Genomic DNA, 54,606 nt, shown 5'->3' with positions numbered 1-54,606 from the left:
GGCCTGCACGGGCTGCGCGGCCTGCGCGGCCTGCACGGGCATGGGCTGCACCGGCGGCGCGACGGGGGCGGGGGCGGGGGCGGGGGCGGGGGCCACCGGCGCCTCTGCCACCGGGGCCGGGGCCGTCATCGGGACCGCCGTCGGGGCCGCCATCGGCGCGGCGAACCCGCCCGCCGTCGCCCGCCGCTCCAGCTTGTCCAGCCGCGCCTGCAACGACAGCTCGTCGCTGTACGCGCCCGGCAGCATCACCCGGGCGCAGATCAGCTCCAGCTGGAGCCGGGGCGCCGAGTTGCCGCGCATCTCCGTCAGCCCGGTGTTGACGATGTCGGCGGCCCGGCTCAGCTCGGCCGAGCCGAACGCGTCCGCCTGCGCCTGCATCACCGCGACCCGGTCCGCCGGGGCGTCGATCAGCCCCTTCTCCCCCGCGTCCGGCACGGTGGCCAGGATCACCAGGTCGCGCAGCCGCTCCAGCAGATCGGTGACGAAGCGCCGCGGGTCGTGCCCGCCCTCGACCACCCGGTCGATCACCTGGAACACCGTCGCCCCGTCGTGCGCGGCGAAGGCGTCCACCACCTCGTCCAGCAGCGCGGAGTCGGTGTACCCGAGCAGCGCCGTGGCCATCTGGTACGTGACGCCGCCCTCGGCGGCCCCGGCCAGCAGCTGGTCCATGACCGACATCGAGTCACGCACCGACCCGGCACCCGCCCGGACCACCAGCGGGAACACGGAGTCCTCGACCTGGATGCCCTCCCGGCCGCACACCTCCGCCAGGTAGTCGCGCAGCGTGCCGGGCGGGACCAGCCGGAACGGGTAGTGGTGCGTCCGGGACCGGATCGTCCCGATCACCTTCTCCGGCTCGGTGGTCGCGAAGATGAACTTGAGGTGCTCCGGCGGCTCCTCGACCACCTTGAGCAGCGCGTTGAAGCCGGCCGAGGTCACCATGTGCGCCTCGTCCAGGATGAAGATCTTGTAGCGGCTGTGCACCGGCGCGAAGAACGCCCGCTCGCGCAGCTCGCGCGCGTCGTCCACACCACCGTGCGAGGCGGCGTCGATCTCGATCACGTCGATCGACCCGGGCCCGCCGGTCGCGAGGTCCCGGCAGGACTGGCACTCTCCGCAGGGCGTCGGCGTCGGCCCCTGCTCACAGTTGAGGCAACGGGCCAGGATGCGCGCGCTCGTCGTCTTGCCACAGCCGCGCGGCCCGCTGAACAGGTACGCGTGGTTGACCCTGTTGTTACGCAGGGCCTGCTGGAGCGGAGCGGTCACGTGCTCCTGCCCGATGACCTCCGCGAAGGTCTCGGGGCGGTAGCGGCGGTACAGGGCTAGGGACACACCACCGACGATATCGGGACGGACCGACAAACGCGTCGCCCCTCACTCCCCGACCGCCCCCCGGGAACGCAAAGACCCCCCGTGCACCCGCCAGAGCCCTCCTACCCTTGCTGCCTTCCGGCCCTGGGGGGGTTCAGAGAGATGACGCCACACGAGGGGCTGACCCCCACACTACCGGATCCGCGCCCCGACGATCCACAGGCCACCCCCACCCCCCGCCTGCGAGACAGGTGGTCGCGACCACCCCGAAACATGTACTAAGCTCTCCCACGGAGGATTCGCCTAGAGGCCTAGGGCGCACGCTTGGAAAGCGTGTTGGGGGCAACCCCTCACGAGTTCGAATCTCGTATCCTCCGCCTTCGCCCGCCAGGGCAAACGAAAGGCCCCGACCGCCCAGCGGTCGGGGCCTTCGTCGTGTCGTGGTCTCGGCCGGGCATGTCGCCGCCGAGGTAGTCGACCTTGAAGACCACAGGCCGGACGCGTGACGTCCGGCCTGCCGCGGTTGCGGGGCCGGGCCGGCAGTGCCTCAATGGGCCGAGCAGCGGCCGCCGCTCGTCGGTGAGGAGATCAGGCATGCCACGGGTCGGAGTGAACGGCATCGAACTCTTCTACGAGGTGGCCGGGGACGGCGATCCGCTGGTTCTGGTGCACGGCTCCTGGAGCGATCACGCCGGCTGGGCTCCTGTCCTTCACGCCCTCGCACTGAGGTTCCGGGTGCTCGTCTACGACCGGCGGGGGCACAGCCAGAGCGAACGCCCTCCCGGGCGGGGAACCCGGTTCGAGGACGAGGAGGACCTGGCCGCGCTGATCGAGACTCTGGGATTCGCTCCGGCGTACGTCGCGGGCAACTCCTTCGGCGCCTCGACCGCACTCGGCCTGGCGGCCCGGCGTCCGGAGCTCGTCCGGGGCCTCGTCGCCCACGAGCCCCCACTCATGGGCATCGTGGCCGATGACCGCGAGCTGCTGCCGCTGATGGCGGCCACCGGGGAGAAGATCGAATCCGTCCTCGCCAGCCTCCGGGCGGGCGAGAGGCGCACGGGAGCGCGCCGGTTCGTGGAGGAGGTCGCCCTGGGGCCAGGGGCCTGGGACCAGCTGCCGGAACAGCTCCGCGAGACGTTCATCACCAACGCCCCCACCTTCATGGACGAACAGGCCGACCCGCAGTGGGCGCATCTCGACCTCGATCTCATCTCCGGCTACACCGGGCCCGTCCTTCTGACGAAGGGGACGGCGAGCCCTCCGTGGTTCGCCACGATCGCCGCCCGGCTCTCCGCGGCTCTGCCCCAGGCGGAAACCCACACCTTCCAGGGAGCCGGGCACCTCCCCCACATCAGCCACCCGGCCGCCTATGTGAAGCGCGTGACCAGCTTCATCGAAGTGACCGGCCGGCCTTCCCCGTAGGCGGGACCTGCCCCATCGCCGAGCGACTCCGCGGGACGCCCCTGCTTCCCGTTCCGGTCCCAGCCGCGTTCGTCACCGCCGTCCGGCCGTCAGGCGGGCGGTGCCTTCGTGGTGTGCACGATGCTCGGGCAGACCCGGCAGGCGTCGGGACCTCCCTGGGCCCACCAGCGGCAGGTCGGACGGACGGCGCACGGCGCGAGCGCGCCGTCCGCGGCGCGCTCCGCACGTCCCAGTTCCGACACCAGGTCGCCGAGGGAGCACCGGCCTTCCGCCCACTGGCGGCACGCCGACTCGACGCACGGGCCGGCGAAGCGGAACCGGGCCTCGGGCACGCGCAGGCCGGGAGCCGCCGCGCGCTCGGCGAACTCGGCGCTCACCGGCAGCGGCGGGTGCAGCGCGGCGACGCTCCCGTCCGGCCGGACGATGCCGAGCAGCAGGTGGCCGGGGGCACAGGTACTGCTGGGACAGGTCGCCGCGCCCGCGGTGCCCGCCCCGGGCCCTCCCCCGGCCACTACGTCGCCCGGTCGAAGACGATCCCGAGGACCGGCTGGCCGCCCAGCCCGTCGCCCGGCTTCCCCGGCTCGTGGGACACCTCGTGCAGCGGGGGCGCGAGGTCGAGCTCGGCGACCTCGTCGAGCACCGTCCGCCGTACGGCGTCCGCGATCCGCTCCATCGTCTTCGCCGGCAGGTCACCCTGGACGGCGACTCGCAGTCCTGTCTTGGCCATGCGTAACTCCTTCTCCCGGATCCGTCGCCGGTTCCGTCTCTCCGGGCCCGGCCGGTGGTCGGCCGCCCCACCGGCGACACTGCCACCGGCCCCGGGGGCCCGCGAGCACGGTTGGCCGATTGGAGTGAGCCGGGGCAGGCCGTCTCCGTACCGGCCGAACCGGCTCTCGGGACCCCGTGACGGCGGAAATGACAAGAGGGGAAGGCCCCTCCATGCTGGATGGAGGGGACACCCGATCGGACCATCGACGGTGAACGCTCGAATGGTGAACGCTCGACATCCTTGGTCCTCCCGACCCCAGGAAGCCCTCCACGCTGGAGGTTGCCATGCGATTCATGTTCAGAGACCTGATGGTCACTGTTCTCGGCGACGAGGGGACGCACTGCGACGACTGCTCGGTCATCTCCTGTGACCTGCCGACCGTTCGCTGCGGCGAGCTGACCTGTCCGCTGACCTCGGTCATCCAGGACCGCCGCGATGTCGACACCCTTCCCTTGCTCCGGCGCGAGTTGCAGAACGCGCTGAGGCAGGTGGAGCTCGCCGAGGGCAGGGCGCGCGCCCGTTCGCAGCCGAGAACGGCGTCCGAAGCGGACTTCCTGGAGAAGGAACTCCGCGGAGCCCTCGACGAGGTCCGCCGGCTGAAGGCCGCCCTTCCGCCCGCATGACACCGTCGACGGTGGGCGACCCCGGCCGCGTCTACCGGTCGAACCCCGGCTACCGGCTGTACCGCCTGGCCGACCTCACCTCCGCGCAGCGGGACGCCCTGGCTCGGGTCACCGACGATCCCGAGGTCTACGGAGTCCTCGTCCCCCGGGAGCGGACCGGCCTGACCGTCAAGCTGGTCAACCACGACACCGCGGCCCTGTTCCGCAGGCTCGTCAACGGCGGGCCGGTGCCCGAAGAGCGGGGTTCGGGGGCACTCGCGCTACAGCTCGGGGACTTGGTCGCGGCCGAGGTCCTCGGGGTGGAGGACGACGGCGTCTTCCGGACCGGGATCGGCGCCCTTCCACGGCCCGCGCGGCCCGCGCGGCCCGCCGCCGACACGCGGTCGACGGGCGTGCTGATGCGCCTCTCGCTCGACGCGATCCGGCATGCCGACGGCCTCCGGCTGGCCGGTCCCGCCGCGATGGCCGGCCGCCTCTACGCCTATCACCGCATTCCGGTCGGCCCGGCGGCGCGCCGCCGTTGGTCCAGGGACACCGTCGAGGCGACCCTCACGGCGGCGTCCCGGTCCGGCGGTGCCCCGTGGCGGCAGGTCGGCGACGGCCGCACCTGGTCCAGTTACTCCCGTGCGCGTCCCGGCCCGGTGGGCGCGCCCGAAGCCCGCCTCCACAAGTTGTACGTGAGCCCGATGCCGGAACACTTCCCGGACGCCGTGGCCATGACCGTCGGCCTCGCCGCGGACCGGGACGACGCCGTCGGCTGGAAGGCCGGCAACGACTGCTACGGCGTCCTGCGCCCGGACAAGCTGATCGTCTACCTCGGCTCGATGCACGCGGTGGCCTCGCTGGCCGGCGACCTGCGCCGGGCACTCGCCGGGATGCCTGGTCACGGCGTGCCGTTCACCGCCGACCTCGGTGGCGACGGACTCCTGTCGTGGGGCGTCGACCCACCCCGGTTCCCGAACGGACCGGGCGCTTTCCTGTCGGACAGCTGGCGGACATGGCTGACCCACCGGCTCGCGGCGGCGCTGTGGGAGGCGGCGCGGCGCGGCCTGCCCGAGGCGGTCGACGCGGCGCTGTGCCGACTCGACGCCGTCGGTGTGGACACCCGCACGTGGACGCCCGCGACCGACCTGTTCGGGCCCGGGCGGGATCGGGGACGGACATGACCGTGGTCACCGGCATCCTGACCCTGCCCGACGACGTCGAGCTGACCCCGGTGGCCCGGATCGGCGCCGACCGGCTGGTCGGCATTCCGCACGAGGCGACCGACTGGATCCTGACCCGGCCGAGGTCGCGTACCAGGTCCTGCGTGGTCGCCGACGATCTCGCGCTGGTCCTGGCCCGCTTCCGCGGCGGGGCGCGGGTGGTCGACGTGATCATCCGTCTCGCGCGCGACACCGCCCAGGATCCGCAGCAGTTGCTCGAAGAGGTGTGGCCGGCGCTGAGCCGCTTCGTCGACACGGACTGGCTGGTCCCCGAGGGCTCACCAGGACGCACCCGGTCGGAGCCGTGGTACCCGCCGGGCTCCCTCGCGTTCGGGCAGACGGTCGTACGGTGCCTGAGCGTCCTGCCGGACTCGCAGGTCTACCGGGCGCGCACCGCCCGCGGCACCGACATCGCCATGAAGCTCGTGGACGAATCGGCCACGCCAGGCGCCGGCCACCGGCTGGCCGCGGAGGCGGACATCCTGGCCCGGCTCGGCGGCGTCCCCGCTCCGACGCTCGTGGACCTGGTCACGGAGGGCACCCGCAGCGCACTCGTCATGGAGTGGTGCCCGGGCGTGCCGATCACCCGGACGGCCGAGGAGCAGCGGAACCGGCGCTCCGGACGTCCGAAGCTGCGGGCACTGCTCGGCACGCTCCTGGGCACGTACGCGGCGATGCACGGGCGCGGCGTCCTGCACGGCGACGTCCATCCCCGCAACGTCATCGTCGACGGCGACGCCGCGATCCGACTGGTCGACTTCGGTCTCGCCCGCGTCATCGGCGCCCCCGCCGCCGCCGCGGGCGTCCGCGGCGGCGTCCCCGAGTACATGGACCCGGAGCTGGCGAGCGCACTGCGCGACGGGGTGCGGCCGGCGTCGGTCACCTCCGAATCCGAGCAGTACGCGCTCGCGGCGCTCTGCTACCGGCTGGCGACGGGCCACCCCTACGTGGACCTTCCCGCCGAGCGCCGCGAGTTCCTGCGGACCGTCGTCGAGCGGGAGCCGGTCCCCTTCCGCGAACGCGGCGTCCCGGACTGGCCCGATGTCGAGCACGTGATCACCACGGCGCTGTCGAAGGACCCGGGGTCGCGTTTCCGGTCCGTCGGGGACATGGCCGGGGCGATGGCCGCCGGAGCCGAAGCGGAGCCGCCGGCCCGGCCCGTCACGGGGCCCGGCCGTCTCGCTTCGCTGGTTCCCCGCGTCGAGGCCCGCTTCCGACCGGACGGTGAACTCTTCGCGACGGGCCCGGTGTCCGGCCCCCGGGCCACGGTGATGACCGGAGCGGCCGGAATCGCCTACTACCTGCTGTGCGCCTCGATCGCCGACGGCAGCCCGACACTGCTGGAAGCCGCCGACCAGTGGGTGGAACAGGCCGGTCGATGGGCGGAGGAACCGCGCGGCGTCCTCGATGAGGCCCGCGGCATGGGACCGGAGCTGGTCGGCGCGGTCTCGCCGTACCACACCGGTTCGGGAATCGAGGTCGTCCGCGCCCTGGTCGCGGAGGCGCGCGGCGACGTCGACGGCGTCGTCACGGCCGTGCGCAGGTACATCCGGCTCGCCGGCCTGCCGTGCGCCGGCCTCGACCCGACGCTCGGGCGGACCAGCGTGATCGTGCCCGCGGCCCTGCTCGTCGGCGCGCTGCGTGACGCCGCCGACCGGAGCACCGAAGCCGTCGAACCGTTGCGGGCGCTGCTGGCTTTCGGACAGTCGGTCCTCGATTCCGTGTGGCGGGACCTGCGGTCGGCGGCCGCATCGGCACCTCCCGGAGCGCGCCGCGCGCTACTGGCCGGCACCGCGTACACGGGTGCGGCTCACGGTTGGGCCGGGATCCTCTACGCCACCCTCATCTGGTCCGAGGCGTCCGGCATTCCGGTGCCGCCCGGCGTCCGGCAACGGCTGGGAGAACTCGCGGCCCTCGCCGTTCCGGACGGTCATGGCGTCACCTGGCCGACCCGTCTCGACGGAAGCGGCCACGAGGTCATGCGCGGATGGTGCCACGGCGCACCGGGCCACGTGCACCTGTGGACCGCCGCCCACCGGCTCCTCGGCGACCCCTCCTACCTCGAACTGGCCTCGCGTGCCGCCTGGAGCACGTTCGAACACGATGGCGGCGGCGTCAGTCTCTGCTGCGGCGAGGCGGGCAGGGTCTTCGCACTTCTCGCCATGTACCGGCACTCGGGCGACGCCGAGTGGCTGGCACGGGCCGATCGATGTCTCGGCCGGGCTGCCACCCGGCTGACCCCACTCGATGACGGCGGCCTGGCGAACAGCCTGTACAAGGGCGAACCGGGGCTCGCACTCGCCCTACGAGAGACAGCGCGACCGGACGACGCGAGACAGCCGCTGTTCGAGCCCTGACGGGGCGGGGTGTCCGATTCGTTCAAGACCGGGTGTCCGGGTGCTGCCTAGCGTGGCGGGCATGGAGATCACAGGTGCACCGCGGTTCGCGTTCGTCGGGTTGGTCGTCGCGGATGTGGCCGCTTCGGTCGGGTTCTACCGCCGGTTGGGGGTGGGGTTTCCCGAAGGGGTCGAGGGCGAGGGGCACGTGGAGGGCGAGCTGCCGGGCGGGCCGTTGCTGGTGCTCGACAGCGAGGAGACCATCCGGTCGTTCCACCCCGGCTGGCGGGCGCCGAGCGGTGGTGCGCGCGGCGCGCTGGCGTTCCGTTGTGGGAGTCCCGCAGAGGTGGACGCGCTGTACGGGGAGCTGACCGGGGCCGGGTACCACGGGGAGCTGGAGCCGTGGGACGCCTTCTGGGGGCAGCGGTACGCCGTGGTGCGCGACCCGGACGGCAACGGGGTGGATCTGCTCGCGCCGTTGTAGCGGCGTGGAGGGACTACGGGCGCAGCAGGGCGGTCACCGGCGTTCCGGCCAGCTGCCGGACGTCGCGTGCCAGGTGCGCCTGGTCCGCGTAGCCGGTCCGGGCCGCCGTGTCGGCCAGCGGGACGCCGGTTCGGGCGAGTGCCAGGGCGCGTTGCATGCGCAGGATCCGGGCGAGGGTCTTGGGGCCGTAGCCGAAGGCGGCGAGTGAGCGGCGGTGGAGCCGGCGCGCTCCGAGGCCGACCGTCGCGGCCGTCGCGGCGACGGAGCGGCCGGCGGCGAGCGAGGCGACGACGGCGCGGACCAGGGGGTCCTCGGGCGGCGCCTCGGCGGCCAGGCGCAGGGCCAGGGCCTCCAGGGCGGCGGCCGGGTCGGGGGCCGCGTCGACGCGTTCGGTGAGGCGCCGGACCTCGGCGGTGGGCCGCAGGTCGGCCAACTCGACGCGGTGGTCCAGCAGTTCGTGTGCGGGGACGCCGAACAGCGCGGGGGCGGCGCCGGGGCGGAACCGTACTCCGACCCACGGGCCGTCCAGTCCGGGGCCGGGGCGGAAGGCCCGGGTGTCCGGTCCGGCGACCAGCAGCCGGCCTTCGGTCCACAGCAGGTCCATGCAGCCGTCGGGCAGGACGGGCCCGGCCTGGGTGGCACCGCCGCGCCGGAGGGCCGCCTTCGTCCACACGACCGCACCGGGCAGCCGGGACGCGCGCTCCAGGTACTCGGAAGACATGACGCGAGGCTACGCGCCGCGGGGCGGGGGCGTGCACACGCCGATGGCCCCGAGCGCGCGAGGCGGTCGGGGCCGTCGGGGCCGTCGGGGCCATCGAGGTCGTCAGGGTCGTCGAGGTCGTCGGGGCTGGCTGCGGCCGGCGGCCGGCCGTGGTCAGGCGGCCGGCTCGGTCCGCGGCGCCGCCGGGACGCCGGCGTCCGGGTCGGCGGCCTTCCGGGCGTCGCGCATCAGGACCAGGGTGAGCGCCGCGGCCGCGACGACCGCGATGCCGCCCACCGTGAAGGTGGTGGAGGTGGCGGTGTTGAAGGCCTCGCGGGCGACCGCGACCAGGCCGCCGTCCCCGGTGGAGCCGGCCGTCGCGAGCGCACCGGTGATGTCGTGGCGGGCGGTGGCGGGGGCCGTGTCGGGCATCGCGCCGGTGTAGGTGCTGGAGAGCACGGTGCCGAGGATGGCCACGCCGAGCGCCGCGCCGGACTGCTGGATGGTGTCGTTGAGCGCGGAGCCGACGCCCGCGTGCTCGCTGGGGATGGCGCTCATCAGCGCGTTGGCGGCGGCCGGCATGCCGAGGCCGGAACCGGCGCCGAGCACCAGCATGGCCAGGACGACCTTGGCGAAGCCGTCGCCGACCGAGAGGGTGGCCAGCAGTCCGAAGCCGCCCGCGATGACCAGCATGCCGATCGAGGTCAGCAGCCGCGCCGGGAGCTTCTTGCCGAGCGCCGCGCCCAGCACGTTGAACGCCAGCGAGGCGACGGCCAGCGGGAGGAAGGCGAGGCCGGTGTCGGTGGGCGAGAACTCCAGGACGAACTGGAGGTGCTGGGTGAGGACCAGCATCAGCCCGCCGGTGGCGAAGGTCAGCAGGACGAGGGAGAAGCTGGCGCCGGTGAAGACCCGGTTGCGGAACAGCTTGAGCGGGACCATCGGCGAGTCGGTGCGGACCTGCCGGACGGCGAACCCGGTCAGCGCGGCGACGGCGAGGAGGAACCCGCCGAGGGTGCTCGCGCTGGCGAAGCCGTCCCGGGGCAGCACGATGATCGACCAGACCAGCGCCGTCATGCCGACCATCGACAGCACCATGCCCGGCAGATCGGGCCGGCGCCACGGCCCCTTGGACTCCGGCATCAGCAGCACGGCCGCGACGATGGCCACCGCCGCGATCGGCACGTTGAGCAGGAAGACCGCGCCCCACCAGAAGTGCGCGATCAGCGCGCCGCCCAGCACCGGGCCGCCGACCAGGCCGACCATGGCCACCGCGGTCCAGGCGGCGATCGCCTTCGGGCGCTCCTGGTCGTCGAAGACGGTGATCAGGATGGAGAGCGTGCTCGGCATGACCAGTGCGCCGCCGACGCCCATCAGGACGCGCCCGGCGATCAGCTCACCGGGGCTGCCGGCATATGCCGCGACCAGTGAGGCGGCACCGAACAGGGCCAGGCCGACGATCATCACCTTCCGCCGTCCGAAGCGGTCGGAGAGGCTGCCCGAGGTGAGCAGCAGGCCGGCGAACACCAGGATGTACGAGTCGATGATCCACTGGATGTCCTGCGCCCCGGCCTTGAGGTCCTCCGCGATCGGCGGGATGGACACCGTGAGCACCATGTTGTCGATCACCAGCACCAGGCTGCTGAGACAGAGCACGACCAGGATGAGCCAGCGCTGCGGATGCCGTTCCACGGCGTTTCCCCCTTCGGACCTGCGGGTCTTCGGATCTTCCGATCTTCGGAAGTCGTCGCGGGCACACCGCCCTCCGTCCCCACGGGTACGGTGTGCGCCGCTCCGAACACTGTACGGATGCCGCACACTGTTCGCAACGCCGAACAGCGTTCGCCCTCCGCACACTGTTCGCTCCGCCGTACACTGTTCCCAGCGCGTTGTGGCGGGCTGCGGCAAGCTGTGCCGAACCGGACGGGATCGATCCGGACGATTGGTGAGGAGGGCCCGATGGCGGCCAAGTCAGAGGACGGTTCGGCCCCGGGCATGCCCCTGCCCTGGAGCCGCCCGCAGCGACGGCGGGAGCAGCCCGCCCTCAGCCGCGACCAGATCGTCGCCGAGGCCCTCGCGCTGCTGGCCTCCGACGGCATCGAGGCACTGAGCATGCGCAAGCTCGCCGCCCGGCTGAACGCCGGCGCGACCTCGCTGTACACCCACGTCGCCAACAAGGACGAACTGCTCGCCCTGGTCGTCGACGAGGTCTTCGGCACCCTCCCGCGGCCCGAGGCCGAGGGCTCGGAGGACCCGAAGGTGTGGCGCGAGAAGGTCATGGAGTGCGCCGAGAGCATGCGCGCGGCCATCATGCACCACCCGTGGATGGTCTCGGTGATCGGCGACGTCGGGATGATCTACCTCGGCCCCAACTGGATGCGACTCTCCGAGTCCATGCTCGCCGTCATGGAGACGGCCGGCTTCAAGCTCGGCGAAGCGAACATCGCGATGAGCGCGGTGCTGGGCTACACCATCGGGACCGCCTGCGTGGAGGCCTCCTGGGTGACCTCGCTGGCCCGCAGCGGCCAGGACGAGCAGGAGTGGATGAACCAGCTGCTGCCCACCGTCATCGAGGCCACCAAGGAGTTCCCGCGACTGCACCGGCTGTACACCACGGAGGTGCCGGACGATGTCGCCGCGGGCCGGGACGGCAGCTTCGCCCTCGGCGTCAACGTCATCCTGGACGGGATCGAGGCGAACCTGAACGCCCGCCACCAGGGCTGAGGCCGCCGCCCCGGAAGCGGTCAACCCCCCGGAATCGGTCAACTCCCGCCGAGCGCCCCGACCTCGGCGTACCCCGGCACCGGGCCGACCGGCTCGCCCGCCGCGACGGCGGCCGCCGTGGCCACCGCCGCCGCCAGCGCCGCGCGGTACAGCAGCGAGCCCAGACTGACCCGGGCCACCCCGAGCGCGGCCAGGTCGACGAGGCCCGGGCCGGACGGCGACCAGAGGATGTTGAGCGGGACGGCGAGTACGCCGACCATCCGGGCGATCGCCGCCGGATCGGCCAACCCTGGGACGAACACGCCGTCCGCGCCCGCCTGCTGGTAGGCGTCCAGACGCCGGAGCGCCTCCGCTTCGGGGGCGTCCCGGCCGCACCAGTAGGTGTCGGTGCGGGCGTTCACGAACAGCTCCGGCACGGCCGCCTTCACCGCCGCGATCTTCGCGGCGTGCCGGGCGGCCGGGGCCAGGCTGCCGTCCGCCCGGCCGTCCTCCAGGTTGATGCCGACCGCACCGGCTCGCGCCAACTCCACTGCCAGTTCGGCGACTTCGTCCGGTTCGTCGCTGAATCCGGACTCCGCGTCCACGCTGAGCAGGAAGCCGCCGCGCCCGAGCCGCTGTGCCAGCCGTACGGTCTGCGCGCGGGTGGCGGCGGCGCCGTCGGGCAGACCGGCGGCGGCCGCCACGCCCAGGCTGGTGGTGCCGATCGCGGGGTGGCCCTGGGCGGCGAGGGCGACGGCCGAGGCGTGGTCCCAGGCGTTGGGGAGCAGCAGCGGGTTGCCGGGCCGGTGGTGCAGGGCGGCGAAGGGGGTCATCGGTCCGTCTCCTGGGGCTCGTTCGTCCGGCTTTCCGTCCGGCTTTCCATTCGGCTTTCCATTCGGCTTTCCATTCGGCTTTCCATTCGGGTTTCCTTCAGGTCTTCCGCCGGACAACCCGGCAGGTCCTCCAGCGAGTTCGCGTAGTAGTACCCGGCCTCGGAGACGTGGCAGACGATCTGCCGGAAGCTCCAGCCGACCCCCGGCGAGTCGTCCAACCGCTCGTCCGGCAGCGCGGCGACCCGCCGCGACCAGATCCCGGCCAGGCGGGTCAGCCGGCTGCGGGCCTCGTCCAGGTCGGCGGTGGTGAACGGGGCGAGGTCCGCCGGGGTGGTGGTGGCGGAGGCGTGCCAGTGGTCCGGCTCGGTCGGTTCGCCGGCCAGTCGAGCCTCCAACTCGGCCAGGTGGTCCAGGAGATGGTCGGCTATCCGGCGAACCACCTTGTGCGGCGCGTAGGTTCGCCCGTCCGCGTTGACGATCGGACGGCCGCCCCAGCCCGTCCAGGTGGCGGCCAGGGCGAGTACGTGGTCGACCATCTCCGGTACCAGTGCAGCGAGTTCACCCTTGCCGAGATCCGGCGCGGGCGGAGTCGCGGTGTCCGCCGGATCGGAGGCGCCGTACAGGATGCCCTCGGCGACGGCCAGGGCCTGGGAGCGGCCGGGGCACATCCGCGGCGGGGCGCCGAAGGTGAGCGTGACGCTCTCGGGCGCCCCGGCCTGGGCGGCCGCGATGTCGAGCAGGACCACCGTCCCGGCCGGCACCGCCGTTCCGCCGAGCTCGGTCGTCCGCGCGGCGAGCCGGCGCATCGTCCGGACCGGCGGGTCCGCGCGCAGCACGCCGCGCAGCCCGTCCCCGGTCCGGCGGGCCCCCTCGACCAGCACGGCGGTGGCGTCACAGGCCTGGACGAGCAGGCCGATCCGGTTCGCGGCCGTCTCCTCGTCCGGGGCACCCATCGCGGGCAGCAGCCGGGCCACCGCCGCGTCCGCGGCGTCCGCGGCAGCGTCCACCGCCGCCTCGGCGTCGTCCGGAACGGCGGTGAAGTACGCCTCGGACACCGCCGCGACGTCCCGCGCCACGGCCTCCGGGTCGGCCAGGCCGAGCTCCGCCGCGAGCACCCGGACCACCCTCAGCCGGATGTCGGACTCGAACCCGCCGGCCGCCGCCACCCGCAGCCGGGCCGGGTCCAGCCGTTCCAGGTCGGCCAGCACCAGCGCCCGGCGCCGGGCGTGCGGCTCGCCCGAGCTGAACCGGGCGACGGCGGACCGCAGCCAGGCCACCGTGCCGGAGTCCACGCCGGAGCCCACGCCGGGGAAGGTGGCGGCGGGCGGCGGCACCAGTGCCGGGTCGGCCAGCGCCGCCGTCACGTCGTCGTAGCGGGAGAAGGTCATCGTCGCGGGTCCGGAGACCACCGGGGTTTCGCTCATGCCGTCATCGTGGCCCCGGGTCGTTTCGGCCCCCGCCGAACCGTCCCGGAGCGACCCTGGAGGCATGCCCTCCTCCCCGTACGCGCCCGCACCGCCGCATCCGCCCCCGCCACCGCCACCGAGCGCGAGCGCGAGCCCCGACCATGGAGGCATGACGCTCGCCGCCTTCGCCGCCCTGCTCGCGGACCCCACCCGCGCCGCCTTCTGCACCGCACTGCTCGACGGCCGCGCCTGGACGGCCGGCGAACTGGCCCGGCACGCGCGCGTCGCACCGTCCACGGCCAGCGAGCACCTGTCCCGGCTGATCGCGGGCGGCCTGCTGGCCGAGGAACGACAGGGCCGGCACCGGTACGTCCGGCTGGCCGGCCCCTCGGTGGCCACCCTGATCGAGGACCTCACCGCCTTCGCCGAGACCACCCCCGCCCCCGGCCCTGGAACCGGCACCGGCCGGGTGAACGGCCCCGCGGCCGCGCCCCGCACCCTGGGCGAGGCCACCCGGCTGAGCGCCGAGGCCCGTGCCCGCACCTGCTACGACCACCTGGCCGGCCGTCTGGGCGTGGCCGTCTCGGACGCGCTGATCGCGGGCGGCCTGGTCACCGAGGACGGCGGGCTCGCCGTCACCGAGCGCGGCCGGGACTGGCTGGCGGCGCAGGCGATCGAGCTGCCGCCGCGCGCGGGCCACCGGGGCGGACGCCCGTTGGTGCGCAGCTGTCTGGACTGGACGGAGCGCCGCAGCCATCTGGGCGGGGCGCTGGGCGCGGCGCTCTGCCGGGCCGCCCTGGACCGCGCCTGGGTGGAGCGGATCGGCTCCGGCCGGGCCCTGCGGGTCACCCCGGACGGCGGCCGGGCGCTGCGCGAACTCCTCGGCGTCGAGCTGCCCTGACCCTCCGCCCCGTACCGACCAGGCCCCCGCCGGATCAGCCCATCGACTTCGCCCCGTCCAGCGACTCCCGGATGATGTCCGCGTGCCCGGCGTGCTGCGCGGTCTCCGCGATCAGGTGCAGCACCACCCGCCGGGCCGACCACGCCGCCCCCGGCGTGAACCAGGGCGCCGGCGGCAGCGGGTGGCCGAGGTCGAGGTCGGGCAGCGTCCGGACCAGCTCGTCCGTCCCGCGCGCCACCCGCTCGTACTCGGCGAGCAGCCCGGCCAGCGTGTCGCCCTCCGCCATCCGGAACTGGGCCGCCCAGGCGTCCGGGTCGCCTGGCCCGTGCCGGTCGCCGTCCCGGCCGCGCATCGCCTCCGCGCCGCCGGTGATGAACCGCGCCCAACGCGCCTCGACCGCCGCCACGTGCTTGATCAGACCGCCGAGGCACAGCTCGCTGACCGTGGTGCGCTCGGCCGCCTGTTCGTCGGTGAGGTCGCGGACGGTGCGTCGCAGCAGCTCGCGGTGCCGGTCCAGCGTCTCGACCAGTTCCTCGCGCTCACCCATGAGCCGCCTCCCGCGGCCGCCCCGCCGCCCGCCGCCCCGCCGTCGGCCGTCCCGCCGCTGGCCGTCCCGCCGTCGCCCGCTCCATCAGGCGTCCTCCGTCCGCGGCGGCTCGCCGACCGTCCGCCCCAGGTCGATCAGTCCGAAGGCCGCACCCTGCGGGTCGCCGACCGCCGCGAACCGGCCGAACGGGCTGTCCATCGGCCCGAAGTACACCCGGCCGCCGCGCTCCGTCAGCCGCCCGATCGCGGCGTCGGTGTCCTCCACCGCGAAGTAGACGCTGATGTACGAGGGCGCCTCGGGCGGCAGGAAGTCGCCCTCCGCCGCCATCCGGCCGAGCACGGCCCGCTCGCCGACCTGGTACATCCGGTAGTCGAAGTCCCCGCCCGCCATCTTCTTCACGCCGTACGGGAAGACCGCCGGGAAGAAGGCGTCGGCCTTCGCGGGCTCCCGGGTCACCAGCTCGGCCCAGCTGTACGCACCGGGCTCGCCCTGCCTCTCGAAGCCCTCGTGCCGCCCGGCCTGCCAGACGCCGAACACCACGCCCGCCGGGTCCTTGGCGATCACCATGGTGCCGAAGTCGCCGATCTGCATCGGCCCCATGACCACCTCGCCGCCGTGGGCGCGGATCCGTGCCGCGGTGGCGCCGGCGTCCGGCGAGGCCAGGTAGAGGCACCAGGCGGACCGCACCGGCGTGCCCTCCGCACCCGGCATCGGCGGCACGATCGCGGCGACCGCCCTGCCGTCCGAGTACGCCTGGGTGTAGTTGCCGTACTCCGACGAGCTCTCGCCGAAGGTCCAGCCCAGCACGTCACCGTAGAAGGCCTTCGCGCCCTCCAGGTCGGTGAACATCGCGTCGGCCCAACAGGGTGTGCCCTCAGGTAGCGCAGCCATCTCTCTGCCCTCGTGTGTGGCGAAGCGCGTGCGCCGGAGGGCGCACGCCGGCCCCCGGTTCGCCAGCCTAGCCACGAGGCGGCGCACCCGCGCGGGATGGCCGCGCGGGTGCGCCCTTTCGCCGTCGGCCGCCCTCCGGCCTCAGCCGTCCCTCAGCCGCCCGCCGACAGCCGCAGCGAGGCCGTCCCCAGGCCTGTCGGGCCGAGCGGCACCGCACCGGCCGGCACCGAACCGGTCGGCACCGCACCAGCCGGCACCGCACCGGCCGGCGTCTGCGCCTCCGCCGCCGTGGCCGCCCGCCGGGCCTGTGAGGCCTCCGCCAGGTCCCGTCCGGCACCGAAGTGCCGCTCCAGGTCCGCCGGGCCGTACCGGAGACAGCCCTCGTGCCAACCGAGGATGCCGGCGAGCCAGTTCTCCAGCTCCACCACGTACCCGTCGAGCAGCTCCCTGGCCGCCTGCTCCAGCCCGAAGTCCTCGTACATGACCGGGAGTTCCTTCCGCGCGACGTGCTGGAACTGGTCCAGCCGCGAGTGCATCAGGTCGTCGACGATCCGGACGGCCGCGTCGTAGCCGCAGTCGAAGAAGTTCTGCACCACCAGGACGGTGTTGTGCAGCTCGCCCTCGTACTCGACCTCCTTCTGGTACGAGAAGAGGTCGTTCATCATGCACGCGTAGTCCATCGCGGAGTTCTCCAGCGCGCGCATCGAACCGTGGTCGTACACCTCCGGCGGGACGGTCTGACCGTGGCCGAGGCGGGCGAGGCTCGTGGTCAGCTCGGAGCCGAAGGTGGAACGGCGCATCTCCAGGTAGTCCACCGGGTCCGGGATCCGGTTCTGGATCTGGTTGCTCAACTCCCAGATCCAGCTGTCCAGCATGGTCTCGACCGCCGCCCGGAACCGGCCCCTGGCCTCGACGGTCATCGGACCGGCGGTGCGCTCCCAGATGTCGGCCAGGCCGCGTTCCAGCGCGTTGACGGGCTCCGCCCCGGGGGCGCCGTCCACCGGCATGAGCAGCGACAGCCGACCGTTGGCCGCCTTGGCGCCGGCCAGGTCGCGGGTGCGCCCGAAGGCCTGGGGGTAGTAGTCGTCGGCCCAGGTTCCCCAGGCCAACCAGGCCGAGGCGATGTCGAGTTGGTCGGCCGTGGCGTCCGGGTGGATGCCGGCCGCGCAGAGCGGGAGGTCGTAGTCGCGCATCGACTCGGCGTCCCAGATGCCCGAGGCGGGGACGCCGGGCTCGGCCGCCAGCAGCCCCATCCGCCCGGCCCACTCGACCACCCGTTCCCGGGCGCCGTCCAGGTGCGGGCTCACCCTGCGCTCGAACGGCAGCGTCAACTCGGGTACCCGGGAGGGCCCGACGGCCTGGTACGGCACGTGGGCGTGCGACCGCGCCCGCCGCTCGGCCGGGCCCTTCGCGCTCTCGGCCGCCGCCACCGGCGGTTGCGCGCCGCCCACGGCGCCCCGGCGCAGGATGTCCAGCGCCGAGGTGCCGATCCCTCCGATCGCGTACTGGTCCCACCAGTTGCCGCCGCCCGGCCCGTCCGTGAGCCCCGGCAGCCCGCTCGGCAGACCCCCGGAGCCGGGCGCCACCGCATCACCCGGGCCGCCCGAACCCGCCGCCGTCCCACCGCCGTTCATGTAGCGACTGGAGCGCAGGTGCCACTCGTGCCCGCCGGCCTGCCAGTCCTGGAGGCCCTTGACGTACGCCGACACCCGGGCTCGGCCCGCCGGATCGAGCCCGGTCTCCGCGAACAGCACCGGCAGCTCGGTGAACACGGTGTTCTCGAACTGCTGGATCCGCGAGGTGAGCAGGTCGTTGACCGCCTCGGCGGCCTCCTGGGTGGAGCACTCCAGGAACCGCTCCAGCACCAGGATGCCGTTGCTCAGCTCGCCCTCGTCCTCCACCTCCCGCTGGTACGAGAAGATGTCGTTGCGCAGGTGCACCCCGTCGGAGAAGGCATCCATCAGCACCCGCAGCGCCCGTGAACCCGACACCTCCTTCGGCACCTCGGCCCCGGCCGCGTACTCCACCAGCTGCGCGGACCAGGGCGCGCCGCCGACCTTGCGGCGCATCTCGATGTACTCGACCGGGTTGGCCACCCGGCCCTCGCCGATGTTGGCGAGCTCCCACAGCGACTCGTCGAGCAGGTTCCGGGTGCTCCCGGCGAACCGGATCCGCCAGTCCTCGCCCATCGACGGCACGGTGCGCCGCCACAGGTCGGCCAGGCCCGCCTCGACCGGGTTCCCCGGCTCCGGCATCTCGGCGGCCGGGTCGGCCGGCATGAACAGTGGCAGCCGGTCGAGGTGGATCTTGCCCGCCTCGCGGTCGTTGGTGCGCTTGTACATGTCGAGGAAGTGGTCGTCGAAGAAGAAGACCCACACGTACCAGTCGGTGACCAGTGACAGCACCTCGGCGGAGGCGTCGGGGTGGGTGTAGGCGCAGAGCAGACCGTAGTCGTGGGCCTCCAGGTCGGCCTGGTCCCAGATCCCGGAACCCTCCAGCATGCCCATCTCCCGGGCCCAGCCGGTGGAATGGGCCCGTGCCTCGTCCAGATGGGGGTTGAGGCGTGCCGGGTGCGGCACGTAGAAGGACGGCAGTTCGAACGGCTGGGTCACGGCGGGCAGGCCTCTCTGGACGCGTCGATGTGGACAAAGGATGACCTGCCGTCAGGTCGCCACACCGCCACAACAGAAACAGTCATATGAAATGACTCGCAGACCCCACGCAGAACCACCCACCCGGCCGAGCGCAATCCCGCCCGTCCCGCACCCCCACGCCCGCCCCCGGAGAACCCGCCCCACCGACCGCCCCACCGACCGCCCCACCGACCGCCCCGACGGCACCCCGGACGCGGGCAAAAAATTGTCCGCGCCGCCCCGCCGACACGCGCGGGAACCGCTCCGCCAACGAACAATGCAGCACTGGCAAGGGCCTTGAACGGACAAGACTTCCCACGCTACGGGCGTGTTGACCGCGTGCGCCAACGCCGCTTCCACCAGACTGGGCGCCGACCCGACGTCAACTCCGAGGAGGGCAAGCCCATGAACGTCACCGTTCGGCTCGCACAGCAGCCCGAGGCCGACGAACTGCTCGGACGGAGTGCGCTCGCCGCGCTCGTCGGCATGCTGCTGGACCAACAGGTCCCGATGGAGTGGGCGTTCACCGGCCCGCTGACCATCGCCCAGCGCCTCGGCCACGACGACCTGGACGCCCACGAGATCGCCACCTACAACCCGGAGGAGTTCGTCGCGCTCCTCTCCGCGAAACCCGCCGTCCACCGCTACCCGGCCGCGATGGCCAAACGGGTGCAGCAGCTCTGCCAGTTCCTCGTCGCCCAGTACGACGGCGACGCCGCCGCGCTGTGGAAGAACGTCCGCACCGGCAAGGAACTGCTCAGCCGGCTCAACGCCCTGCCCGGCTTCGGCAAGCAGAAGTCGCAGATCTTCCTGGCCCTGCTCGGCAAGCAGTACGGGGTCCGGCCCGAGGGCTGGCGCGAGGCGGCCGGGGCGTACGGCGAGGAGGGCGCACACCGCTCGGTCGCCGACATCACCGGTCCTGACTCCCTCACCCTGGTACGGGAGTTCAAGCAGGAGGTGAAGCGCGCCGCGAAGGAGGCCAAGGCCGCCGCCAAGCCGCGCACCACCACCCGCACCACCGCCGCCCCCGCCCCGACCGGTGTGCGCTGACCGCCGGCCGACCCAGCCGGCCGACCGTACGGGGACCGGGCCCTCCCAGTGCGCGACGCGGGCCCCGGCCGCGCCGCGCGACCGGGGCCCGCGAACGGGGGCGCTCCGTCAGATCAGGACGGGCTCCTGCTCCTGCGCGCTCGCACCGGACCCGGCGACCGGCCCGGCCGCCTTGCGCCGCCGCGGCAGCGCGAACATCAGCAGGAAGACGACGAGCAGCACCCCGGCGACCCACCACATCGCGTGGACGAAGGCCCCGCCGAACGCCGTCCCGACCGCCTCCGGCGCGACCACGTCGTCCATCGCCCCGAAGAAGGCCACCGAGACCAGGCCGAGCCCGAGCGCGTTGCCCACCTGCTGCACGGTGTTGATCAGCCCGGAGGCCGAACCGGCGTGCTCGCGCGGCACCTCCGCCAGCACCGCGTCGGTGATCGGCGCGACGATCAGCCCCATCCCGAGGCCCATCACCACCAGCGGCAGCACCATCTGCCAGGCCGTGATCGCCGACCCGTACCGGTCCGCCTCCCAGATGTAGACGAGCACGCCCGCCGCCATCACCAGCGCGCCGGTCTGGAGCACCTTGCGCCCGAACCGCGGCACCAGCTTCTGCACCGAGAGCCCGGCCGCCGTGGAGACCGCGATCGAGAACGGGATGCCGGTCGCGCCGGCCTTGAGCGGGCTCCAGCCCAGCCCCACCTGCATGTAGAGGGTCCAGACCAGGAAGTAGATGCCGAGCGCCACGCCGAAGGCCAGCTGCACGCAGATCCCGGCCGCGAAGGACTTCACCCGGAACAGCGCCAGCTCCACCAGCGGCGAGCCGTCCCGCCGCGTCTTGACCCGCTCGTAGAGCACGAACAGCGCGAACACCGGCAGGCTCCCGGCCATCGACAGGTAGCCCCAGAGCGGCCAGCCGGCCTCCCGGCCGTGCGTCAGCGGGTAGATCAGCATCAGCAGGCCGAGGCTGGCCAGCGCCACGCCCACCAGGTCCAGCTTCAGCGCCTGGTCGGCCTTCGACTCGTCGATGAAGCGGCGGCCGAGCAGCAGCCCGGCGATGCCGACCGGCAGGTTGATCAGGAAGATCGGGCGCCAGGCCAGGCCGAACAGGTCCCACTCGGTGAGCAGCGCGCCGATCAGCGGACCGGAGACCGCGCCCAGCCCGACCACCGCGCCGAACAGGCCGAACACCTTGCCGCGCTCCTCCGCCGGGAAGCTCGCGTGGATGATCGACAGCACCTGCGGCACCATCAGCGCCGCCGTCCCGCCCTGGAGCAGCCGGGTCGCGACCAGCATCTCCGGCCCGGAGGCCAGCCCGCACAGCGCCGAGGCCAGGGTGAAGCCGCCGATCCCGATCAGGAACACCCGCTTGCGGCCGTGGATGTCGCCCAGCCGACCACCGGTGATCAGGCCGATCGCGAAGGCCAGCGCGTAGCCGCCGGTCACCCACTGGATGGCGCTGAAGGTGGCGCCGAGGTCCTGCTGGATGCTCGGGATCGCGATGTTGACGATGGTGACGTCCACCAGGTCCATGAAGGAGGCGACCATCACGATCGTCAGCGCGATCCACCTCCTCCGGTCCGCTGCCGCGGTGCCCATTCCGTACTCCTCTTCCTTCTTCACGCCCAAGACGCTCGCCTCGACACCCATGACAGTACGGCCCATGTAGGTCAGGTCCTGTCCCAATTGTTCCGGCATGCTGGAGGCCATGACCGACACCCCGGCCCGGCTGCTGAGCCTGCTGTCCCTGCTCCAGACCCCGCGCGAGTGGCCCGGCAGCGAGCTCGCCGAGCGGCTCGGCGTCAGCCCGCGCACCATCCGGCGCGACATCGACCGGCTGCGCGAACTCGGCTACCCGGTGCGGGCCAGCATGGGCGCGGTCGGCGGCTACCGGCTGGTCGCGGGCACCGCGATGCCCCCGCTGCTGCTGGACGACGAGGAGGCGGTGGCCATCGCGGTCGGGCTCCGCGCGGCGGCCGGGCACGCCGTGGTCGGCATCGAGGAGGCCTCGGTCCGGGCGCTCGGCAAGCTGCTCCAGGTGCTGCCGGGCCGGCTGCGGCACCGGGTCGGGACGCTCAACTCGGCGACCGTGCCGCTGCTCACCGGGGACGGCCCGACCGTCGACCCGGAGGACCTCACCGTGCTCGCCCGCGCCGTCACCGCCCGGGAGCGGCTGCGCTTCGGCTACCGGGCGTACGACGGCGCCGAGACCAGGCGGCAGGTCGAGCCCGAGCGGCTGGTCTCGGTCGGCCGCCGCTGGTACCTGGTCGGCTACGACCTCGACCGCGCGGACTGGCGGCTCTTCCGGGTCGACCGGCTGGCCGGCCCGGAAGCCACCGGTGTCCGCTTCACCCCGCGCCAGCTGCCCGCCGAGGACGCCGCCGCGTACGTGGCGGGCAAGCTGCGCCGCCCGTCACCCAGCGGCGCCGTGGTCGCCACCGTGCACGCCCCGGCCGAGCGGGTCCGCCGGGGCCTGCGGCCGGGCGACGCCGAGGTCGAGCCGCTCGACGAGCACAGCTGCGTGCTCCGCTCCCGCTCCGACTCGCTGGAGTGGACGGCGATGCGGCTGCTGTCGCTGGACTGCGAGTTCGAGGTGCACGAGCCGCCGGCGCTGCGCGAGCACCTGCGCCGGCTGGCCGCCCGTGCCCGGCACGCGGCGGGAGAGGGCTGAGGGCCGCGTCCTGTCGACCGGGCAGGGCCCGGCTAGGCCGCCACCCGGAACCAGCCGTTGCCGGAGCGGAACCAGAGCACGCCGTCCCGGCCGTACGCGCGGTGCCGGTCGAGGTCGCCGAGCACGTCCAGCTTGCGCTTCCCGGTCCGCTTCCACGTCCTGCCGACCAGCAGGTGCCAGGTCAGCTCGCCGCCGCGGGTCAGGAAGACGCCCTCGCGGGCGCGGACCGCGACGCCGACCGGCTGCCGGACCGGGCAGGGCACCGTGGTCGAGGTCCCGTCGGCCGCGTCGACCCGGGTGAGGTAGCTGCCCGAGGAGCTCGGGTACCAGGCCAGCCAGGCGTACCGGCCCTCGGTCGCGCCGGCCAGGCCCTCCAGCGGGTAGCCGGGGAGGTCCTTGCCGTGGTCGGGGCTCCAGACCACCCGGCCGTGGGTGTCGGCGGCCGTCAGCCCCGGGTGGGACATCGGGTGGTCGCCGTAGACGCCCTCGTCGCCGTAGGCCATCCAGATCCGCCCGCCGCGGTCGGTCACCAGCACGGGGGTGTCGTCGCCGAGCAGCAGCTCCCCGCCGGGCGTCCCGTCGGGGCCGTACACGAAGCCGTTGGGCAGCCACTTGTCGCCGTCCTGCTCGGCCCGGACCGCCACCAGCAGCAGCCGGCCGCCCGGCAGCAGCGCCAGGTGGTCCGGCACGCAGTCGAGCCCGGACAGCGGCACCCGGCGCTCCCCGCTCCGGTCCAGCACCACCACCTCGGCGTCGTACGGCGTCCGGACCGGCGGCCACGACCCGACCGGTCCCACGTACTGCTCCGGCACCAGCAGGACGGCCAGTTCGCCGTCCGGCCCGACCGTCCAGGTCACGGCCCGGAGGCCGGTCCGCCACTCCTCCTCGGGCAGCCGCCAGACCTCGACCGGACGATCGGACACCGCCATGGATCAGACCCCGTACTCGGCGGTCAGCAGGGCGCGACCGATGGTGTGGAAGGTGAGGTTGAAGCCCACCTGGGCCGGCGGGACATCGGCGGCGACGTCCAGCTCCTCCACGTCCAGCGCGTGCACCGCGAAGACGTAGCGGTGCGGGGCGCCGGGCGGCGGGGCGGCGCCGTCGTAACGGTTGCCCGGGAAGTCGTTGCGGGCGTGGAAGGAGGCCCCGCCCGGCAGGCTCCCGTCCGAGGAGCCGGCGCCGCGCGGCAGTTCCACGGTGTCGGCGGGCAGGTCGAGGGCGAGCCAGTGCCACCAGCCGGAGCCGGTCGGCGCGTCCGGGTCGTAGCAGGTGACCGCGATGCTCCGGGTGCCCTCCGGCAGGCCCGACCAGGCCAGCTGCGGCGAGAGGTTGCCACCGGCGTGGATGAACTCCCGGCCCAGTGTGCCGCCTTCGGTGAAGTCCTCGCTGCTCAGCTGGAAGGACGGCACCTGCGGCAGGAACTCGTAGGGCAACGGCGGACGCACAGTCATGGAACGGTCACCTCTCACAGTCGGAACGACACCGTCACTGTAATGGGGTGCACGTGCGATCCCGACGCCCCTAGAGTCGGCAACATGGCCTCCAGAATGACCCGTCTGTTCTCCGACTCCCGCGACGCGCTGTTCACCATGCTCGGCGTCCAGGCCGTCATCTGGTCCGTCCAGGTGCTCAACTGGCTGGACGACTACGGGCTGTCGCGGGAGCTCGGGCTGCGCTCGGAGCGGATCGGCGACCTGCCCGAGATGTTCACCATGCCGTTCCTGCACTTCAGTTGGGAGCACATCGAGGCCAACTCCTGGCCGCTGTTCGTGCTCGGCTTCCTGTCCGCCTACCGGGGCATGCGGAAGTTCCTGCTGGCCAGCCTGGTGATCATGGTGTCCGGCGGGCTCACGGTCTGGCTGCTGGAGAGCCCGAACACCGTGACGGCCGGCGCCAGCGGCATGGTCTTCGGCTACCTCGGCTACGTGGTGCTGCGCGGCGTCCTGGACCGCAACGTGCTGGACGCGGTGGTCGGCGTCGCGGTCGCGGCGGTCTACTCGACCATCCTGATCGGCGTGCTGCCGGTCACCCCGGGCGTCAGCTGGCTGGGGCACCTCGGCGGGCTGGTCGGCGGGATAGCCGCCGCCTTCCTGCTCCGCGACCGCCCGGCCGGGCAGCGGGCCCCGAAGCCCGCCGCACGGACGGCCGCCACCCCGGTCAGCCCGGGCGCCGCCCTGCTCAAGCAGCTGGACGACCTGGGCATCTAGGCCCTCTTTTCGGGTCTCGCCTGACGCACCCGGGCCCGGGCGCGTCAGGTATAGACCAATTCCACCCCTGCGGCTAGCGTGGACAGCTCACCCTCCCCCAGCTCCGGAGCCGCACCGTGGAGTCGTCCGTCCTCGCCTTCGCCACCGACCTGCTCGACGAGGGCGCCGACACCTTCTTCGGCAACCTCACCGACCGCGCCGGAGTGGGCGGGGTCACCCTGGCCTCCGTCTACCACGAGGCCCGCGACGTCTTCCCGCACAACCCCCGCCGGGTGGTCCGCTACCTGGAGCCGGGCGCGGCGTACTTCCGCCCCGACCCGGCCGCCTGGCGGGGCCGCCGGCTCGCCCCCGTCCCGTCCACCGCGCTGGGGGAGCGGGACCCCTTCGCCGAGGCCGCCGAGGAGACCCGCCGCCGCGGACTGAAGCTGCACGCCTGGACGGTCTTCTGCCACAACGACCGGCTCGGCTTCGCCCACCCCGACTGCGCCCCGGCCAACGCCTTCGGCGACCGCCACCTCACCGAGCTCTGCCCGGCGAACCCGGAGGTCCGGGAGTACGCGCTGACCCTGGTCGCCGAACTCGCCCGGTACGGCGTGGACGCGATCCGCGCCGAGTCCCTGCACTTCCACGGCCTGCGCCACGGCTACCACCACGAGCGCTACTTCGAGGAACTGGGCCCGACCGCCGAGGCCCTGCTCGGCGTCTGCTTCTGCCCGCACTGCCGCGCCGCCGCCACCGCCGCCGGCGTCCCGGCCGAGCAGGTGGCCGAGGCGGTGCGCACCGAGCTGCGCCGCCGGCTGGCCGACGAGTCGGCGGCCGCCGAGCCCGCCGACCTGAGCGCCCTCGCCGACGGCGCCTTCGCCGCCTACGTGGACGCCTCCGCCGCCACCGTCACCTCGCTCGCCGCCGAACTCACCGAGCAGGCCCACCGGCACGGCATGCGGCTGAGCTTCATGGACGGCGGCGGCCCGGGCAAGGGCTGGCTCTCCGGCATCGACCTGCCCGCCCTCGCGCGGGTCACCGACCAGATCGAGACCCTCGGCTACGCGAAGACCCCGGCGGAGGTCCGGGAGAAGATCGCCGCCTTCGCCCTGCACGGCGTCCGCCCGCAGTCCATGGCGGTGATCCTGCGCCCGATGTCCTCCGACTGCGACGGCCCGGAGAACCTCGCCGCCAAGCTCGCCACGCTGCGCGAACTCGGCGTCCCGGAGGTCGAGTTCTACAACTACGGGCTGATGCGGCTGTCCTCCCTGGACCGGATCGGCGCCGCGCTCGCCGGCTGACCGACGGGCGCCGCCGGCCGGTCAGCGCCGCCGCTTGGACGTCCCGAACAGGCTGCGCGAGATCTCCTGGCCGAGCTGGCGGCCGGCCGAGCGCGCGAAGGACTTCACGGTCGGGTTGCTCAGCAGCGAGCCGAGCAGCCCGCCCGCCGCCTCCTTCTCCCTCGGCGCCTGCCGCCGCGGCGCGGGCGTCTCCTGTCGTCCCGGCGCTTCCGGCGCCGGCCCGGTCGGCACCGGCCCGGTCGCCGCCGCCTCCGGTCGGGGAGCGCGCGCCGCCAGCTTCTCGTACGCCGACTCCCGGTCGATCGCGTCCCGGTAGCGCGCCGTCAGCGGCGAGGCGTCCACCACCGCCCGCAGGTCCGCCGCCTCGATCGGCCCCATCAGCGACCGCGGCGCCCGCAGCCTGGTCGCCGCGACCGGCGTCGGCGCGCCCTTCTCGGACAGCACGGTGACCACCGCCTCGCCGGTGCCCAGCGAGGTCAGGACCGCACCGAGGTCGTACGAGGAGCGCGGGAAGGTCGAGACGGTGGCCTTGAGCGCCTTGGCGTCGTCCGGGGTGAAGGCGCGCAGCGCGTGCTGCACCCGGTTGCCCAACTGCGCCAGCACGTCGGACGGTACGTCCCGCGGCGTCTGGGTCACGAAGAAGATGCCGACGCCCTTGGACCGGATCAGCCGCACCGTCTGGGTGATCGCCTCCAGGAAGGCCTTGGAGGCGCCCCTGAACAGCAGGTGCGCCTCGTCGAAGAAGAAGACCAGTTTGGGCTTGTCGAGGTCGCCCACCTCGGGCAGCTCCTGGTAGAGGTCGGCGAGCAGCCACATCAGGAAGGTGGAGAACAGCCGCGGCCGGTCCTGCACGGCGGGCAGTTCCAGCACCGAGACCACGCCCCGGCCGTCCGCCGCGGTCCGCAGCAGCTCGGCGGTGTCGAACTCGGGCTCGCCGAAGAAGGCCCCGGCGCCCTCGTTCCCCAGCACGGTGAGCGCGCGCAGGATGACCCCGGCGGTGGCCGCCGAGAGCCCGCCGATGGTCCTCAACTCCTCCTTGCCCTCGGGCGAGGTGAGGAAGGCGATCACCGCGGTGAGGTCCTTGAGGTCGTACAGCTCCAGGCCCTGGCGGTCGGCGTAGTGGAACACCAGGCTGAGCGAGGACTCCTGGGTCTCGTTCAGGTCGAGCACCTTGGCCAGCAGCAGCGGCCCGAAGCTGGTGACGGTGGCCCGGACCGGGATGCCGGCGCCCTGCCCGCCGAGCGCGTAGAACTCGGCCGGGCAGCCCCGCGGCTCCCACTGCTGCCCCACCTCGGCGGCCCGGGCGGTGGTCCGGTCGCTCGGGACCCCGGGCGCGGCGACGCCGGAGACGTCCCCCTTGATGTCGGCCAGGAACACCGGCACGCCCTGCTCGGAGAGTTGCTCGGCGATGAGTTGGAGGGTCTTGGTCTTGCCGGTGCCGGTGGCCCCGGCGACCAGCCCGTGCCGGTTGAGCACGCCCAGCGGGATGCGCACCGGGGCGTCCGGGTACGCGGTGCCGTCCAGCAGCACCGCGCCGAGTTCGAGGGCGGGACCGGCGAAGGCGTACCCGTCGGCGATCTCCCGGACGGCCGGCGGGGTGAGGTCGGAGGACATCGGTGCACACTCCTGAGCGGATCGGAACGCTTCGGAACGCTTCGGCATCGACACCGGAACCCGATCGGCACCGGGGCGATGTTCGCGACATTTCCCATCAAACAGCCGTATTCGTCCACCCGCAGTTCACACCGGCGCGCGTGGCGGGGCCTCGGCTGCTGCGCCATCCGCCGTCCGAACGGTAGGCTTTCCGTGTGATCTTCAAGCGCATCGGCAATGGGCGGCCGTACCCGGATCACGGCCGGACGAGCACCCGCCAGTGGGCTGACGTCGCCCCGCGTCCGGTGCGACTCGACCAGCTGGTGACCACCAAGGGCCAACTCGACCTCGAAACCCTGCTGGCCGAGGACTCGACGTTCTACGGGGACCTCTTCGCCCACGTGGTGAAGTGGCACGGCGACCTCTACCTGGAGGACGGGCTGCACCGGGCCGTACGGGCCGCGCTGCAGCAGCGCCAGGTGCTGCACGCCCGCGTCCTCGAAATGGAGTGACGGACTCCCACCCGGGCCCGTCGGACCCGCCACAGGACTTCCGGACCGCCCCCTCGCCACCCGGCGGAGGGCGGTCCGCCCGTACCCCGGTACCCCCTTTCGGGTACCGGGGTACGCCAGATGATGATCGTTTAGTACCTTCGAAGCCGTACGGCACTACGCTGCTGACTACGGCCGCGACCAGGGGATTCCGCCCGCACCGGGGGAAGTCCCCCACCCGGCCGATCCGTCATCCCGACCCCGCCCCGGTACGAGGGGGAGACAAACCGTGAGCATGTTGACTCCCCGAGGCCTCAAGGGGAAGCAGTACCGCGTCACCGGCAACACCTATCCGCGGTTGGGCCGGCCCCCGAAGAAGAGCCGCAAGGTGATCGCCGCGCTGGCCGGACTGCTCGCCCTGGCCCTGGTCGGGCTCGGCGGCGTGCAGCTGTACGACATCTTCACCGGCAAGGACAAGAACGCCTCGGCGCAGGCCTGCGCGACGCCCTCCGGCAAGCCGCTGGCCGCCCCCACGCCGGGCGAGACCCCGGGCGCACCCGCCGCCGCGCAGGGCGACCCGCACGCGATCCCGCAGCCCACCGCGGTCACCGTGAACGTCTACAACGCCACCACCAAGGGCGGCCTGGCCGGCCGGACCGCCGAGGAGCTGAAGAAGCGCGGCTTCGTCATCGGCAAGGTCGGCAACGCCCCGGCCGAGCTGGACAAGAAGGTGCCCGGCACCGCCCAGGTGATCGCCGGCCCGACCGGCGCCGGCGCGGGCACCCTGGTCGGCTCGCAGATCGCCGGGGCCACCGTCACCGCCGACGCCCGCACCGACACCAGCGTGGACTTCGTGATCGGCGACAGCTACAACGCCCTGCTGGACGAGACCCAGGCGGCCGCCGCGCTCGCCCTGGCCACCAAGCCCTCCCCCGCCCCGACCGCCACCGGCAGCTGCTAGGCCGTCCGGCCGGACAGGGCCCGGACAGGCGCCACGAGCAGCGGAGAGCCCCCGGCAGACGCAGTGCCGGGGGCTCTCGGACGTTCGCGTTCGGGAAGGGCTCAGCCCGCGGTGCCGTACAGCCGGTCGCCCGCGTCGCCGAGGCCGGGGACGATGTAGCCGTTCTCGTTGAGCCGCTCGTCCACGGCGGCGGTGACCACGGTGACCGGCAGGTCCGCCAGCTCCCGGCGCATCACCTCGACGCCCTCGGGGGACGCCAGCAGCACCACGGCGGTGACGTCGGTGGCGCCGCGCTCGATCAGCATCCGGATCGCGGCGACCAGGGTACCGCCGGTGGCCAGCATCGGGTCGAGCACGTAGACCTGGCGGCCGGAGAGGTCGTCCGGCATCCGGGTGGCGTAGGTGGAGGCCTCCAGGGTCTCCTCGTTGCGGACCATGCCGAGGAAGCCGACCTCGGCGGTCGGCAGCAGGCGGGTCATCCCGTCCAGCATGCCGAGGCCGGCCCGCAGGATCGGGACCACCAGCGGACGCGGGTAGCTGAGCCGGGTACCCAGAGTGACCGCCACGGGGGTGGTGATCTCCACCTCGTCGGTGCGGACGTCGCGGGTGGCCTCGTAGGCGAGGAGGGTCACCAGCTCGTCGGTCAGGCGACGGAAGGTCGGCGAGTCGGTGCGCTCATCGCGCAGGGTGGAGAGCTTGTGGGCGACCAGGGGGTGGTCGACGACGTGGAGACGCATGTACCGAGGTTAGCCCGGTCCTGGACGGGCGTACGACTCACCGTGCCCCGCCCGGGCCGCCGACCGGGTGACGCTCCGGTGACACGCCGTGACCCGGCGGGAATCCCGGACGGAAGTGTCTCCTGTGGTATCAACCGGACCGTTCTGGGAATGTCACCTCTTATGACGAGCAACCCGAACGCCGGGGACGGCTCGATGGACGAGCCCGTGGACGGGTCGGGCGGCAGCCCGGGCCCTCCGCACGACCCCCCGGAAACCGAGGCGGACCGCCGCAAACGGCGGGCCGTCTTCCTGCGCGAGCTCGCCGAAGCCCGCGAACTGCGGGAGCGGGTCCAGCCCCGACGGACCAAGGAGCGGCGGATGCGCGAGGCGATGCGGATGCGAACCTTCCGGATCTGACACGGCCCGGTACCCCTCCCGCACCGCCCCGACAGGCGTTCGGAGCAAATTTCGACCGGCTTCGGACCGCCCCGGCCCGGCTTCGTTGTCCGCCACCCGGTCCTTCCGACACGACCTGCAAAGACGCGCTGCCGAACACCCCCCGCGAGGGCGGGCTTTCTGTCACGATTCCGATGGGACGGTCCGAACAAGCGGACCGCCTCTGGCGCGGGGGCGGCCAGATTTTCGTATTGCCCGTGCGCGCCGACAGCCGAGACCGGACGATCTTGGGAGTGTCCCTGGTGGCGTACTTCGCTGCAGTGCTTGCTCGCACCGAGGACGGGTGGGATGTGAGCGAGACGGAGCTCGACGACGTCGAAACCCTGGCCGATCTGGCCGACCTGGCGCGCGACAGCGCCCAGGACGACGACAGCGTCCTGATCTTCATCGAACAGGAGGACGCCTGGTTCGCCATCGTCCGCGTGGACGGCGAGGAGGACCCGCGGATCTTCGTGTCGGACGGCGCCGCGGCCGCCCGCAGTTCCTACGGCTCGGTCCTCACCGACGAACTGGTGGACCAGGCCGGCGAGAGCGAGTTCGGCGACCTGGACCACCTGCTGGACGAGGCCGAGGAGGCCGAGGAGCAGGACGACGAGGACGCCGAGGCCCGGGGCGGCGTCCCGGTCGGCCCGCTCGGCGACGCCCACCTGCTCACCGAGTTCGGCCTCGCCTCCGAGGAGCTGCTCGGGCTCAGCGGCGAGGGCGCGGTGCCGGGCGACGCCCTGGAGGAGATCGCCGAGGCCCTGGGCTGTGGCGAGGTACTGGAGGCCGTCCGGTAGCGGGGGTCGGCCGGTCCTGCCGGTGTCCGCCACCGGATGCCCGACACTGGATGCCATGCAGTCCGCATCCACCCCCCTGACCGTCCCGCACGTCCCCCCGCTGCCCGCACCCGTCCGCCCCGACCCGGTCCGCGACCGCTGGGCGGCGCCGATGCGCCTCGCCATGGCCGAGGCCGCGCTGGCGCCGGCCGCCGGAGACGTACCGGTCGGGGCGCTCGTGCTGAACCGGGACGGCGAGGTGATCGGACGCGGCCACAACGAGCGCGAGGCGGTCGGCGACCCGACCGGGCACGCCGAGGTGGTCGCGATCCGGCAGGCGGCGGAGAATCTGAGGCGAGCCGCGCGCAGCGCACCGGACGACGGTGGCGGGCGACGGGAGGGCGAGTGGCGGCTCAGCGGCTGCACACTGGTCGTCACACTGGAGCCGTGCACCATGTGCGCCGGCGCCATCGTGCTGTCCCGGATCGACCGGGTGGTCTACGGCGCCCTCGACGAGAAGGCCGGCGCGGCCGGCTCGCTCTTCGACGTGATGCGCGACCGCCGGCTCAACCACCGCCCCGAGGTGATCTGGGGCGTCCTCGCCGAGGAGTGCGGCGAGCAGCTGCGGGCCTTCTTCGACGCCCACCGCTGAGGGGCCGCCGCCGGCCCCGGCCATACGGATTTCGTGACTGTGCCACCCCTCCGGTAGAGTTCCTCTCGGTAGCGTGTCCGAGCGGCCAAAGGAGCACGCCTCGAAAGCGTGTGTGGGGGCAACTCCACCGTGGGTTCGAATCCCACCGCTACCGCTCGAAAGCCCGAGGGCCCGTCCGGATCGGACGGGCCCTCGGCGTTTCTCCCGCGGCTTCCCGGTGCCGGGCGGGCACGGGAACGGCTCCGCACCCCGGGCCGATGACCACCGGTGCCCGGTCCGTACGGAGCCTGGAGGGGGAGCGGTTCGGGGGGACTGACCGCTCCCCCGACGGAGTCCCACAACCGGCGCCGCGTCGGGGGGAAGCCGCGGCGGCCGGTCCCACAGCGGGGAGCTCCGGATCCACGTACCGGGGATTCCTGCCAGATCCGCGGTACACCTCCATCCTGCCGCCAGGCCCGCGACCGGGCACCCGGAGAAAGGCCCCACTCGCGGGGACCTTCGTCCCGCCGGCCGAACGCGTCGCACACTTGATAGCCCGTCCGGGTGGATAAGCTGCCCCTGGCAACCGCTCGGGGACCGGACGACGGCGGCCCACGGCTGGGAGGAAGGTCACCCGATGGCGCAGGCGAAGAAGATCGGCATCGTCCTCCTGCTCGTCTTCGTGCTCTACTCGATCATCACCTCGCCCTCCCGCTCCGCCGAGCTGGTCCAGCTCGGGTTCGAGGGGATCTCGAACGCGGCCAAGGCGGTCGGTGCCTTCATGACCGGTCTGATCAAGTAGCGGGCGGCCCCCGAACGGCCGCCGCGCACCGGCTACGGTGAGCGGGACCCTCTGTCCCCGTCCGCGAGGAGCGGCAATCGTGATCCGGCACCTGGTCCTGTTCAAGCTCAACGAAGGCGTCAGCAAGGACGAAGAGCGCGTGCTCGCCGGCGCCAAGGCCTTCGACGCGCTCGGCGCGGTGATCCCCGAGCTGCGCGAGTGGGAGTGCGGCTGGAACACCACCGAGCGGGACATCGCCTATGACTATGCGATCAACAGCCTGGTCGAGGACCGCGATGCCCTCCAGGCCTACCTGACCCACCCGGACCACCAGGCCGCGGCCGGCCTCTGGCGCGAGTTCGCCACCTGGGTGATCGCCGACGTCGAGGTCTGAGCACCCGTCCGACGCAGCCCGTCCGACCCAGCCCGTCCGAAGCCCGCCCCGGGCCCTTCCCCCGGACGGACCGCGGCGCCCCGCCCGACCTCCGGGCGGGGCGCCGTGCCACGTCCCGGAAGGATCCGTACGGCGCCTCGCCGGCGACCCCTGGGAAGGTCGAACGCCCGACCAACACACCTCCGCCGGGTGCTTGCCCGACGTGTGCCCACCTTGTGATGCTATGACCGGTTTTGCCGGACATGGCGAGGTAGTGAAGCCAGCCGCGACACCCGATCCGCAGGGCCCGCCATTGACGACTTTGGGAGGGGTGAGGTGTCCGTGGACGAAGTGCTGGCTGCGATCACCAGCCCGGCCGGCGAGCTCCGCCCGGACCGGCTGCGCGGCCCCGGCGGCCGCCCCGCCGTGGACGTCCGGACGCTGACCCGGGTGCTGTTCGAGCGGCTCGCCGAACTCCCCCCGGGCACCCCCGAACGGGAGCGGGTCCGGGCCGCCCTGATCGAGGTGAACATCCCGCTGGTCCGCTACGCGGCCACCCGCTTCCGCAGCCGCAGCGAGCCTATGGAGGACGTCGTCCAGGTCGGCACCATCGGCCTGATCAACGCGATCGACCGCTTCGACCCCGACCGCGGCGTCCAGTTCCCCACCTACGCGCTGCCGACCATCCTGGGCGAGATCAAGCGCTACTTCCGGGACAACGTCCGCACCATGCACGTCCCGCGCCGGCTCCAGGAGCTGTGGGTCCAGGTCAGCGGCGCGATGGAGGAGCTGACGGTGCTGCACGGGCGGGCGCCCAAGGTGCCGGAGATCGCCGCCAGCCTGCGGATCCCCGAGGAGGACGTGCGGGCCTGCCTGGACGCCGGGCGGGCGTACAACGCGGCGTCCCTGGAGGCCGCGCAGGAGCACGAGGGCGGGCTCGCCCTGCTCGACCGGCTCGGCTACGAGGACTCGGCGCTGGCCGAGGTCGAGCACCGCGACATGGTCCGCCACCTGCTGGTCCAGCTGCCCGAGCGGGAGCGGCGGATCGTCATGCTGCGGTTCTTCGCCAACCTGACGCAGTCCCAGATCAGCACCGAGCTGGGGATGTCCCAGATGCACGTGTCACGGTTGCTCTCGCGGATCCTGACCAGGCTTCGGACCGGCAACTCCTGGGAAGAGTGAGATTGCAGCGAGTTACTCCGGCGTGACATCTTGCGACGTTCGGGTTTGCCGTGGACCGTGTTCCGGTATGCAGGGGGAAGGCCCTCGCCGGGAACCTCCGCGCGACGGCCCCCGTTCAACCGACAGTCACAAGGGGGTGGGTGCATGTCCGGAGAGCTGGGCACTGCGGAGATCCACGCCGGCCGGGCCAACGGCACGGCCGTCGCCGAGGATCTGGTCCCGCGGCCACGGGTCGAACCGCTCCGACCGCCCGGTCCCGGCCCCGGATCCGAGACGCCGACCGCCGCCGGACTGGACACCCGGACGCTCTCCCGCTCGCTGTTCCTGCGGCTGGCCGCGCTGGACCCGGGCAGCGCCGAGCACACCTACGTCCGCGACACCCTGATCGAGCTCAACCTGCCGCTGGTCCGGTACGCCTCGGCGCGCTTCCGCAGCCGCAACGAGCCGATGGAGGACATCGTCCAGGTCGGCACGATCGGCCTGATCAAGGCGATCGACCGGTTCGACCCGGAGCGCGGGGTGGAGTTCCCCACCTTCGCGATGCCCACCGTGGTCGGTGAGATCAAGCGCTTCTTCCGGGACACCAGTTGGTCGGTCCGGGTGCCGCGGCGGCTCCAGGAACTGCGGCTGGCGCTGACCAAGGCCGGCGACGACCTCTCCCAGCGGCTGGACCGCTCCCCCACCGTCGCCGAGCTGGCGACCTGCCTGGGGGTCAGCGAGGAGGACGTGGTCGAGGGCCTCGCGGTCGGCAACGCGTACACCGCCAGTTCGCTCGACTCCAGCACCGGCGAGGAGGACAGCGACGGGCCGCTGGCCGACCGGCTCGGCTACGAGGACCTCGCGCTGGAGGGCGTCGAGTACCGGGAGTCGCTCAAGCCGCTGCTGGCCAAGCTGCCGCCGCGCGAGCGCCGGATCATCATGCTGCGGTTCTTCGGCAACCTCACCCAGTCGCAGATCGGCGAGGAGATCGGGATCTCCCAGATGCACGTCTCCCGGCTGCTCACCCGGACGCTGACCCAGCTGCGCGAGGGACTGATCAACGAGGGCTGAGCCGCCCTCCCCGGGGCCGGGCCGGATCGTCCGGCCCGGCCCCGGCGCGCGTCCGCCCCACGGGCCGGTCCGCGCGGGGCACGGGCCGGCCCGTGCGGTGCGATTCAGGCCATCGGCGAACGAGGTCGCGACAGGCCGCGGAATCCACCCCTCTGACCCCCGGTGCCGGTCCGGACCGCGGGTACCGGGCGCGCCGGGCAAACCCCCAACGGCGTCCGACCAGCGGGGTTTCCGCCGCCTTCGGTGACGCATTCCATACGCTCCGGAATCTCCCCGACTCGGTATGCTGATCGACGCCGTGAGCGCCGCCATTGCAATTTCGGACTGTCCCGTGGCACAGCGCTGCTCGATATTGCATGAACCTGCCCAGTCGGGCGGCGAGTTGTGCAAGAGTGTCATGCGCAACGGCGACAGTGCAGGTGCCCCGCCCGCCCGCTGAGCCACACCCTCGGTAGTCATCCGTAGCACTCAGCTTCCGGTTTTTCATTTTCAATTCACTATTTGCGCCACCGGTACGGTTCCGGTCACAATCAGCGCCTTCATGGCCTCGCCATGAACGTTGGTAACAGGTTCGCTGCACTCTCGCCCAATCGGTCCCTCGCACAGCTGTCCCTCGACCAGGATGGGCCCGGGCAGCCTGCTGCCCGCGAACAGCTACACGGGCAGGCGAGCGCCGAGCAGCGCGGCATCTGCCCCAAGGGGAGGATCACCATGGGTCGAGCGACCCGAAGAGTCGCCGCGTGCGCGGCGGCAGTCCTGCTGGCCAGCGGCTTGCAGACCACCCTGGCCCACGGCGACACCACGCCGCCCAGGATCGACCTCACCGTCCTGGTCGTGGACGACGGCGGCCCGTCGGTCGCGGCCATCACCGCCGAGCTGAAGAGCCAGGGCGCGCCCTACAAGGTCGTCAGCCTCAATGACCCCAACCGTCCCGTCATCAACTCGGCTTTCCTGAGCGACACGTTGAACGGCCAGCCCCGGGGGAAGTTCCAGGGCATCGTGCTGCCCAACGAAAACCCCTTCCCCAACAGTGCCGCCGAGATGACCGCGATCGCGACCTACGAGGCCGCATTCAACGTCCGCCAGATCGACGCGTACACGTGGGCCAACCCGGCGGTCGGCCTGAACTACGCCCAGAATCCCGGATTCGTGGGCACCCTCGACGGATTCCAGGGCGCCACCACGGCAGCCGGAACTTCGGGCCCGTTCGGGTACCTCAAGGGAAGCGTCCCGTTCGAGGACAACGACCCGAACGTCAGCGAGAGTTACGGCTACCTGGCCACCCCGCTCGCCAGTCTCCCGGCCGGCGCCTCGTTCGTCCCGCTGGTCGACGCCCCGATACCCAGCAGCACCGCACGCGGCTCACTGGTCGGCGAGTACACCCACGACGGCCGCAAGGAACTGGTCGTCACATTCGTCTACAACCAGTACCAGCAGCAGTACCGGCTGCTGGCCCGGGGCATGGTCGACTGGCTCACCCAGGGCGTCCACCTCGGTTACGACCGCAACTACTTCGCCACCCACGTGGACGACGTCTTCCTGGCCGACGACCGCTGGGACACGGTGCTCAAGTGCACCCCCGGCGACGTCACCTGCCCGCCCGGCACCCCGGACAGCGCCGCCCCGATCCGGATGTCCGTCGACGACGCCAACCACCTCAAGCAGTGGCAGGCCGCCAACAACTTCACCCTGGACATGGTGTTCAACGGTGGCGGCAGCGAGGACTGGAAGGCCGACCACGAGACCACCGTGGACCCGACGGCGGACCAGATGATCGCCGACCAGGCCGACTACCGGTGGGTCAACCACACCTACACCCACCCGTACCTGGGCTGCGTCCAGAACGTCACCGTGGTGCCCTGGGTCTGCTCCAAGAACGCCGCGGGCGGCACCGTCTGGGTCGACCAGGCCACCATCTCCGGCCAGATCAAGAACAACGCCGACTGGGCCACCGCGCGCGGCCTCCAGTTCGACCCGCAGACCCTGGTCACCGGCGAGCACTCCGGGCTGCTGACCGCGCCCCAGGAGACCAGCGACAACCCGAACCTGGCGCCGGCGCTGGCCGCCAACGGCATCAAGTTCACCGCCAGCGACGCGTCCCGCGAGACCGGCCAGCGGGCCGTGGGCTCGTCCACGCTGACCGTGCCGCGGTACCCGATGAACGTCTTCTACAACGCCGCCACGGCGAAGGAGGAGGCCGACGAGTACAACTGGATCTACACCAGCAAGGCCAACGGCGGCAGCGGCGTCTGCGAGAACAACGCCAACTCGACCTGCCTGCCGCAGCCGCTGGACACCACCACCGGCTACCAGTCGTACATCGTGCCGCTGGAGGCCCGGATCGACCTCGGCCACGTGCTGAACAACGACCCGCGGCCGCACTTCGTGCACCAGTCGAACCTGTCCGAGGACCGCATCCTGTACCCGGTGCTGGAGAAGATCCTCGGCACCTACCGCTCGCTGCACGCGGACAGCGCCCCGATCGTGAACCTGAGCCAGCGTGAGATCGGCCTGGAGTTCCAGCGCCGCGCGGCCTGGAACACGGCGATCGCCGCCGGCAAGGTCACCGCCTACCGGGTCGGCAACGCCGTCACCGTCAGCGCGCCGGCCGGTGTTCAGGTGCAGGCCACCATGCCGACCGGGACTGCTCAGAAGCTGGCCATCGGAACGGCCGGGTTCGGGTCGTCCTACGCCGGTACGCTCTCGGGTTGGGTGTCCCCGGGTGCGCTGCAGAGCACCGTCACCCTCCAGCTGCCGGCCGCGCCGGCCGCGCCGGCCGCCGTCGCACCGAACGTCGCCGCCAAGTCCGTCCCGGCCCCGGCGCCGGCGGACAAGAAGGTCGTGCCGCAGGGCGTCGCCACCCCGGTCCCGGTGGGCCCGGGCGACAACGCCCGCAAGCCCGCTCCGTCGCTGGTCCCCGGTAGCGGAACCCCGGTGCCCGGCAAGGGTGTCGTCGCTGGCACCATCGGTCAGGGCGGCAACGGCCACGGCGACCACGCCGCGGCCGCGAACGGCAAGGCCTCTGGGGGGACGGCCACGCCGAGCAGCGCCACCGGACGCTCCGACAACCGGTAACCGGTACCACCCGTCGGTGGGGCCGGGCCGTCGCCCGGCCCGGCCCCGCCACGGCTCCCGTTCCGCCCATCCAGGCCGGAACCGACGCAAGAACAGGAGGGGGACAGGAATGCGCGTCACCCTGCTCACCGAGGGGACGTATCCGCACCAGCACGGCGGCGTGAGCGTCTGGTGCGACCAGCTCGTCCAAGGCATGCCGGACGTCGACTTCGACGTCATCGCCGTCACCGGAACCGGCCACGAACCACTGGCCTGGGAGCTGCCCGCCAACGTACGGTCGGTCACCACCGCACCGCTCTGGGGCCCGGCCTCGGAAACCCGGCCGCCCCGCGGCGAGGAGATGCGGCGCTTCCTCACCGCGTACGAGCGCTTCCTGCACTCCGTCCTCGATCCCGTCTACACCACCCACTTCGGCACCGAGCTGTACAACTTCGCCGACCTCGCCCGCCGCGGGCTGCTCAGCCCGGCGCTGCGCAGCGAGCGCGCGCTGCGCACGCTCCAGCACGTGTGGACCCGCGACTACCTGCCGACCGCCGTCTCCCGGCCCACCCTGCACGACGCCCTGAACGCCACCGACCTGCTGGAGCACGCCCTGCGGCCGCTCTCGGTCGAGCCGCCCACGGACGGCGTCGCGCACGCGGCCAGCGGCGGACTCGCCACCCTGCCGGGGCTGATCGCCGCCCAGCAGTTTGGCGTACCGTTTCTGCTCACCGAGCACGGCATCTACCTGCGCGAGCGCTACCTCGGCTACCGCACCGGCCCGTACCGCTGGCCGGTCAAGGCACTGCTGCTCGGCTTCTACCGGATGCTCGCCGAGGAGAGCTATCGGCAGGCCGCGCTGGTCACCCCCGGCAACCGGTACAACCGGCGCTGGGAGGAGCGCGGCGGCACGCCGTCCTCGCACATCCGCACCGTCTACAACGGGGTGGACCCGGCGGCCTTCCCGCCGGCCGGCCCCGAGCCCGAGACCCCGACCCTCAGCTGGGCCGGCCGGGTCGACCCGATCAAGGACCTGGAGACGCTGATCCGGGCCTTCGCCATCGTCCAGCGCGAGATCCCCGAGGCGCGACTGCGGCTCTTCGGCGGCACGCCCAAGGGCGGCGAAGCGTACCGGGACCGCTGCATAGCCCTGGCCGCCGAGCTCGGCATAGCCGACTCGGTGGCCTTCGAGGGCCGCGTCGCCGACATCACCGACGCCTACGCGGCGGGCAACGTGGTCATGCTCTCCAGCATCAGCGAGGGCTTCCCGTTCACCCTGATCGAGGCGATGTCCTGCGGCCGCGCGACCGTCTCCACCGACGTCGGCGGCGTGCGCGAGGCCGTCGGCGACACCGGTCTGGTCGTCCCGCCGCGCGAGCCCGAGCCGATGGCGGCCGCCGCGATCGAGCTGCTGCGCGACGCCGAACGGCGCGCCCGGCTCGGCGAGGGCGCCCGGCTGCGGGTGATCGAGCAGTTCACCCTCCGCCAGAACATCGACGGGTTCCGCGGCATCTACACCGAACTCCTGGGCACCGCCCGCTGGATGCCCGGCGGCATGGTCGCCGTCACCGACCAGGTCCCCAGCCCCGACTGGGACCCGCAGCTGGCCTCCACCGCCGCCCCTGAGCCGAGCGAGGTGGGCGCGTGAGCGGTCCACTGCGGCTGGTGCCGGACGAGGCCGGTCCCGAGCACACCGTGCAGCTGCGCGCGCTGCCGCTCAAGCGCCGCCGTCCCGCCTCGCCGGAGCCGGAGCACGAGCAGCCGCTCTACCTCTCCGCGGACCCGCTGGACGAACTCGCCGAGCGGCTGCGCGATGTGTGCGCCGATGCCGTCCACCCGTACGAGATCGCGGCCTTCCTGGAGTCCGACGGTCTCTCCGACGAGCAGGCCGCCCTGCTGTACGGCCGCCCCGACGCGTTCACCGTCGCCGAGGAGCTGTTCGAGAAGGTCGAGCGCCGCTACCCGGGCCCCAGCTCCGAGTTCGCCAACCCCTGGCGGGCCGACCCCTGGCGCTGCGTGGTGCGCGGCCTGGTGTTCGCCCTGCCCGGACTCGGCTACCTGCTCGGTGCCAACCTGTTCGCGACCACCCGGATGCGCTTCGGCCTGCCCTCGGGCATGCTCGCGCTGTCCATCGCCACCCTGGTCAGCTGGGGGTTCAACCAGGCGCTGGCGCACCGCTCCTACCGCTGGCTGGGCCGGCTGCGCCGCCGCGAGGCCGCGGTCTGCCTGGCCGTCGGCGCCCCGGTCGGTGCCCTGGTCGCGGCGGCCGCCGCGTACCTGGTCGGCGGGCCGCTCGGCTCGCTCTGCTTCGCCGCCGGGCAGTCCTGCTACCTCGGCGCGGCGACCGTGCTGCTGGTGCTCGGGCGGGAGAAGTTCCTGCTGCTGGCGCTGGCCCCGGCCTCGGTCGGAGCGGGCGTGGTGCTGGCGGTGGACGTCCCCCAGGTGGTCCGTACGGTGGTGCTGCTCGCCTCGGTGCTGCTGGCGGTCGCCCTGGCCGTCCGGGAGCTGCTGGTCTGTGTCCGCGGCGGTGAGCGCGAGCCCGTCGAGCTGAAGCTGCCGGTCCGCCACGAGATCCCGCACCTGTTGTTCGGCGTGGCCTGCGGGGCGCTCACGCTGATCGCCGGCCTGGGCGGGACCATCCACCAGGCGGTGCGGACCGGCGGCCACGCCGCCCAGGAGGCCTCGACCGCGCTGACCGGCCCGGCGATGATCGCGCTGACGCTGAGTCTGGGCCTCGCCGAGTGGCTGCTCTTCCGCTACCGGGCGATGGCCGTGGCCGCACTGCGCACCAGCCACACCGGCGGCCAGTTCTCCCGCCGCACCGGTGGGATCCTGCTCGGCTGCCTGTTCATCTACCTCACCACCGTGGCCGCGCTGGACGCCGCCGCGACCGTGCTGTGGCCCGGCGCCCCCGCGCTCGGCGTCCCGCAGCTCGGCGCGATGCTGCTCCTCGGCGGCTCGCTCTGGCTGGCGCTGCTGCTGAACGCCTTCGGGTTCAGCTGGAGCACCGCCCTGATCTGCCTGGCCGCCGCGGTCGCCGAGAGCGCCGGGCTGCTGGCAGGTGCGGACCCGATCGTCCTGCAGCTGATCGGCTGCGGGGCGGCCGCCGCCGTCCTCACCGCAATCGCCGGGCCCGCGCTCGGCCGCACCACCCAGCACCGCTGAACGGCACCACCGACCGGCAACACCGCGCAGCACGCCCGGACAGCGCTGCCGGTCGGTGCTGTCGGACAGCGGACACCGCTGGACACACATCGAATATCCCGCACGCCCGAATTGGCGTGCACCGCCGTACCCGCTCCACCTGAGAACCCACCTGGCCACGGCGGCCGGCCACCACAGAGCGCCCGGCCGCCCCGGCAGATCGAGAAAGCGAACCCCGCATGAGCAGCGTCGCGGTTACCGGAGCCGAGGGCTTCATCGGCTCCCACCTCGTCGAGACCCTGGTCGCCGACGGGCACCACGTCCGCGCGATGGTCCAGTACAACTCGTTCTCGTCCTTCGGCTGGCTGGAGACCCTGTCCGAGGAGGTGCTGGACTCGGTCGAGATCATCCTCGGCGACGTCCGGGACCCGGGCTCGGTCAACGGCCTGGTCAAGGGCACCGAGGCGGTCTACCACCTGGCCGCCCTGATCGCGATCCCGTACTCCTACCGCGCCCCCCACTCGTACGTGGACACCAACGTCACCGGCACCCTGAACGTGCTGGAGGCGGTGCGTCACCTGGAGATCCCGCGCCTGGTGCACACCTCCACCAGCGAGACCTACGGCACCGCGCAGACCGTGCCGATCACCGAGGACCACCCGATCAACACCCAGTCCCCGTACGCCGCCTCCAAGGCCGGCGGGGACCGGCTGGCCGACAGCTACCACGCCAGTTTCGAGACGCCGGTCGTCACCCTGCGCCCGTTCAACACCTTCGGCCCGCGCCAGTCGATGCGCGCCGTCATCCCGACCGTGATCGCCCAGGTCGCGGCCGGCCAGACCGAGATCACCCTCGGCGACCTGCGCCCGACCCGCGACTTCACGTTCGTCAAGGACACCGCCAACGCCTTCCGCACGGTGGGCACCGCGCCCGCCGGGACGGTGGTCGGCCGGACCTTCAACGCCGGTACCGGCGGCGAGATCTCGGTCGGCGACCTGGTCACCCTGGTCGGCAAGCTGATGGGCGTGGACCTGGTGGTGAAGGAGGACGAGCAGCGCATCCGTCCGACCAACTCCGAGGTGATGCGCCTGGTCGCGGACGCCACCCGGCTGCGCGAGGCCACCGGCTGGGCCCCGAACTTCAGCCTGGAGCAGGGTCTGGAGCAGACCATCGAGTTCTTCCGCGACCCGGCCAACCTGGCCCGCTACAAGACCGACATCTACAACGTCTGACCGCCGCAAACGATCATGCTCGTCCTGGTAGTCGAGGTTCGTGTCCTGCACATCCTTTCCGTGGGGGAAACACCATGCACGCAGTGATCCTGGCCGGCGGTAAGGGCGTCCGTCTCCGCCCGTACACCACCGCGCTTCCCAAGCCGCTCGTCCCGATCGGCGACCAGCACGCGATCCTGGAGATCGTGATGCGCCAGCTCGCCGCCGCGGGCTTCCAGAGCGTCACCCTGGCCATCGGCCATCTCGGCCACATCATCCGCGCCTACGTCGGCAACGGCTCGCAGTGGGGCCTGCGGGTCGGCTACGCCGTCGAGGACAGCCCGCTCGGCACCATGGGCCCGTTGCTCACCATGCAGGACCGCCTGCCCGAGCACTTCCTGGTGATGAACGGCGACATCCTGACCGACCTGGACTTCGCCGGGGTGCTCAAGCACCACGAGGCGTCCGGGGCCCCGCTGACCATCGCCACCTACGCCCGCCAGGTCAAGATCGACTTCGGCGTGCTGACCTCCGACGAGGGCAGCATCACCGGGTTCCAGGAGAAGCCCAGCATCGACTACCGCGTGTCGATGGGCGTGTACGGCGTCTCCCGCGCGGCGCTCGCCACGTACACCCCGGGCCTGCCACTGGGCTTCGACGAGCTGGTACTGGACCTCCTGGCCGCCCGAACCCCGCCCGCCGCCTACGAGTTCGGCGGCTACTGGCTGGACATAGGCCGGCCCGACGACTACGACCGGGCGAACGCCGAGTTCTCGTCCATCCGCCCGGTCCTGATGCCCTTCGAGTCGACCGGCGCCGCGCCGGGCGTCGCGGAGCTGTCGATCCCGGCCGCCCGCACCGCCCCGGACGACGCGGTCGCCGAGCCCGCCACGGCGGGTGCCGAGACCGACGGACGGGCCGCGTGAGAATCCTGCTCCTCGGCGGCGACGGCTTCCTCGGCCGTCACGCCACCGCCGTCCTGCGGTCACTGCCCGGTGCCACCGTGCTGACCGCGGGGCGGCGGCCCGCCCACGACCTCCGGCTGGACCTGGCCACCGCCCAGGCCGGCCCGCTCGGCGACGAGCTGTCCGCGCTGGCCCCCGACGTGGTGGTCAACTTCGCCGGCGCGGTGGCCGGAAGCGCGGTCAAGCTCGCCGAGGTGAACGCCCGCGGCCCGGCGGTGCTCTGCGAGGCACTCGCCCTGGGCGCTCCCAAGTCCCGCCTGGTGCACATCGGTTCGGCCGGCGAGTACGGCGTCTGCGCGGAGGGTGACTCGCTCTCCGAGGACGCCGACGCCCGCCCGGTCGGCGTCTACGGCGCGACCAAGCTGGCCGGCTCCCTCGCGGTGGCCGGCTCGCCGCTGGACGCCGTGGTGCTCCGGGTGTTCAACCCGGTCGGCCCCGGCGCCCCGGCGGGCTCGCTGCCCGGCCGGCTGGCCGCCGAGCTGCGCCGGGTGGCGCCGGAGGGCACCGACGGCGTGGTCACGGTCGGCGACCTCTCCGCCTACCGCGACTTCGTCGACGCCCGGGACGTGGCCCGGGCGGTCGGTCTGGCCGTCACCGCCGAGCATCCGCTCCCGCGGGTGCTCAACCTGGCCTCCGGACAGGCCCGGCAGGTCCGGGCGATCGCCGAGGGGCTGGTCGCCGCGGCCGGCTTCACCGGCCGGATCGACGAGAGCGGAGCGGGCTCCGAGCGCTCGGCCGCCGTCTCCTGGCAGCAGGCCGACGTGTCGGCCGCCGCCCGGGAACTCGGCTGGCGCCCGGAGACCGAACTCGCCGACACCCTGCGCGACCTGTGGCTCGACACCCCGGCGCCCGGGTCCGCCCCGGTGGTCCCATGACCGCCGGGAACACCCCCGACGGCCGCCTGCTGGTGCCGCTGTACGTCCACCCCGCGGTGGACCCGGCGGCCTGGCGGGCGGTCGCCGCCGCCGACCCCGCCCGGATCGCCGCCGTCGTGCTCAACCTCGCCGACGGCCCGGGCGAGGCCCCGGACCACGTCTTCGCCGAGGCGGCCGACGAACTGCGCGCCGCCGGGCTGCCGCTGGTCGGTTACGCCGACACCGAATACGGCCGACGGCCGCACGCCGCCGTGGTGGCAGACATTCTGACGTATCGTCAGCGTCATGGCATCACCGGCGTCTACCTCGACCAAGTGGCCGCCCACCCGGGCGCGTTGGCACACTACCGGCGACTGGCCACGGCCGCCCGCGCGGCCGGCTGCGCCACCGTGGTGTTCGGCCACGGCGAGCACCCGGATCCCGGCTACGCCGAGGTCGGCCTGGCCGACCTGCTGGTCACCTTCGAGGGCGACTGGGACACCTACCGCACCATGACGCAGCCGCTGTGGACCGGCCGGCACTCGGCCTCCCGCTTCTGCCACCTGGTCTACGACGTCCCGGCCGAGCACGCCCAGGATGCCGCCGCCCTGATCGCCGCCCGGCGAGCCGGCGTCGGCTGCGCCGTACCAGGAGCCGGGGAGAACCCCTGGCGCACCCTGCCGTACGGCCTGAACGCCGCTGAACTGACCTGACCCGACTCGGAGTTCGACTACCGTGAACCGCCGCAACCGGCTACTACCGGCCGCCCTGGCCCTCGCCACCGCCACCGCCCTGCTGGTCAGTTCGTGCAGCAGCTCGGGATCGGAGGACGACCAGGACTCGGCCGACGGCACCCCGAGCAACTCCCCCGCGGCCACCGCGCCGAGCACCCCCGGCGCCCCCGGCACCCCCGACGCGAGCACCACCGCCCCGGGCACCCCGGCACCCGCGACCACCGCCCCCGACGCCACCGGCACCACCGGCCCGGCACCGGGCACTCCCGCCGGCAGCACGCCGCCCGCCAACCCGCCGGGCACCGGCACCCCACCGGGCAACCCCGCCCCGCCGCCGGCCGGCGCCCGCTGGCAGCCCACCCCGGGCCTGACCTGGCAGTGGCAACTCGGCGGCGGCGTGGACCAGTCGGTGGACGTCCCGGTCTACGACATCGACGGCTTCGAGAACGACGCCTCGGTGGTGGCCGCGCTGCACGCCAAGGGCCGCAAGGTGATCTGCTACATCAACGCCGGCTCCTGGGAGAACTTCCGCCCCGACTCCGCCGCCTTCGCCAAGTCCCTCCAGGGCTCGGACACCGGCTGGAAGGGCGAGAAGTGGTTCGACATCCGCAAGCTCGACCAGCTGAGGCCGCTGATGGCCACCCGCTTCGACATGTGCCGGAGCAAGGGCTTCGACGCCATCGAACCGGACACCATCGAGGCCTACAACCAGAACAGCGGTTTCCCGCTGACCCCGGACGACCAGATCAAGTACAACCGGATGCTGGCGCAGCTCGCCCACGAACGCGGCCTCGCCATCGGTCTGAAGAACGACCTGGACCAGATCCCGGCGCTGCTCCCGGACTTCGACTTCGCGGTCAACGAGGAGTGCGCACAGTTCGACGAGTGCGACCGGGTCGCACCCTTCGTCAAGGCGGGCAAGGCGGTCTTCCACGTCGAGTACAAGCTCGACACGAACCAGTTCTGCGGCAAGACCAAGTCGCTGGGCTTCAGTTCGATGCAGAAGAAGCTCGACCTGAACGCCTGGCGCAAGCCCTGCTGAGGCGTTCCACCACCGTCGCGCGGGTGACCCGGACCAGGGTCACCCGCGCGAGGGTCACTTGACCGCCAGCCAGATGACGCCGCCCAGGACGACCAGCGCGACGACGGCGACCAGCGCGATCACGCCGGTGCGGCTGCCGCTCTTGGAGCTGCCGTAGGTGGAAACGTTGCCCGGTGCCTGCGGTGCCGGGGTCTCGTCGACGAACGCCCGGAACATCTGGGTGCTGCCGGCGGAGTCGTAGTCGTTGTCAGCCATGGCACGGACTCTAACGAATCCGCCCACCTCGGGCACACCCCGGACCCCCGTCGCGCACGCCACACCACCCGCACGTGCGACATCGGCGCGACAGCCTCGTGAAGGTCGACCGGTTCGCGGAATGCCCGGCCCCGCAATCCGGTTGACTGCCCTCATGACCGGAAACCACAGCCGGGTGAGCCTCGGCACCTCCGACCTGTCCGTCTTCCCGCTCTCCCTCGGCGGCAACGTCTTCGGCTGGACAGCCGACGAACAGCAGTCCTTCGCCGTCCTGGACGGCTACGCGGCGGCGGGCGGCAACTTCGTCGACACCGCCGACGTCTACTCCTCCTGGGCCCCGGGCAACACCGGCGGCGAGTCCGAGACCGTCCTCGGCAACTGGCTGCGCAGCCGCGGCAACCGCGAGGACATCGTGATCGCCACCAAGGTCGGCATGCTCGCCGAACGCAAGGGCCTGGGCGCCGCCAACATCAAGGCCGCGGCCGAGGAGTCGCTGCGCCGCCTCGGCGTCGAGCGGATCGACCTCTACTACACCCACCGGGACGACGACACCCCGGTCGAGGAGTTCGTCACCGCGCTGGACGAGCTGGTCCGCGAGGGCAAGGTCCGGGCGGTCGCCGCCTCCAACATCTCCGCCGAGCGCCTCGCCGAGGCGCTGGCCTTCGCCGAGCGCGAGGGCCTGACGAAGTACGTCGCCGTCCAGCCGCACTACAACCTGGTCTCGCGCGGCACCTTCGAGGGCCCGCTGGCCGACGTGGTCGCGGAGCACGGCCTGGCCACCGTCCCGTACTACGCGCTGGCCTCCGGCTTCCTGACCGGCAAGTACCGCCCGGGCGCCGACGGCGTGGACAGTGCCCGCGCCGAGGGCGCCGCCCGCTACCTGGCCGATCCGCGCGGCCCCAAGGTGCTGGAGGCGCTGGACGCCGTCGCCGCCGAGCAGGAGGTGGAGCCCGCCTCCGTCGCCCTGGCCTGGCTCGCCGCCCGTCCGACGGTCGCCGCCCCGATCGCCAGTGCCCGCACCGTCGAGCAGCTCCCGCCGCTGCTGGCCGGCGCCGTCCTGGAGCTCACCCCGGCGCAGACCGCCCTGCTGGACGCGGCCTCCGCCTAGGTCCTGCCCCGCACGCGAACGGGCCCCGGCAGCGAGGTGCTGCCGGGGCCCGGTGCGTCGTCGGCGGCTACGGCCGGCCGAAGTGGGTCGGGTAGTAGCCCGAGCTGAGGGTCGAGATCCGGACGGTCGTGCCCGGCCGGGGCGCCTCCACGAACTTGCCGCCGCCCAGGTAGATCCCCACGTGGTGGATCCCCGAGGCCCGGCCGCTGTCGGACCAGAACACCAGGTCACCGCGGCGCAGCTGCCCGGAGCCGATCGGCGTGGTCGCCGCGTACTGGTCGTCGGCCACCCGCGGCAGGCTGATCCCCGCGCGCCGGTAGGCCTGCTGGACCAGCCCCGAGCAGTCGTAGCCGGACGGGCCGTTGCCGCCCCAGACGTACGGCTTGCCGAGCTGGGCGAGCGCGTAGTCGATGGCCGACTCGATGCTCCCGGAGGCCGGGCCGGGGTTCGCCGACGGACGGTTGGCGGGCTGTGCGGGGGCCTGGGCCGAGCCGCCGCCGGACCCGGTGCGGTTCGCGTACACGTCGTAGTGGCTGGTCCAGCGCCACTCGCCGCTGCCGTTCTTGAACCAGTACTTGGAGCCGTCCCAGCCCTGGCGCATCCCGGTGGAGGAGGCCGAGCCGTTGGAGACGGCCTGGGTGGAGCCGGCCGAGCCGCCGGACCCGGTGCGGTTCGCGTACACGTCGTAGTGGCTGGTCCAGCGCCACTCGCCGGAGCCGTTCTCGAACCAGTACTTGGAGCCGTCCCAGCCCTGCTTCCCGGCGTCGGCGTGCGCGGTGCCGACCCCGGCCGTCAGGCCGACGACGCCCGCACCCGCCAGCACGGTGGTGGCCAGACAGGTACTTCGCACCGCACGGTGTATTCGGCTGCCGCCGTCCCCCGCCGCGCGGGCGGTGCGCGGCCGGGCCGCGCAGTTCGGGCAGCCGCAGCCCGCGATCGCGGGGACGCTGCCGAGGCTCTCCTCGAAGCCCATCAGACCGCGGTCACCGTCGGCGCCGGTGCCGGTGTACGTGCCGGTGGCTATCCTCATGCGGGTCGTCCTTCCTTCCGCCCGGCACGGGCGGCCGGGGGCGGTACCGAGGCGGCCACTCCGGCCGGGGCGACGAAGGCGACCAGCAGCTGTTCCATCAGTGCGCTCCGGGCGGACTCGTCCAGTTCGTGCGCGGTCGCCCGCTCCAGCCGGCGGACGGCGAGCGCCGCCGCCTCGACCGCGTCGTCCACCAGCACCGTCCGCAGGCCCGCGTCGAGGTCGGCCAGCCGGCGCCGGCGCATCGACTCGGCCACCTCGGGCGCGTATTCCAGGGCCAGCGGCTGCACCGAGTAGACCTCCAGGCCGGCCGGGGCCGCCTCGGCGGCCAGCGCCCTGGTCATCTCGTCGGCGAACCACTGCCCGTCGCGCAGCGCGGGGCCGGGCGCCGCGTTGCTGTCGCAGGGCAGGGTGGACGCGGTGCGGGTGAGCACCGCCTGGACCTGCTCGCGCAGGTAGCCCTCGTGGTCCTCGATCGCCAGCAGCGCCCGCGCGGTGTCCTTGACCCGCCAGACGATCAGCAACCGGACCACGATCGGCGTACCGGTGCGGTCGACCACCTTGACCGGCTCGCTGCGCCAGTGCCGCAGCCGGACGTCCACCCGGCGGCGGCGCAGCAGCGGGTTGACCCAGACCAGGCCGGTCCGGCGGACGGTGCCCCGGTAGCGGCCCCAGCGGGTCAGCACCCGGGTCTCGCCGCCCGCGTTGGCCAGCAGCCCGGCGAGCGCCAGCACCACCAGCAGTCCGGCCGCGCCCGCCGCGGCGATCGACTTGGTGCCCGTCTCCACCCCGCCGCTCTCCTTCGCGGCGGTGCCGCGCAGGTCGGGCAGCGCGTCCCAGTGCGGGATGACACCGGTGCGCAGCAGGACCAGCAGCACGCCGGCCACGCCGATCAGCACCGCCAGCAGGGCGATCCAGCCGGGCAGCGCGGCGGCGCGCTGCTCGCGCAGCGCCTGGTCGGCGCGCGGCGGACGCCGGGAGGTGGTGGCGGTCGGCACCCCGGCCACCGTGGTTTCCAGCAGGTCGACGGTCTCCGGAGCGGCCGTCTCCAGTGGGTCGCGCGGATCCACCCACTCGCTCGGCGACGGGCTCGGGACGACGGCCAGCGGGGTGGTCGCCGGGCCGCTGTCGGTCGGACCGCCCTGGCGGAAGGTCGTGACCACCGTGGCCTTGGCCAGCGGGCTGGAACCCGAGGCGGAACGTTCCGGCGGTGCCGGGGGGAGCGCCTTGGGCAGATTGTCGGGTCGCTGCGAAGAGTCGCGGGTGACGTCCATGCACGGGTCCTCTGGGTCGGTGTGTCGCGCAACGGGCGGCCCGGATCTGACGGGCAGTGCCAGGGTCAGGCTAAGTTCATACGTCATCAAATGCGACATTTGACCGAGGTGTGTCGACATTTACTGACGAATCATTCGATGCTGACCTGACGCGCAGGCACATGAACGGATGGTCGGGACGGTTCGGCGCGGGTCAGCACCGAGGAGCACCGGCCCTGGGGGCGAGCACCCGACGGGTGGTCAGCCCCAGACCGGTGAGCACCAGCAGGGCTCCGGCGAGTCCGGCGCGCCGGTCACCCCACCCGGACCGCGCGGACGCGCCGGGCGCGGGGCGGCGGCCACTCGGGGAAACAGTCGGCTCATCCGGCCCTCCTTCGCGATCGGCTGCCGGGGCGGTGGGCGGTCAGCACGGGATCGGACGGAGAGGAATCACGATCCCGGGCCGGCCATACTGCGACACCTGCGCTTTTGACCCGGTCCCACCCGATTGGCGGTCATCCGGGTGGCAGGACGGGATGTACCCGAAACAGGCGCATTTCATCCACTGGGCGGCAATCGGCACCACCCGAACGGACGCGGGAACGGCACCCTCCGCCCCATCCGGCGGACACCGGACTCCGGGACGCGGCCAATCACCGGGTGAACCCGTTCGATTCGCGGCGACGGAGCCGACGGGACCCGTCCCGGAAATGCGAGAAACCCCCGACCGACGGCCGGGGGTTTCTCGATGGTGCGCTCAGCAGGATTCGAACCTGCAACCTCTTGATCCGTAGTCAAGTGCTCTATCCGTTGAGCTATGAGCGCAAGGAACGGGCGAACCCGATCTTGCGGTGGTTGGTGCGCTCAGCAGGATTCGAACCTGCAACCTCTTGATCCGTAGTCAAGTGCTCTATCCGTTGAGCTATGAGCGCTCGCCCTGGTGAACGTTGCCACCGGGGCGTTGCGTGGACAACATTACATGACCTGCGGCGTGGGGCGAAATCGGTTGATCCGACCCCTCCCGGCCCCCCGCCTCCGCACGGCGGAGGACCCACCGTGGACCGTTCCGCGGTGCCGGGAACGCGAAGAGCCCCCGCCGACAAGATCGTCGACGGGGGCTCCCGACTGGCGGAGGCTGAGGGATTTGAACCCTCGATCAGGAATAACCCCGAAACCGCATTAGCAGTGCGGCGCCATAGACCGGACTAGGCGAAGCCTCCCCACATGGAGCACGCCCGCGTGAGCGGACCCGTTCCGTGTGTCAGCGATGATGCCACAACCGTGGGGCTCGGCACCAACCACCGCCAACGTTACTAGGCGGGTCGTCCCCGCCGCAAAGAAGAATGAGATACTGCCGTCTCCGGAGGAGCTGCCCCGAGCCGAGGAGACCTGTCGACGTGAGCAGCAGGCCGATCCGAGGCGCTGCTCGCCTCGCCGCCATACTCGACGCCCTGCCCGACGCGTTGTTGCTGGTGAACAGCAACGGCACCGTCGTGGACGCCAACAGCGCGGCGGTCCAGGCGCTGCAGGCACCGGGCACCTCACTGGTCGGCATGGGCGTGCTGGGTCTGCTGCCCGAGTTCGACCCCAGCCGCATCCCCGGCTCGATGCGCCCGGCCACCCGCGACGGCGACGCCCCCGACCGCCCGGTCCGGATGACCGCCCACCGCACCGACGGCACCACCTTCCCGGTCGAGGTCTCCGGCAACGACTTCGCCGACGACGACGGCCGCGGCTACGCCCGCTCCCCGTACGACTCGTACCGGGAGAACTCGCCCTCCTCCTCCGACCTGCTCCTGCTGCTGGTCCGCGACCTCTCCGGCCGGCTCGGCGTCGAGGCCGAACTGCGCCGCCAGCACAAGCAGACCGAGATGATCCTGCGCGCCGCCGCCGAGGGCGTGCTCGGCGTGGACCTCGAAGGCCGCTGCGTGCTGGTCAACCCGGCCGCCGCACACATCCTGGAGTACCGGGCGAGCGAGCTGGGCGGGCGCGAGCTGCACCCGCTGATCCAGCACTCCCGGGCCGACGGCACCCCGCTGGCGCTCGAGGAGTCCGCGCTGCTGGACACCCTGACCTCCGGGCGCAAGCACCGGGTGCGCGGCACCGTGCTGTGGCGCAAGGACGGCCGGCCGGTCACCGTCGACCTCACCACCGCCCCGGTCCGGGACGGCGACCAGCTGGTCGGCGCGGTGATGACCTTCACCGACCGCAGCCGCGAACTCGCCCTGACCGCCCGCAACGAGCACCTCACCGCCGTCCTGGAGAGCGAGCTGGGCGGCGCGCTGAACGCGCTGAACCAGCGGCTCGACGCGCTCGCCGCCGACCCGGCCGGCCAGCTCTGGCCGGAGGCCAACTGGACGCTGCGCCGGCTGGCCGCCGAGTGCCGCCGGTTCGGGAAGCTGATCGACGGGGTCCTCGACCACCAGCGCAGCGAGGCCGGCGAGAGCGGCGCGGCCGAAGCCAGGGACGGCAAGGAGCCCAAGACCGGCAAGGAGGGCCCGGAGGGCAAGGACGGGCGGAAGGCCGCGTCGCGGGTGCCGGTCGGCCTGGACACGGTGGTCCGCCGGGCCGTGCAGGAAGCCGGTGAGCTGGTCGGCCCCGGCCGGGTGCGGTTCTCGGTGCACGCCGCCGCGGTCGAGGTGATCGCCGACGAGCGGCGGCTGGCCCAGGCACTGGCCCACCTGGTCGCCGACGTCAGCGGCATCGGCCTGGCGCTGGACGCCCCCGCCGCGCCCTCCCCCGGCCTGACCGTGCCCGGGCTGAACGGTGCCGCCGAGCCCGCGCTGCCGCCCGCCCCCGAGCCGCCGACCGTCGTCCTGGCCGCCGCCCAGCGCGGCGAGGTCGCCCGGGTCGAGATCCGCGGCCCCGGCGTCGGCGGCAGCCCCGTCCACCTGCCGATAGCCCACGCGGTGGTCGAGCGCCACGGCGGCGTGCTCCAGCCGCACGAGCTGCCCGGCAAGGCCGGCACCACGTACGTCGTCGAGCTGCCGCTGGACCCGGTCGCCGCGAAGGCCGCCGCCGAGCGCGCCACCGCCGAGGGGCGCTCCGACCGTCCCAAGGAGAGCGACAGCGCCGTCCTGCCCGAGCTGCCGGGCATCCCGCAACTGCCCAGCACCGGCAAGGCCGGGGCCGAGCCCGCCCCCGGCGCCGAGCAGCCCGCGCCCGAGGCCGCCGAGGCGGAGCGGGCGCCCGCCGAGGAGCCTCCCGCCGAGCGGCGCGGCCGCCGTGGCCGACCGGCCGCCGAGACCCCGGCCGCCGACACCGACGCCGACGCCTCCGGCGCTTCCGGCACTCCCGACGTCCCCGCCGATCAGTGGCCGAACGCCCCCGCCCGGGTCGAGCGGGCCGTCCCCGAGCAGTGGAACGGCACCGGCAACGACCCCGCGTACGTCCGCCAGGGCCTGGCCGGGCCGGACGGCGCCCAGAGCGACCCGTGGGGCAAGGACGACGGCCGCTCCGGCCCCGCCTACGCCGTGCCCGTCGGCGCCGACCGGGCGCAGCCGAACCGCCCCGGCGGACGTGAGCCGCTCGCCCTCGGCCCGGCCCCCGCGCCCGCCGCCGAGGACGGCACCCCGTCGGGCGGCGCCCCGACCGCCGAGGCCGCCCACGAACAGGCCCCTGGCGAGACCAAGCACCGGCGCCGCCGCGCGCTGCCCTCGGCCGAGGACTCCTCCGGTGGCTTCGCGCTGCCCGGAGCGGCCGACACCCCGGTCTACCCCGGTCTGGAGCACGCCCTGCCGGCCGGCCCCGCGCCCGCGCTGCCCGAACCGGCCGCCGCGCCGACCGGACGGCGCCGCCGGCTGGCCGTCCCGCCGGGGCCCGGCCCGGACGCGCTGGTGAACGCCCCCGGCCCGGCCGGTGGGGTCGTCGGCGCGTCCGTCGGTGGGGCCATCGGTGCGGCCGTCGGTGTGCAGGAGCCCTCCCCCGGCACCGCGCTGGCGCCCGCCCGGGCCGCGCTGCCCGCCGCCGAGCAGCCCGCCGCCCCGCGCCCGGTCGGCACCGGCCTGGGCGAACTCGCCCCGGCGCGTCCGCTCGGCCCCGCACCGGTGCCCGCCACCGCGCTGCCCGCCGCCGTGCCGCAGCCGCCCGTCCCGGTCGACGCCGGCCGGACCGCGCCGCGTCCGATGGCCGAGCTCCCCTCCGCCGAGCAGCCGCCCGCCCCGACCGGCGAACTGGTCAACACCCGCCGGCTGCTGGTCTGGCCCGAGCCCGACCCGGCCACCAAGCAGGCCCTCCAGGCGCGCGGCTACCTCCCGGTGATCGTCCGCTCCCGCGAGGAGGTCGACGCCCAGGCCCCCGGCTTCCCGGCCGCCCTCTTCGTCGACCCGCTGACCAGCCCGATCACCCGCACCGCGCTCCAGTCGCTGCGCACCGCCGCGCTCAACCGGCGGGTCCCGGTGCTGGTCACCGCCGGCCTCGGCCAGGCCACCCGGGACGCCGCGTACGGGGCCGACCCGGCCGTCCTGCTGCGCGCCCTCGCGCCGCGCGACGGCGAGCACCACGCCCCGCGGGTCCTGCTGGTCGAGGGCGACCCGGACATCGCCGCCGCCATGATCAGCAGCCTGGAGCGGCGCGGCATGCACGTCGAGCACGCGGTGGACGAGAACGACGCGGTGGCCCGGGCGAGCAGCGTGCAGCCCAACCTGGTGGTGATGGACCTGCTGCAGATCCGCCGTCGCCGGATCGGCCTGCTGGACTGGCTGCGCGCCAACGACCGGCTGCACCGCACCCCGCTGGTGGTCTACACCTCGGTGGACCTCGACCCGCGCGAGCTGCCCCGGCTGCGCACCGGCGAGACGGTGCTGTTCCTCGCCGAGCGCTCGACCAGCGAGGACGTCCAGTCCCGGATCGTCGACCTGCTCGGGCGGATCGGCGCGATGGGCGAGGCGGGCGTCGCCGCCGCGGGCTGAGCGCCGCGGCCGCCGCCGAGCACATCACGGACCGGACGTCGCGGACCGAGCACGCGAAAGGGCCGGCCGCCCCCGTTCGGAACGGGGG

47 protein-coding genes, 5 tRNA genes, 1 other RNA gene and 1 pseudogene are annotated in these 54,606 nt (G+C 73.2%); 32 read left to right on the top strand and 22 right to left on the bottom strand.

The window, feature by feature from the left end:
- Together ACFRAR_RS21850 and ffs are read right to left on the bottom strand one after the other, a co-directional pair.
- A partial coding sequence (locus ACFRAR_RS21850; RefSeq protein WP_380699783.1) for a DNA polymerase III subunit gamma and tau occupies window positions 1–1,332 on the bottom strand: 1,332 nt, incomplete at its 3' end.
- A gap of 70 nt (window positions 1,333–1,402) precedes the next feature.
- Window positions 1,403–1,493: signal recognition particle sRNA small type (gene ffs / locus ACFRAR_RS21845), an RNA gene on the bottom strand.
- 110 nt (window positions 1,494–1,603) lie between these two features.
- Between ffs and ACFRAR_RS21840 the strand changes: the two genes are divergently transcribed.
- A tRNA-Ser gene (locus ACFRAR_RS21840) sits at window positions 1,604–1,688 on the top strand.
- A gap of 217 nt (window positions 1,689–1,905) precedes the next feature.
- The gene (locus tag ACFRAR_RS21835) at window positions 1,906–2,733 is read left to right on the top strand and encodes an alpha/beta fold hydrolase (RefSeq protein WP_380699782.1); all 828 of its coding nucleotides are present in this window, start codon (window positions 1,906–1,908) and stop codon (window positions 2,731–2,733) included.
- 89 nt (window positions 2,734–2,822) lie between these two features.
- Here ACFRAR_RS21835 and ACFRAR_RS21830 read toward each other — a convergent pair whose 3' ends face one another.
- A complete protein-coding gene (locus ACFRAR_RS21830) occupies window positions 2,823–3,245 on the bottom strand; it encodes a hypothetical protein (RefSeq protein WP_380699781.1) in 423 nt (140 codons plus the stop codon).
- The gene (locus ACFRAR_RS21825) at window positions 3,245–3,460 is read right to left on the bottom strand and encodes a hypothetical protein (RefSeq protein ID WP_380699780.1); all 216 of its coding nucleotides are present in this window, start codon (window positions 3,458–3,460) and stop codon (window positions 3,245–3,247) included. The genes ACFRAR_RS21830 and ACFRAR_RS21825 overlap by 1 nt, the downstream gene beginning before the upstream one ends.
- Before the next feature lie 335 nt (window positions 3,461–3,795).
- Here ACFRAR_RS21825 and ACFRAR_RS21820 point away from each other — a divergent pair, with 335 nt between their 5' ends.
- From ACFRAR_RS21820 to ACFRAR_RS21805, 4 genes are all read left to right on the top strand, one after another.
- Window positions 3,796–4,125: a hypothetical protein gene (locus ACFRAR_RS21820; protein WP_380699779.1), complete on the top strand. Its 330-nt coding sequence runs from the start codon at window positions 3,796–3,798 to the stop codon at window positions 4,123–4,125.
- Window positions 4,122–5,291 (top strand): hypothetical protein, encoded by a 1,170-nt coding sequence (locus ACFRAR_RS21815; RefSeq protein ID WP_380699778.1) that lies wholly within the window; start codon window positions 4,122–4,124, stop codon window positions 5,289–5,291. Before ACFRAR_RS21820 ends, ACFRAR_RS21815 begins: the two co-directional genes overlap by 4 nt.
- Window positions 5,288–7,687, top strand: coding sequence for a lanthionine synthetase LanC family protein (locus ACFRAR_RS21810; RefSeq protein ID WP_380699777.1), 2,400 nt, complete (start codon window positions 5,288–5,290; stop codon window positions 7,685–7,687). The genes ACFRAR_RS21815 and ACFRAR_RS21810 overlap by 4 nt, the downstream gene beginning before the upstream one ends.
- A gap of 61 nt (window positions 7,688–7,748) precedes the next feature.
- Entirely contained in the window at window positions 7,749–8,150 is a 402-nt protein-coding gene (locus ACFRAR_RS21805; protein ID WP_380699776.1) for a VOC family protein, read from the top strand.
- A 13-nt stretch (window positions 8,151–8,163) separates the two neighbouring features.
- On the opposite strand, the gene ACFRAR_RS21800 is transcribed toward ACFRAR_RS21805, so the two are convergent.
- Window positions 8,164–8,871 (bottom strand): helix-turn-helix domain-containing protein, encoded by a 708-nt coding sequence (locus tag ACFRAR_RS21800; RefSeq protein WP_380699775.1) that lies wholly within the window; start codon window positions 8,869–8,871, stop codon window positions 8,164–8,166.
- Window positions 8,872–9,024: 153 nt separating this feature from the next.
- The gene (locus tag ACFRAR_RS21795) at window positions 9,025–10,539 is read right to left on the bottom strand and encodes an MFS transporter (protein ID WP_380699774.1); all 1,515 of its coding nucleotides are present in this window, start codon (window positions 10,537–10,539) and stop codon (window positions 9,025–9,027) included.
- Between the two features lie 267 nt (window positions 10,540–10,806).
- On the opposite strand from ACFRAR_RS21795, the gene ACFRAR_RS21790 reads away from it, so the two are divergent.
- Window positions 10,807–11,571: a TetR/AcrR family transcriptional regulator gene (locus ACFRAR_RS21790; protein ID WP_380699773.1), complete on the top strand. Its 765-nt coding sequence runs from the start codon at window positions 10,807–10,809 to the stop codon at window positions 11,569–11,571.
- A gap of 38 nt (window positions 11,572–11,609) precedes the next feature.
- Here the strand turns inward: ACFRAR_RS21790 and ACFRAR_RS21785 are convergent, their stop codons facing one another.
- Window positions 11,610–12,383, bottom strand: coding sequence for an isocitrate lyase/phosphoenolpyruvate mutase family protein (locus ACFRAR_RS21785; RefSeq protein WP_380699771.1), 774 nt, complete (start codon window positions 12,381–12,383; stop codon window positions 11,610–11,612).
- Window positions 12,380–13,807, bottom strand: coding sequence for a hypothetical protein (locus tag ACFRAR_RS21780; protein WP_380699770.1), 1,428 nt, complete (start codon window positions 13,805–13,807; stop codon window positions 12,380–12,382). The genes ACFRAR_RS21785 and ACFRAR_RS21780 overlap by 4 nt, the downstream gene beginning before the upstream one ends.
- Window positions 13,808–13,958: 151 nt before the next feature.
- On the opposite strand from ACFRAR_RS21780, the gene ACFRAR_RS21775 reads away from it, so the two are divergent.
- Complete coding sequence (locus ACFRAR_RS21775; protein WP_380699769.1) at window positions 13,959–14,690, top strand: ArsR/SmtB family transcription factor; 732 nt, start codon at window positions 13,959–13,961, stop codon at window positions 14,688–14,690.
- A gap of 34 nt (window positions 14,691–14,724) precedes the next feature.
- Here the strand turns inward: ACFRAR_RS21775 and ACFRAR_RS21770 are convergent, their stop codons facing one another.
- The 3 genes from ACFRAR_RS21770 to ACFRAR_RS21760 form a co-directional block, all read right to left on the bottom strand.
- Entirely contained in the window at window positions 14,725–15,237 is a 513-nt protein-coding gene (locus ACFRAR_RS21770) for a DinB family protein (RefSeq protein ID WP_380699768.1), read from the bottom strand.
- Between the two features lie 84 nt (window positions 15,238–15,321).
- Window positions 15,322–16,128 (bottom strand): VOC family protein, encoded by an 807-nt coding sequence (locus ACFRAR_RS21765; RefSeq protein WP_380699767.1) that lies wholly within the window; start codon window positions 16,126–16,128, stop codon window positions 15,322–15,324.
- A gap of 152 nt (window positions 16,129–16,280) precedes the next feature.
- Window positions 16,281–18,740 carry a germacradienol/geosmin synthase gene (locus tag ACFRAR_RS21760; protein ID WP_380699766.1) on the bottom strand — a complete coding sequence of 820 codons (2,460 nt, stop codon included), beginning with the start codon at window positions 18,738–18,740 and terminating at the stop codon, window positions 16,281–16,283.
- Window positions 18,741–19,166: 426 nt separating this feature from the next.
- Here ACFRAR_RS21760 and ACFRAR_RS21755 point away from each other — a divergent pair, with 426 nt between their 5' ends.
- Entirely contained in the window at window positions 19,167–19,811 is a 645-nt protein-coding gene (locus ACFRAR_RS21755) for an HhH-GPD-type base excision DNA repair protein (RefSeq protein WP_380699765.1), read from the top strand.
- 108 nt (window positions 19,812–19,919) lie between these two features.
- On the opposite strand, the gene ACFRAR_RS21750 is transcribed toward ACFRAR_RS21755, so the two are convergent.
- Window positions 19,920–21,404, bottom strand: coding sequence for an MFS transporter (locus ACFRAR_RS21750; protein WP_380699788.1), 1,485 nt, complete (start codon window positions 21,402–21,404; stop codon window positions 19,920–19,922).
- A gap of 109 nt (window positions 21,405–21,513) precedes the next feature.
- Between ACFRAR_RS21750 and ACFRAR_RS21745 the strand changes: the two genes are divergently transcribed.
- Window positions 21,514–22,476 carry a helix-turn-helix transcriptional regulator gene (locus ACFRAR_RS21745; RefSeq protein WP_380699764.1) on the top strand — a complete coding sequence of 321 codons (963 nt, stop codon included), beginning with the start codon at window positions 21,514–21,516 and terminating at the stop codon, window positions 22,474–22,476.
- Window positions 22,477–22,508: 32 nt separating this feature from the next.
- Here the strand turns inward: ACFRAR_RS21745 and ACFRAR_RS21740 are convergent, their stop codons facing one another.
- Complete coding sequence (locus ACFRAR_RS21740; RefSeq protein ID WP_380699763.1) at window positions 22,509–23,399, bottom strand: hypothetical protein; 891 nt, start codon at window positions 23,397–23,399, stop codon at window positions 22,509–22,511.
- Window positions 23,400–23,408: 9 nt separating this feature from the next.
- Complete coding sequence (locus ACFRAR_RS21735) at window positions 23,409–23,927, bottom strand: YbhB/YbcL family Raf kinase inhibitor-like protein (RefSeq protein WP_380699762.1); 519 nt, start codon at window positions 23,925–23,927, stop codon at window positions 23,409–23,411.
- A gap of 84 nt (window positions 23,928–24,011) precedes the next feature.
- Here ACFRAR_RS21735 and ACFRAR_RS21730 point away from each other — a divergent pair, with 84 nt between their 5' ends.
- On the top strand, window positions 24,012–24,683 hold the full coding sequence (locus ACFRAR_RS21730) for a rhomboid family intramembrane serine protease (RefSeq protein WP_380699761.1): 672 nt from the start codon (window positions 24,012–24,014) through the stop codon (window positions 24,681–24,683).
- 116 nt (window positions 24,684–24,799) lie between these two features.
- The gene (locus ACFRAR_RS21725; protein WP_380699760.1) at window positions 24,800–25,966 is read left to right on the top strand and encodes a hypothetical protein; all 1,167 of its coding nucleotides are present in this window, start codon (window positions 24,800–24,802) and stop codon (window positions 25,964–25,966) included.
- 21 nt (window positions 25,967–25,987) lie between these two features.
- On the opposite strand, the gene ACFRAR_RS21720 is transcribed toward ACFRAR_RS21725, so the two are convergent.
- Window positions 25,988–27,580, bottom strand: a complete 1,593-nt coding sequence (locus tag ACFRAR_RS21720) for a helicase HerA-like domain-containing protein (protein WP_380699759.1) — start codon at window positions 27,578–27,580, stop codon at window positions 25,988–25,990.
- Window positions 27,581–27,774: 194 nt separating this feature from the next.
- Between ACFRAR_RS21720 and ACFRAR_RS21715 the strand changes: the two genes are divergently transcribed.
- Together ACFRAR_RS21715 and ACFRAR_RS21710 are read left to right on the top strand one after the other, a co-directional pair.
- The gene (locus ACFRAR_RS21715) at window positions 27,775–28,071 is read left to right on the top strand and encodes a type II toxin-antitoxin system VapB family antitoxin (protein WP_030061387.1); all 297 of its coding nucleotides are present in this window, start codon (window positions 27,775–27,777) and stop codon (window positions 28,069–28,071) included.
- 274 nt (window positions 28,072–28,345) lie between these two features.
- Window positions 28,346–29,011, top strand: a complete 666-nt coding sequence (locus ACFRAR_RS21710; protein ID WP_380699787.1) for a LytR C-terminal domain-containing protein — start codon at window positions 28,346–28,348, stop codon at window positions 29,009–29,011.
- A gap of 101 nt (window positions 29,012–29,112) precedes the next feature.
- On the opposite strand, the gene upp is transcribed toward ACFRAR_RS21710, so the two are convergent.
- The gene (gene upp / locus ACFRAR_RS21705; RefSeq protein ID WP_380699758.1) at window positions 29,113–29,748 is read right to left on the bottom strand and encodes a uracil phosphoribosyltransferase; all 636 of its coding nucleotides are present in this window, start codon (window positions 29,746–29,748) and stop codon (window positions 29,113–29,115) included.
- A 195-nt stretch (window positions 29,749–29,943) separates the two neighbouring features.
- Here upp and ACFRAR_RS21700 point away from each other — a divergent pair, with 195 nt between their 5' ends.
- The 16 genes and pseudogenes from ACFRAR_RS21700 (at window position 29,944) to ACFRAR_RS21625 (ending at window position 45,965) form a co-directional block, all read left to right on the top strand.
- Window positions 29,944–30,147 (top strand): hypothetical protein, encoded by a 204-nt coding sequence (locus ACFRAR_RS21700; RefSeq protein ID WP_380699786.1) that lies wholly within the window; start codon window positions 29,944–29,946, stop codon window positions 30,145–30,147.
- A 281-nt stretch (window positions 30,148–30,428) separates the two neighbouring features.
- Window positions 30,429–30,965: a tRNA adenosine deaminase-associated protein gene (locus ACFRAR_RS21695; protein WP_380699785.1), complete on the top strand. Its 537-nt coding sequence runs from the start codon at window positions 30,429–30,431 to the stop codon at window positions 30,963–30,965.
- Window positions 30,966–31,020: 55 nt separating this feature from the next.
- Entirely contained in the window at window positions 31,021–31,596 is a 576-nt protein-coding gene (locus ACFRAR_RS21690) for a nucleoside deaminase (protein WP_380699757.1), read from the top strand.
- Window positions 31,597–31,663: 67 nt separating this feature from the next.
- Window positions 31,664–31,750 (top strand) — tRNA-Ser (locus ACFRAR_RS21685).
- Between the two features lie 462 nt (window positions 31,751–32,212).
- Window positions 32,213–32,377 (top strand): hypothetical protein, encoded by a 165-nt coding sequence (locus tag ACFRAR_RS21680; RefSeq protein WP_380699756.1) that lies wholly within the window; start codon window positions 32,213–32,215, stop codon window positions 32,375–32,377.
- 79 nt (window positions 32,378–32,456) lie between these two features.
- Window positions 32,457–32,750, top strand: coding sequence for a Dabb family protein (locus ACFRAR_RS21675; RefSeq protein ID WP_380699755.1), 294 nt, complete (start codon window positions 32,457–32,459; stop codon window positions 32,748–32,750).
- A gap of 378 nt (window positions 32,751–33,128) precedes the next feature.
- Entirely contained in the window at window positions 33,129–33,911 is a 783-nt protein-coding gene (locus tag ACFRAR_RS21670; RefSeq protein WP_380699784.1) for an RNA polymerase sigma factor SigF, read from the top strand.
- Window positions 33,912–34,055: 144 nt separating this feature from the next.
- Complete coding sequence (locus tag ACFRAR_RS21665) at window positions 34,056–34,961, top strand: RNA polymerase sigma factor SigF (RefSeq protein ID WP_380699754.1); 906 nt, start codon at window positions 34,056–34,058, stop codon at window positions 34,959–34,961.
- Between the two features lie 711 nt (window positions 34,962–35,672).
- Window positions 35,673–38,036, top strand: a complete 2,364-nt coding sequence (locus tag ACFRAR_RS21660; RefSeq protein WP_380699753.1) for a hypothetical protein — start codon at window positions 35,673–35,675, stop codon at window positions 38,034–38,036.
- A 109-nt stretch (window positions 38,037–38,145) separates the two neighbouring features.
- A complete protein-coding gene (gene pelF, locus ACFRAR_RS21655; RefSeq protein WP_380699752.1) occupies window positions 38,146–39,663 on the top strand; it encodes a GT4 family glycosyltransferase PelF in 1,518 nt (505 codons plus the stop codon).
- Entirely contained in the window at window positions 39,660–41,180 is a 1,521-nt protein-coding gene (locus ACFRAR_RS21650; RefSeq protein ID WP_380699751.1) for a hypothetical protein, read from the top strand. Before pelF ends, ACFRAR_RS21650 begins: the two co-directional genes overlap by 4 nt.
- A gap of 218 nt (window positions 41,181–41,398) precedes the next feature.
- Window positions 41,399–42,391 (top strand): SDR family NAD(P)-dependent oxidoreductase, encoded by a 993-nt coding sequence (locus ACFRAR_RS21645; RefSeq protein WP_380699750.1) that lies wholly within the window; start codon window positions 41,399–41,401, stop codon window positions 42,389–42,391.
- A 74-nt stretch (window positions 42,392–42,465) separates the two neighbouring features.
- A pseudogene (locus ACFRAR_RS21640) lies at window positions 42,466–43,167 on the top strand (NDP-sugar synthase); the annotation flags it as partial.
- A gap of 125 nt (window positions 43,168–43,292) precedes the next feature.
- Complete coding sequence (locus ACFRAR_RS21635; protein ID WP_380699749.1) at window positions 43,293–44,210, top strand: NAD-dependent epimerase/dehydratase family protein; 918 nt, start codon at window positions 43,293–43,295, stop codon at window positions 44,208–44,210.
- Window positions 44,207–44,902: a spherulation-specific family 4 protein gene (locus ACFRAR_RS21630; protein WP_380699748.1), complete on the top strand. Its 696-nt coding sequence runs from the start codon at window positions 44,207–44,209 to the stop codon at window positions 44,900–44,902. Before ACFRAR_RS21635 ends, ACFRAR_RS21630 begins: the two co-directional genes overlap by 4 nt.
- 22 nt (window positions 44,903–44,924) lie before the next feature.
- Window positions 44,925–45,965, top strand: coding sequence for an endo alpha-1,4 polygalactosaminidase (locus ACFRAR_RS21625; protein ID WP_380699747.1), 1,041 nt, complete (start codon window positions 44,925–44,927; stop codon window positions 45,963–45,965).
- A gap of 54 nt (window positions 45,966–46,019) precedes the next feature.
- Here the strand turns inward: ACFRAR_RS21625 and ACFRAR_RS21620 are convergent, their stop codons facing one another.
- Window positions 46,020–46,220 carry a hypothetical protein gene (locus ACFRAR_RS21620; protein WP_380699746.1) on the bottom strand — a complete coding sequence of 67 codons (201 nt, stop codon included), beginning with the start codon at window positions 46,218–46,220 and terminating at the stop codon, window positions 46,020–46,022.
- A 154-nt stretch (window positions 46,221–46,374) separates the two neighbouring features.
- Between ACFRAR_RS21620 and ACFRAR_RS21615 the strand changes: the two genes are divergently transcribed.
- Complete coding sequence (locus ACFRAR_RS21615) at window positions 46,375–47,328, top strand: aldo/keto reductase (protein ID WP_380699745.1); 954 nt, start codon at window positions 46,375–46,377, stop codon at window positions 47,326–47,328.
- 67 nt (window positions 47,329–47,395) lie between these two features.
- Here the strand turns inward: ACFRAR_RS21615 and ACFRAR_RS21610 are convergent, their stop codons facing one another.
- The 5 genes from ACFRAR_RS21610 to ACFRAR_RS21590 form a co-directional block, all read right to left on the bottom strand.
- Window positions 47,396–48,358: a C40 family peptidase gene (locus ACFRAR_RS21610; protein WP_380699744.1), complete on the bottom strand. Its 963-nt coding sequence runs from the start codon at window positions 48,356–48,358 to the stop codon at window positions 47,396–47,398.
- Complete coding sequence (locus tag ACFRAR_RS21605; RefSeq protein ID WP_380699743.1) at window positions 48,355–49,629, bottom strand: SPFH domain-containing protein; 1,275 nt, start codon at window positions 49,627–49,629, stop codon at window positions 48,355–48,357. The genes ACFRAR_RS21610 and ACFRAR_RS21605 overlap by 4 nt, the downstream gene beginning before the upstream one ends.
- 728 nt (window positions 49,630–50,357) lie before the next feature.
- A tRNA-Arg gene (locus tag ACFRAR_RS21600) sits at window positions 50,358–50,433 on the bottom strand.
- Window positions 50,434–50,464: 31 nt separating this feature from the next.
- Window positions 50,465–50,540: transfer RNA gene (locus ACFRAR_RS21595), tRNA-Arg, on the bottom strand.
- A 194-nt stretch (window positions 50,541–50,734) separates the two neighbouring features.
- Window positions 50,735–50,828, bottom strand: a tRNA-Ser gene (locus ACFRAR_RS21590).
- Window positions 50,829–51,005: 177 nt separating this feature from the next.
- On the opposite strand from ACFRAR_RS21590, the gene ACFRAR_RS21585 reads away from it, so the two are divergent.
- Window positions 51,006–54,518 (top strand): PAS domain-containing protein, encoded by a 3,513-nt coding sequence (locus tag ACFRAR_RS21585; protein ID WP_380699741.1) that lies wholly within the window; start codon window positions 51,006–51,008, stop codon window positions 54,516–54,518.
- Window positions 54,519–54,606 lie beyond the last annotated feature (88 nt).

The sequence above is a fragment of the Kitasatospora sp. NPDC056651 genome, from assembly GCF_042792155.1.
Lineage (GTDB): Bacteria > Actinomycetota > Actinomycetes > Streptomycetales > Streptomycetaceae > Kitasatospora.
This window is presented reverse-complemented; position numbering and strand designations above follow the sequence as displayed.

Excerpts from the sequence above, each read along its gene's own strand:
- ACFRAR_RS21735 (WP_380699762.1), bottom strand. The coding sequence starts at position 23,927 with ATGACTGTGCGTCCGCCGTTGCCCTACGAGTTCCTGCCGCAGGTGCCG.
- ACFRAR_RS21800 (WP_380699775.1), bottom strand. The coding sequence starts at position 8,871 with ATGTCTTCCGAGTACCTGGAGCGCGCGTCCCGGCTGCCCGGTGCGGTC.
- ACFRAR_RS21645 (WP_380699750.1), top strand. The coding sequence starts at position 41,399 with ATGAGCAGCGTCGCGGTTACCGGAGCCGAGGGCTTCATCGGCTCCCAC.
- ACFRAR_RS21780 (WP_380699770.1), bottom strand. The coding sequence starts at position 13,807 with ATGAGCGAAACCCCGGTGGTCTCCGGACCCGCGACGATGACCTTCTCC.
- ACFRAR_RS21750 (WP_380699788.1), bottom strand. The coding sequence starts at position 21,404 with ATGGGCACCGCGGCAGCGGACCGGAGGAGGTGGATCGCGCTGACGATC.
- pelF (WP_380699752.1), top strand. The coding sequence starts at position 38,146 with ATGCGCGTCACCCTGCTCACCGAGGGGACGTATCCGCACCAGCACGGC.
- ACFRAR_RS21775 (WP_380699769.1), top strand. The coding sequence starts at position 13,959 with ATGACGCTCGCCGCCTTCGCCGCCCTGCTCGCGGACCCCACCCGCGCC.
- ACFRAR_RS21785 (WP_380699771.1), bottom strand. The coding sequence starts at position 12,383 with ATGACCCCCTTCGCCGCCCTGCACCACCGGCCCGGCAACCCGCTGCTG.
- ACFRAR_RS21805 (WP_380699776.1), top strand. The coding sequence starts at position 7,749 with ATGGAGATCACAGGTGCACCGCGGTTCGCGTTCGTCGGGTTGGTCGTC.
- ACFRAR_RS21790 (WP_380699773.1), top strand. The coding sequence starts at position 10,807 with ATGGCGGCCAAGTCAGAGGACGGTTCGGCCCCGGGCATGCCCCTGCCC.
- ACFRAR_RS21825 (WP_380699780.1), bottom strand. The coding sequence starts at position 3,460 with ATGGCCAAGACAGGACTGCGAGTCGCCGTCCAGGGTGACCTGCCGGCG.
- ACFRAR_RS21710 (WP_380699787.1), top strand. The coding sequence starts at position 28,346 with ATGTTGACTCCCCGAGGCCTCAAGGGGAAGCAGTACCGCGTCACCGGC.
- ACFRAR_RS21765 (WP_380699767.1), bottom strand. The coding sequence starts at position 16,128 with ATGGCTGCGCTACCTGAGGGCACACCCTGTTGGGCCGACGCGATGTTC.
- upp (WP_380699758.1), bottom strand. The coding sequence starts at position 29,748 with ATGCGTCTCCACGTCGTCGACCACCCCCTGGTCGCCCACAAGCTCTCC.
- ACFRAR_RS21665 (WP_380699754.1), top strand. The coding sequence starts at position 34,056 with ATGTCCGGAGAGCTGGGCACTGCGGAGATCCACGCCGGCCGGGCCAAC.
- ACFRAR_RS21815 (WP_380699778.1), top strand. The coding sequence starts at position 4,122 with ATGACACCGTCGACGGTGGGCGACCCCGGCCGCGTCTACCGGTCGAAC.
- ACFRAR_RS21680 (WP_380699756.1), top strand. The coding sequence starts at position 32,213 with ATGGCGCAGGCGAAGAAGATCGGCATCGTCCTCCTGCTCGTCTTCGTG.
- ACFRAR_RS21690 (WP_380699757.1), top strand. The coding sequence starts at position 31,021 with ATGCAGTCCGCATCCACCCCCCTGACCGTCCCGCACGTCCCCCCGCTG.
- ACFRAR_RS21660 (WP_380699753.1), top strand. The coding sequence starts at position 35,673 with ATGGGTCGAGCGACCCGAAGAGTCGCCGCGTGCGCGGCGGCAGTCCTG.
- ACFRAR_RS21720 (WP_380699759.1), bottom strand. The coding sequence starts at position 27,580 with ATGTCCTCCGACCTCACCCCGCCGGCCGTCCGGGAGATCGCCGACGGG.
- ACFRAR_RS21820 (WP_380699779.1), top strand. The coding sequence starts at position 3,796 with ATGTTCAGAGACCTGATGGTCACTGTTCTCGGCGACGAGGGGACGCAC.
- ACFRAR_RS21770 (WP_380699768.1), bottom strand. The coding sequence starts at position 15,237 with ATGGGTGAGCGCGAGGAACTGGTCGAGACGCTGGACCGGCACCGCGAG.
- ACFRAR_RS21810 (WP_380699777.1), top strand. The coding sequence starts at position 5,288 with ATGACCGTGGTCACCGGCATCCTGACCCTGCCCGACGACGTCGAGCTG.
- ACFRAR_RS21755 (WP_380699765.1), top strand. The coding sequence starts at position 19,167 with ATGAACGTCACCGTTCGGCTCGCACAGCAGCCCGAGGCCGACGAACTG.
- ACFRAR_RS21630 (WP_380699748.1), top strand. The coding sequence starts at position 44,207 with ATGACCGCCGGGAACACCCCCGACGGCCGCCTGCTGGTGCCGCTGTAC.
- ACFRAR_RS21745 (WP_380699764.1), top strand. The coding sequence starts at position 21,514 with ATGACCGACACCCCGGCCCGGCTGCTGAGCCTGCTGTCCCTGCTCCAG.
- ACFRAR_RS21615 (WP_380699745.1), top strand. The coding sequence starts at position 46,375 with ATGACCGGAAACCACAGCCGGGTGAGCCTCGGCACCTCCGACCTGTCC.
- ACFRAR_RS21730 (WP_380699761.1), top strand. The coding sequence starts at position 24,012 with ATGGCCTCCAGAATGACCCGTCTGTTCTCCGACTCCCGCGACGCGCTG.
- ACFRAR_RS21700 (WP_380699786.1), top strand. The coding sequence starts at position 29,944 with ATGGACGAGCCCGTGGACGGGTCGGGCGGCAGCCCGGGCCCTCCGCAC.
- ACFRAR_RS21605 (WP_380699743.1), bottom strand. The coding sequence starts at position 49,629 with ATGGACGTCACCCGCGACTCTTCGCAGCGACCCGACAATCTGCCCAAG.
- ACFRAR_RS21610 (WP_380699744.1), bottom strand. The coding sequence starts at position 48,358 with ATGAGGATAGCCACCGGCACGTACACCGGCACCGGCGCCGACGGTGAC.
- ACFRAR_RS21835 (WP_380699782.1), top strand. The coding sequence starts at position 1,906 with ATGCCACGGGTCGGAGTGAACGGCATCGAACTCTTCTACGAGGTGGCC.
- ACFRAR_RS21620 (WP_380699746.1), bottom strand. The coding sequence starts at position 46,220 with ATGGCTGACAACGACTACGACTCCGCCGGCAGCACCCAGATGTTCCGG.